44 protein-coding genes, 2 tRNA genes, 3 rRNA genes, 1 other RNA gene and 1 pseudogene (2 of these 51 only partly in view) are annotated in these 56,699 nt (G+C 70.4%); 27 read left to right on the forward strand and 24 right to left on the reverse strand.

Going from position 1 to position 56,699, the window contains the following annotated elements; genetic code table 11:
* Window positions 1-373, forward strand: partial view of a hypothetical protein gene (locus D0Y53_RS02445; protein ID WP_117201615.1) — the 3' portion only. Its footprint begins 137 nt before the window's first position; only the last 373 of its 510 coding nucleotides appear in the window; the start codon falls outside the window, past its left edge; the stop codon is at window positions 371-373.
* A 24-nt stretch (window positions 374-397) separates the two neighbouring features.
* Here D0Y53_RS02445 and D0Y53_RS02450 read toward each other — a convergent pair whose 3' ends face one another.
* On the reverse strand, window positions 398-877 hold the full coding sequence (locus D0Y53_RS02450) for a hypothetical protein (protein ID WP_117201616.1): 480 nt from the start codon (window positions 875-877) through the stop codon (window positions 398-400).
* A 160-nt stretch (window positions 878-1,037) separates the two neighbouring features.
* The gene (locus D0Y53_RS02455) at window positions 1,038-2,294 is read right to left on the reverse strand and encodes a 6-phosphofructokinase (RefSeq protein WP_117201617.1); all 1,257 of its coding nucleotides are present in this window, start codon (window positions 2,292-2,294) and stop codon (window positions 1,038-1,040) included.
* Between the two features lie 123 nt (window positions 2,295-2,417).
* Here D0Y53_RS02455 and D0Y53_RS02460 point away from each other — a divergent pair, with 123 nt between their 5' ends.
* From D0Y53_RS02460 to D0Y53_RS02470, 3 genes are all read left to right on the forward strand, one after another.
* Window positions 2,418-2,996 carry an adenylate kinase gene (locus tag D0Y53_RS02460; protein WP_117201795.1) on the forward strand — a complete coding sequence of 193 codons (579 nt, stop codon included), beginning with the start codon at window positions 2,418-2,420 and terminating at the stop codon, window positions 2,994-2,996.
* 234 nt (window positions 2,997-3,230) lie between these two features.
* A complete protein-coding gene (mpl, locus tag D0Y53_RS02465; protein ID WP_117201618.1) occupies window positions 3,231-4,553 on the forward strand; it encodes a UDP-N-acetylmuramate:L-alanyl-gamma-D-glutamyl-meso-diaminopimelate ligase in 1,323 nt (440 codons plus the stop codon).
* Between the two features lie 16 nt (window positions 4,554-4,569).
* Window positions 4,570-5,184 (forward strand): LON peptidase substrate-binding domain-containing protein, encoded by a 615-nt coding sequence (locus tag D0Y53_RS02470; protein ID WP_117201619.1) that lies wholly within the window; start codon window positions 4,570-4,572, stop codon window positions 5,182-5,184.
* A gap of 121 nt (window positions 5,185-5,305) precedes the next feature.
* On the opposite strand, the gene D0Y53_RS02475 is transcribed toward D0Y53_RS02470, so the two are convergent.
* Entirely contained in the window at window positions 5,306-7,381 is a 2,076-nt protein-coding gene (locus D0Y53_RS02475) for a bifunctional DedA family/phosphatase PAP2 family protein (RefSeq protein WP_117201620.1), read from the reverse strand.
* A gap of 116 nt (window positions 7,382-7,497) precedes the next feature.
* Between D0Y53_RS02475 and D0Y53_RS02480 the strand changes: the two genes are divergently transcribed.
* Both D0Y53_RS02480 and D0Y53_RS02485 read left to right on the forward strand, forming a co-directional pair.
* A complete protein-coding gene (locus D0Y53_RS02480) occupies window positions 7,498-8,316 on the forward strand; it encodes an SDR family oxidoreductase (RefSeq protein ID WP_117201621.1) in 819 nt (272 codons plus the stop codon).
* A gap of 37 nt (window positions 8,317-8,353) precedes the next feature.
* On the forward strand, window positions 8,354-8,788 hold the full coding sequence (locus tag D0Y53_RS02485) for a VOC family protein (protein ID WP_117201622.1): 435 nt from the start codon (window positions 8,354-8,356) through the stop codon (window positions 8,786-8,788).
* 58 nt (window positions 8,789-8,846) lie between these two features.
* Here D0Y53_RS02485 and D0Y53_RS02490 read toward each other — a convergent pair whose 3' ends face one another.
* The 3 genes from D0Y53_RS02490 to thiE all read right to left on the reverse strand — a co-directional run bounded on the left by D0Y53_RS02490 (window position 8,847) and on the right by thiE (window position 12,157).
* On the reverse strand, window positions 8,847-9,971 hold the full coding sequence (locus D0Y53_RS02490) for a trans-sulfuration enzyme family protein (protein WP_117201623.1): 1,125 nt from the start codon (window positions 9,969-9,971) through the stop codon (window positions 8,847-8,849).
* Between the two features lie 218 nt (window positions 9,972-10,189).
* Window positions 10,190-11,494 (reverse strand): glutamate-1-semialdehyde 2,1-aminomutase, encoded by a 1,305-nt coding sequence (gene hemL, locus D0Y53_RS02495; protein ID WP_117201624.1) that lies wholly within the window; start codon window positions 11,492-11,494, stop codon window positions 10,190-10,192.
* Window positions 11,495-11,509: 15 nt separating this feature from the next.
* Window positions 11,510-12,157, reverse strand: a complete 648-nt coding sequence (gene thiE, locus D0Y53_RS02500; RefSeq protein ID WP_386724572.1) for a thiamine phosphate synthase — start codon at window positions 12,155-12,157, stop codon at window positions 11,510-11,512.
* 103 nt (window positions 12,158-12,260) lie between these two features.
* Here thiE and D0Y53_RS02505 point away from each other — a divergent pair, with 103 nt between their 5' ends.
* The gene (locus D0Y53_RS02505) at window positions 12,261-12,464 is read left to right on the forward strand and encodes a rubredoxin (RefSeq protein WP_117201626.1); all 204 of its coding nucleotides are present in this window, start codon (window positions 12,261-12,263) and stop codon (window positions 12,462-12,464) included.
* Window positions 12,465-12,513: 49 nt separating this feature from the next.
* On the opposite strand, the gene D0Y53_RS02510 is transcribed toward D0Y53_RS02505, so the two are convergent.
* Both D0Y53_RS02510 and D0Y53_RS02515 read right to left on the reverse strand, forming a co-directional pair.
* Window positions 12,514-13,359 carry a SirB1 family protein gene (locus D0Y53_RS02510; RefSeq protein WP_117201627.1) on the reverse strand — a complete coding sequence of 282 codons (846 nt, stop codon included), beginning with the start codon at window positions 13,357-13,359 and terminating at the stop codon, window positions 12,514-12,516.
* Window positions 13,360-13,412: 53 nt separating this feature from the next.
* Window positions 13,413-13,865, reverse strand: coding sequence for a DUF192 domain-containing protein (locus tag D0Y53_RS02515; protein WP_117201628.1), 453 nt, complete (start codon window positions 13,863-13,865; stop codon window positions 13,413-13,415).
* Window positions 13,866-14,314: 449 nt separating this feature from the next.
* Between D0Y53_RS02515 and D0Y53_RS02520 the strand changes: the two genes are divergently transcribed.
* The 5 genes from D0Y53_RS02520 to rrf all read left to right on the forward strand — a co-directional run bounded on the left by D0Y53_RS02520 (window position 14,315) and on the right by rrf (window position 19,537).
* Window positions 14,315-15,859, forward strand: a 16S ribosomal RNA gene (locus D0Y53_RS02520).
* An 87-nt stretch (window positions 15,860-15,946) separates the two neighbouring features.
* Window positions 15,947-16,022 (forward strand) — tRNA-Ala (locus tag D0Y53_RS02525).
* 69 nt (window positions 16,023-16,091) lie between these two features.
* Window positions 16,092-16,168: transfer RNA gene (locus D0Y53_RS02530), tRNA-Ile, on the forward strand.
* Between the two features lie 212 nt (window positions 16,169-16,380).
* A 23S ribosomal RNA gene (locus D0Y53_RS02535) occupies window positions 16,381-19,258 on the forward strand.
* A gap of 165 nt (window positions 19,259-19,423) precedes the next feature.
* A 5S ribosomal RNA gene (rrf, locus tag D0Y53_RS02540) occupies window positions 19,424-19,537 on the forward strand.
* The 16S, 23S and 5S rRNA genes sit together here with 2 tRNA genes alongside, the layout of an rRNA operon.
* 262 nt (window positions 19,538-19,799) lie before the next feature.
* On the opposite strand, the gene D0Y53_RS02545 is transcribed toward rrf, so the two are convergent.
* From D0Y53_RS02545 to D0Y53_RS02580, 8 genes are all read right to left on the reverse strand, one after another.
* Window positions 19,800-21,275: a Y-family DNA polymerase gene (locus tag D0Y53_RS02545; protein WP_117201629.1), complete on the reverse strand. Its 1,476-nt coding sequence runs from the start codon at window positions 21,273-21,275 to the stop codon at window positions 19,800-19,802.
* Window positions 21,276-21,430: 155 nt separating this feature from the next.
* The gene (gene rpiA / locus D0Y53_RS02550; RefSeq protein ID WP_117201630.1) at window positions 21,431-22,078 is read right to left on the reverse strand and encodes a ribose-5-phosphate isomerase RpiA; all 648 of its coding nucleotides are present in this window, start codon (window positions 22,076-22,078) and stop codon (window positions 21,431-21,433) included.
* A gap of 13 nt (window positions 22,079-22,091) precedes the next feature.
* Window positions 22,092-22,559, reverse strand: coding sequence for an EVE domain-containing protein (locus D0Y53_RS02555; RefSeq protein WP_117201631.1), 468 nt, complete (start codon window positions 22,557-22,559; stop codon window positions 22,092-22,094).
* Window positions 22,556-23,158 (reverse strand): 5-formyltetrahydrofolate cyclo-ligase, encoded by a 603-nt coding sequence (locus D0Y53_RS02560; RefSeq protein ID WP_117201632.1) that lies wholly within the window; start codon window positions 23,156-23,158, stop codon window positions 22,556-22,558. Before D0Y53_RS02560 ends, D0Y53_RS02555 begins: the two co-directional genes overlap by 4 nt.
* Before the next feature lie 105 nt (window positions 23,159-23,263).
* A non-coding RNA gene (gene ssrS, locus D0Y53_RS02565) (6S RNA) lies at window positions 23,264-23,448 on the reverse strand.
* A 130-nt stretch (window positions 23,449-23,578) separates the two neighbouring features.
* Window positions 23,579-23,869 (reverse strand): cell division protein ZapA, encoded by a 291-nt coding sequence (locus D0Y53_RS02570; protein ID WP_117201633.1) that lies wholly within the window; start codon window positions 23,867-23,869, stop codon window positions 23,579-23,581.
* On the reverse strand, window positions 23,866-24,087 hold the full coding sequence (locus tag D0Y53_RS02575; RefSeq protein ID WP_117201634.1) for a TIGR02449 family protein: 222 nt from the start codon (window positions 24,085-24,087) through the stop codon (window positions 23,866-23,868). The genes D0Y53_RS02570 and D0Y53_RS02575 overlap by 4 nt, the downstream gene beginning before the upstream one ends.
* 132 nt (window positions 24,088-24,219) lie before the next feature.
* Entirely contained in the window at window positions 24,220-28,794 is a 4,575-nt protein-coding gene (locus tag D0Y53_RS02580; protein WP_117201635.1) for an EAL domain-containing protein, read from the reverse strand.
* 128 nt (window positions 28,795-28,922) lie between these two features.
* On the opposite strand from D0Y53_RS02580, the gene D0Y53_RS02585 reads away from it, so the two are divergent.
* Window positions 28,923-29,468: a UPF0149 family protein gene (locus D0Y53_RS02585; protein WP_233511610.1), complete on the forward strand. Its 546-nt coding sequence runs from the start codon at window positions 28,923-28,925 to the stop codon at window positions 29,466-29,468.
* Window position 29,469: 1 nt separating this feature from the next.
* Entirely contained in the window at window positions 29,470-30,801 is a 1,332-nt protein-coding gene (locus tag D0Y53_RS02590) for an aminopeptidase P N-terminal domain-containing protein (protein ID WP_117201637.1), read from the forward strand.
* Between the two features lie 890 nt (window positions 30,802-31,691).
* Here the strand turns inward: D0Y53_RS02590 and pepQ are convergent.
* Entirely contained in the window at window positions 31,692-33,014 is a 1,323-nt protein-coding gene (pepQ, locus tag D0Y53_RS02595; RefSeq protein ID WP_117201638.1) for a Xaa-Pro dipeptidase, read from the reverse strand.
* Window positions 33,015-33,024: 10 nt separating this feature from the next.
* Here pepQ and D0Y53_RS02600 point away from each other — a divergent pair, with 10 nt between their 5' ends.
* Window positions 33,025-35,712 carry a bifunctional diguanylate cyclase/phosphodiesterase gene (locus D0Y53_RS02600; protein WP_233511611.1) on the forward strand — a complete coding sequence of 896 codons (2,688 nt, stop codon included), beginning with the start codon at window positions 33,025-33,027 and terminating at the stop codon, window positions 35,710-35,712.
* A gap of 9 nt (window positions 35,713-35,721) precedes the next feature.
* Here D0Y53_RS02600 and D0Y53_RS02605 read toward each other — a convergent pair whose 3' ends face one another.
* From D0Y53_RS02605 to rph, 5 genes and pseudogenes are all read right to left on the reverse strand, one after another.
* Complete coding sequence (locus tag D0Y53_RS02605; protein WP_117201639.1) at window positions 35,722-36,072, reverse strand: PilZ domain-containing protein; 351 nt, start codon at window positions 36,070-36,072, stop codon at window positions 35,722-35,724.
* Window positions 36,069-38,306, reverse strand: a pseudogene (locus D0Y53_RS02610) (DUF1631 domain-containing protein); the annotation flags it as partial. The pseudogene D0Y53_RS02610 and the gene D0Y53_RS02605, both read right to left, overlap by 4 nt.
* A 213-nt stretch (window positions 38,307-38,519) precedes the next feature.
* A complete protein-coding gene (gene hemW, locus D0Y53_RS02615; RefSeq protein ID WP_117201641.1) occupies window positions 38,520-39,686 on the reverse strand; it encodes a radical SAM family heme chaperone HemW in 1,167 nt (388 codons plus the stop codon).
* 89 nt (window positions 39,687-39,775) lie between these two features.
* A complete protein-coding gene (gene rdgB, locus D0Y53_RS02620; RefSeq protein ID WP_117201642.1) occupies window positions 39,776-40,381 on the reverse strand; it encodes an RdgB/HAM1 family non-canonical purine NTP pyrophosphatase in 606 nt (201 codons plus the stop codon).
* Window positions 40,378-41,139: a ribonuclease PH gene (gene rph, locus D0Y53_RS02625; RefSeq protein ID WP_117201643.1), complete on the reverse strand. Its 762-nt coding sequence runs from the start codon at window positions 41,137-41,139 to the stop codon at window positions 40,378-40,380. The genes rdgB and rph overlap by 4 nt, the downstream gene beginning before the upstream one ends.
* Before the next feature lie 111 nt (window positions 41,140-41,250).
* Here rph and D0Y53_RS02630 point away from each other — a divergent pair, with 111 nt between their 5' ends.
* The 8 genes from D0Y53_RS02630 to D0Y53_RS02665 all read left to right on the forward strand — a co-directional run bounded on the left by D0Y53_RS02630 (window position 41,251) and on the right by D0Y53_RS02665 (window position 50,431).
* Window positions 41,251-42,099: a YicC/YloC family endoribonuclease gene (locus D0Y53_RS02630; RefSeq protein ID WP_117201644.1), complete on the forward strand. Its 849-nt coding sequence runs from the start codon at window positions 41,251-41,253 to the stop codon at window positions 42,097-42,099.
* A 108-nt stretch (window positions 42,100-42,207) separates the two neighbouring features.
* Window positions 42,208-42,825, forward strand: a complete 618-nt coding sequence (gene gmk, locus D0Y53_RS02635; RefSeq protein ID WP_117201645.1) for a guanylate kinase — start codon at window positions 42,208-42,210, stop codon at window positions 42,823-42,825.
* A 148-nt stretch (window positions 42,826-42,973) separates the two neighbouring features.
* Window positions 42,974-43,273 (forward strand): DNA-directed RNA polymerase subunit omega, encoded by a 300-nt coding sequence (gene rpoZ, locus D0Y53_RS02640; protein WP_117201646.1) that lies wholly within the window; start codon window positions 42,974-42,976, stop codon window positions 43,271-43,273.
* A gap of 166 nt (window positions 43,274-43,439) precedes the next feature.
* Entirely contained in the window at window positions 43,440-45,632 is a 2,193-nt protein-coding gene (locus tag D0Y53_RS02645; RefSeq protein WP_117201647.1) for a RelA/SpoT family protein, read from the forward strand.
* Between the two features lie 119 nt (window positions 45,633-45,751).
* Entirely contained in the window at window positions 45,752-46,135 is a 384-nt protein-coding gene (locus D0Y53_RS02650) for a RidA family protein (protein WP_117201648.1), read from the forward strand.
* 97 nt (window positions 46,136-46,232) lie between these two features.
* Window positions 46,233-48,386, forward strand: a complete 2,154-nt coding sequence (gene recG / locus D0Y53_RS02655) for an ATP-dependent DNA helicase RecG (RefSeq protein WP_233511623.1) — start codon at window positions 46,233-46,235, stop codon at window positions 48,384-48,386.
* A gap of 268 nt (window positions 48,387-48,654) precedes the next feature.
* Window positions 48,655-48,897 (forward strand): type B 50S ribosomal protein L31, encoded by a 243-nt coding sequence (locus D0Y53_RS02660; RefSeq protein ID WP_117201650.1) that lies wholly within the window; start codon window positions 48,655-48,657, stop codon window positions 48,895-48,897.
* Window positions 48,898-49,126: 229 nt separating this feature from the next.
* The gene (locus tag D0Y53_RS02665) at window positions 49,127-50,431 is read left to right on the forward strand and encodes a citrate synthase (RefSeq protein WP_233511612.1); all 1,305 of its coding nucleotides are present in this window, start codon (window positions 49,127-49,129) and stop codon (window positions 50,429-50,431) included.
* A gap of 90 nt (window positions 50,432-50,521) precedes the next feature.
* Here D0Y53_RS02665 and D0Y53_RS02670 read toward each other — a convergent pair whose 3' ends face one another.
* Both D0Y53_RS02670 and D0Y53_RS02675 read right to left on the reverse strand, forming a co-directional pair.
* Window positions 50,522-51,181, reverse strand: coding sequence for a hypothetical protein (locus D0Y53_RS02670; protein WP_117201652.1), 660 nt, complete (start codon window positions 51,179-51,181; stop codon window positions 50,522-50,524).
* 85 nt (window positions 51,182-51,266) lie between these two features.
* Window positions 51,267-53,795 (reverse strand): penicillin-binding protein 1A, encoded by a 2,529-nt coding sequence (locus D0Y53_RS02675; RefSeq protein WP_117201653.1) that lies wholly within the window; start codon window positions 53,793-53,795, stop codon window positions 51,267-51,269.
* Between the two features lie 229 nt (window positions 53,796-54,024).
* Here D0Y53_RS02675 and D0Y53_RS02680 point away from each other — a divergent pair, with 229 nt between their 5' ends.
* The 4 genes in view from D0Y53_RS02680 to D0Y53_RS02695 are tightly spaced (at most 1 nt apart) and all read left to right on the forward strand, a layout consistent with a single transcriptional unit that may run on beyond the window.
* Window positions 54,025-55,083: a pilus assembly protein PilM gene (locus D0Y53_RS02680; RefSeq protein WP_117201654.1), complete on the forward strand. Its 1,059-nt coding sequence runs from the start codon at window positions 54,025-54,027 to the stop codon at window positions 55,081-55,083.
* The gene (locus tag D0Y53_RS02685; RefSeq protein WP_117201655.1) at window positions 55,083-55,724 is read left to right on the forward strand and encodes a PilN domain-containing protein; all 642 of its coding nucleotides are present in this window, start codon (window positions 55,083-55,085) and stop codon (window positions 55,722-55,724) included. Before D0Y53_RS02680 ends, D0Y53_RS02685 begins: the two co-directional genes overlap by 1 nt.
* On the forward strand, window positions 55,721-56,383 hold the full coding sequence (locus D0Y53_RS02690) for a type IV pilus inner membrane component PilO (protein ID WP_117201656.1): 663 nt from the start codon (window positions 55,721-55,723) through the stop codon (window positions 56,381-56,383). Before D0Y53_RS02685 ends, D0Y53_RS02690 begins: the two co-directional genes overlap by 4 nt.
* A 1-nt stretch (window position 56,384) precedes the next feature.
* Window positions 56,385-56,699 carry the 5' portion of a pilus assembly protein PilP gene (locus D0Y53_RS02695; RefSeq protein ID WP_117201657.1) on the forward strand. It continues 240 nt past the right edge of the window, so 315 of the gene's 555 nt are visible here — the first part of the coding sequence; the start codon lies at window positions 56,385-56,387; the stop codon falls past the right edge of the window.

Below are 56,699 nucleotides of genomic sequence, written 5' to 3' on the forward strand. Positions count from 1 at the left end.
AGCCTGCGCCCGGCTGCAGGGCGAGTTCAGCGGCGACGCGGCCGCGCCGTACCGCTTCGCCGTGGTGCGGACCAGTCCCGGCTGCCGGCCGCGGGCGCGACTGGTGGATGCCGCCCAGGCGCGGCCGTCGCCGGCTTCGGGCTGGATCCTCAACGACCTCATCCGGGTGCCCAGTGCCGCCTGCGCCACGCAGCAGGCGGTGGTCCGGGTCTGGCGCCAGCCGGCCCAGGTCGCCCCGCCGGCCCTGGACCCGCAGGGCCGCGCGCGCGTCTACCTCGAGGACTCGCTGCAGCAGGCCAGGGCCGGCCGACTGGCGCCGCTGCCGGCCTATGCCGTCTCGCTGCAGGTCGAGGGCCTGCCCTGTCCCCGGTGACGCGCTCGGGGGCCGCGCCCCGGCCTACAGCCGCGGCAGCGGCCGTGACCCGGTCGCGTTGAGGAACACCATGGCATTGGACTGCGACAGGCGACTGTCGACGCCACGACCGGCCACGCGCACGTAGTAGCAGCGCCCCGGTCGCACCTCCAGGCTCAGGCTCAGGCTCTGGCCGTCGACGTGGTAGCGGTGCAGGCCCGGCGGCACGACCGCGACGAAATAGCCGCCCGCGGCCAGCGCGTGCAGGTCGTTGCCCTTTTCGCGTACCAGCAGTTCCCCGGCATCGGCCGCGGGGCGATCGGAACGGAAGAACACGACCTGGCCGCGGCTTTGCGGTGCCAGGCCGGTCACGTCGCGGATCACGGCGGCCTCGACCAGGGTGAAGTTCTCGGCGACGACATCCGCCTGCCCGTTGGCGTCGTAGCGGACGCGTTGCGCCATCGCCGGCAGACACGGCAGCAACAGCACGACCAGTGCCGCGGCACGATACGAAAACCGTTTCATCTGCGCCTCCTTCCAGTGATTTCCGGAAGGCGTGTGGACAGCGCGAGCATACCCCCGGATGCGGGCGCGGCCCCGTCCCGGGGCCGGCTGCCGACGGACGGTCGCGACGGACCGTCGGCGCGGGTTCGCCCGCGGCCGGCCCGCGGGAACAGTGCCGTCCTCAGTCCGTGAAGGCGGGCAACTGCCGGGGCACGGCCGGGTTGCGCAGGCTGACATAGCGCGGCAGCCCGTCGCGGCCGTAGGGCGGGTAGGCCTCGCCGCGGATCAGCGGCTCCAGGTAGCGGCGCGCCGCGGCGGTGATGCCGTAGCCGTCGCGGCGGATGAAGCCGGCGGGCATCTTCTTCTCGCGGTTGGCGATGCGCGCTAGCGGCGCGGCTTCGATCTTCCAGCGATAGGGCGCATCCGCGGTGCGCACGATCACCGGCATGGTCGCGTTCATGCCCTTGAATGCGAATTCGACCGCCTTGCGCCCCACCGCCTGCGCCTGCTCCAGATCGGTGGCTGAGGCGATGTGGCGGGCCGAGCGCTGCAGGTAATCGGGCAGGGTCCAGTGCACCTTCAGCCCCAGCGCATCGTGGACGCGACCCGCCAGGCGCGCGGCGACGCCGCCGAGCTGGGTATGGCCGAAGGCGTCCTTGCCGGCGCCGGCATCGGCGACGAAGCGGCCGTCGGCATCGCGGATGCCCTCGCTGGCGACCACCACGCACCAGCCCACGCGGTCCACGACCCGCTGCACCCGGGCGAGGAAGTCGGCTTCGTCGTAGGGCCGTTCGGGGAACAGGATCAGCTGCGGCGCCTCGTCGGCGGTCTTCCCCGCCAGCCCGGCCGCCGCGGCCAGCCAGCCGGCATGGCGGCCCATCGCCTCGTACACGAACACCTTGGTCGAGGTGTCGGCCATCGCCGCCACGTCCAGCGCCGCCTCGCGCACCGAGACCGCGGTGTACTTGGCGGCCGAGCCGAAGCCGGGGCAGCAGTCGGTGACGGCGAGGTCGTTGTCCACCGTCTTGGGCACGCCGACGCAGGTCAGGGGGTAGTCGAATTCCGCGGCCAGCTGCGACAGCTTGAGCGCGGTGTCGGCCGAATCGTTGCCGCCGTTGTAGAGGAACCAGCGCACTTCGTGGGCGCGCAGCACCGCGATCAGGCGCTCGTAGCGGGCGCGGTCGGCCTCCAGCGACTTCAGCTTCACCCGGCAGGAGCCGAACGCCCCGCCGGGCGTGTGCGCCAGCGCCCGGACCGTGGCGGCGGACTCGCGCGAGGTGTCGATCAGCTCCTCGCGCAGCGCCCCGAGGATGCCGTTGCGCGCCGCCAGCACCCGCACCTTGCGCGCCCGCGCGGCCTGGATCACCGCCGCCGCGGTGGCGTTGATGACGGCGGTGACGCCGCCGGACTGGGCATAAAGCAATGTCCCGGAAGGCATGGCGACTCCTTGGCGGCGGGCCGGGATGGGGTAAGCTGGCGCCCGGCCGCGAGGCGGGATCCGGGCGTTCAGGCAGTCTAACGCCGCGCCCCGCCCGGCATGGACACGTTCGGGGAGTTGCTGATGCGATTGGTACTGTTGGGCGCGCCGGGTTCGGGCAAGGGGACGCAGGCGGCGCGGCTGAAGCAGCACCTGCAGGTGCCGCACATCTCCACCGGCGACCTGCTGCGCGCCGAGGTCGCGGCCGGCAGCAAGCTCGGCCTGGCGGCGAAGGAAGTGATGGCGCGCGGCGAGCTGGTCTCCGACGCGATCCTGCTGGGCATGCTCGAGGACCGCTTCTCGCGCCCGGACACCGACAACGGCTTCATCCTCGACGGCTACCCGCGCAACCTGGCCCAGGCCAGCGCGCTGGGCGAGCTGCTGGCGCGCCTGGGCCGGCCGATGGATTTCGCGGTGCAGCTCGACGTGCCGACGGAGTTGCTGGTCGAGCGCCTCGCCGGCCGCGCCCAGGCCGAGGGCCGCGCCGACGACAATCCCGAGTCGGTGCGCACGCGGCTGGGCGTTTACGATCGCCAGACCGCGCCGGTGATCGAGTTCTACCGCCAGCAGGGTCAGCTCACCGTGGTCGACGGCGTGGGCACGCTGGACGCGGTGTTCACCCGCATCCTGGAAGCGATCGCGCCGGTGCGCGAGGTCGGCTGAGCTTTCTTCCTTCTCCCCGCTTGCGGGGGAGAAGGCCCCCGAAGGGCGGATGAGGGGCGTTTTTGGCGGGGCGCGATGATTCGCTTGCCCCTCGCCCCTTGCCCACTCCCCCTCTCCCCGCGAGCGGGGAGAGGGGGAGTGGGTGCCGTGCGGGAGCCGCTTCGATAAGCTAGCCGCGATCGTCAGCGGACCACTTTCTTGAAACTCCATATTCTGGGCATCGCCGGCACCTTCATGGGCGGCGTCGCCGCGCTGGCGCGCGACCTCGGGCACACGGTGGAAGGCAGCGACCAAGCGGTGTATCCGCCGATGTCGACCCAGCTGGAAACCCTCGGCATCGCGCTGCGCCAGGGCTACACGCCCGCCAACATCTCCGCCGACTGCGACCAGGTCGTGATCGGCAATGCGCTCTCGCGCGGCAACGCCGCGGTCGAGCAGGTGCTCGACGACGGCCGTGCCTACACCTCCGGCGCGCAGTGGCTGGCCGAAAACGTGCTGCCGGGCCGCGACACGCTGGCCGTCGCCGGCACCCACGGCAAGACCACGACCACCAGCCTGCTCGCTTTCCTGCTGCAGGCGGCCGGGCGCGCGCCCGGGTTCCTGATCGGCGGCGTCGCCGGGGACTTCGGCGTGTCCGCGCGCGTGGGCAGCGGTCGCGAGTTCGTGGTCGAGGCCGACGAGTACGACACCGCGTTCTTCGACAAGCGCAGCAAGTTCGTGCACTACCGGCCGCTGGTGGCGATCCTCAACAACCTGGAATACGACCACGCCGACATCTTCCCGGACGTGGCCGCGATCCAGCGCCAGTTCCATCACCTGGTGCGCACCGTGCCGCGGCGCGGCCGGCTGATCGTCAACGGCGAGGATGCGCGGCTCGCGGAAGTGCTGGCGATGGGCTGCTGGACGCCGGTGGAAACCTTCGGCCTGGACGGCGACTTCGACTGGAGCGCGCGCCTGCTCGCCGACGACGGCAGCGCGTTCGTGCTGCTGCATGCGGGCCGCGAAGTCGGCGCGGTGCACTGGTCACTGCTCGGCCGTCACAACGTGATGAACGCGCTCGCGGCACTGGCCGCCGCGCACGCGGTCGGCGTGGAGCTGGCCGCGGTGCTGCCGGCCCTGCACGGCTTCGGCGGGATCAAGCGGCGGCTGGAACTGCTCGGCCGGGCGCGTGGCGTCGCCGTCTACGACGACTTCGCCCACCATCCGACCGCGATCGCGACCACGCTGGCCGGTCTGCGCGCGCGCGTCGGCAGCGCGCGCATCGTGGTGGCGATGGAACCGCGCAGCAATTCCATGCGCCTGGGGGCGCACGCCGCGGCGCTGGCGCCGTCGCTGTCGGAAGCCGACGTGGTGGTGTTCCTGCAGCGGCCGGAACTGGCGTGGGACGCCGGCCAGGTCGTGTCCGGCCTGCGCGGCGAGGGCGTGGCGGTGGCCGACGTCGCGGCGCTGGTCGCCGCGCTGCGCGCCTGCGTGCGCGAGGGCGACCACGTCGTGTTCATGTCCAACGGCGGGTTCGACGGCGCGCCGCGCCGCTTTCTCGCCGCCTTGCAGGACTGAGCCGGACCCCGCGGCGATGCCGCCGACGCCAGCGCATTCGCGCCCCCGGAGTCTGGCCCTGTTGCCGCTGCCGGCCGTGCTGCTGCCCGGGGCGGTGCTGGAGCTGCGCGTGCGCGAGCCGCGCCAGCTGGCGCTGCTGCGCGCCTGCGGCCGCACCGGCGGCAGCTTCGGGGTCTGCCTGCAGCGCGCGGCTGCGGAGCCCGAAGCTGCGGCAGGCGACGCTGCGGCGACGCCGGCCGAAGACGGCACCGAGGCATGCATCGAGGATTTCGACGTCGATGCCGGCGGCGTGCTGACCTTGCGCATTCGCGGCGGCTGCCGTTTCCGCGTGCGCCGCACCCGGGTGCGCGCCGACGGCGTGGTGACGGGCGAGGTGGAATGGTGCGCTCCGGATCCCGACGAGGAGCTGCGGCCCGAACACGCATTGCTGGCGTTGCTGCTGCAGCGCATCCTGGAACAGGCCGGCGGCGCACAGGCCGACCCCACGCCGGCGCAGCTGGACGACGCGGCCTGGGTCGGCTGGCGGCTGGCCGAGTGGTTGCCGCTGACCGCACGGCAGCGCCTGGCGCTGCTGCAGCAGGACGATCCGCACGCGCGCCTGCAGCAGTTGCTGGCGCTGCTGCCGGAATAAGCCGGCACGCGCAGTCGTGGCCGGATCCGCCCGCAGGAAGGGCGACGCGTGCGTCCGGCGGTCGTTGCCGGAGTGATGGCGGGCCTGGCGACAGGCGCGTCGCCGGCACGCCGCGGAATCGTCACCCGCGTGGAGTCGCCGGATGTCCGCGTTTGGACTCCTGCGTCCGCGGGGCGGGCGGGCGTCGTCCGGATGCGTCTGCCGGTGCCGTGCGCAGATTCACCCGCAACACGGCGGTGCCGGCGTCCGCCGGCGCCGACTCGCGCAGCGGCAGCCCCGCCAGCGCCTCGCGCAACTGCGCGTGCGCGCGGCCGTCGTCGGCCTGCGGTCGCCACAGGCCGAAGGCATCGAACGGGCGCGCGTAGCGCAAGGTCTGGGTGCCGCCCAGCCACAATGGCGTGCCGTCGTCCAGCAGCGCCGGCGCCGGCCACAACCGCAGCACCTGGATTTCGTCGGCTTGTGCGCCGGGGCGGCGCAGCAGCAGCGCTTCGGCCTCGGCGTCCAGCGTGGCCGGCAGCACCGGCTGCCGCGCCGGGTCGCGGTCCTCGTCGAGCAGGCCGAGCGTGGCGACCCAGTCCGCCTGCGGCTGCTCGCGCCAGCCCTGCGCCAGCAGCCGGGCCCGCAGCGGCGCCAGCGGGCCGGCGACCTGGACGTCCAGCGGCCAGCGGCGGCTGGGGTCGCGCTCGTTGCGTTGCGCCGGTAATGCCCGCCAGGCGTCGGCGTCCCACCACGCCGCGGCGTCGAGCACCAGGCCCGGCACCGGCGCGTGGAACCACGCCAGCAGCGGATCCACCGCGCGCGGCGCGTGCCACAGCGCCGCCGCGGCGACCGCGCCGTAGAACAGGCCCGCCAGCGGCCGCATCCACAGCGCGCGCGCCACGTGCCGGCGGTAGGCGAGGCCCAGCAGCAGCAGCCACGCGATCCCCAGCAGGATGCCGCCGACCACGTCGCTGAGCCAGTGCGCGCCCAGATACAGGCGCGCGAAACCGAGCATCGCGACCAGCGCCCCGCCGATCAGGTACGGCCACACCCGCCGGCGCCCGGGCAGGGCGCGCGCGACCAGCACCGCGAAGAAGCCGAACACGATCGTCGCCATCGTCACCGCGATCGACGGGAAGCCGAAGCCGGCCGGCGCGGTCGGCGGCCGCGGCATCTCCACCACGGCGCCCAGCCAGGCGGTGAGCGCCAGGCCGAAGGCGAGCGCGCCGAGCCAGTAAGCGGCGGCGATGAAACGGCGCCGCCACAGCAGCCAGCCCAGCACCAGCACGCAGGCCGGCAGCAGCACCGCGGCATCGCCCAGCGAGGCCAGCGCCGCCATCAAGCGGTCGGCCAGCGGGTTGCGCAGCGCCAGCATCGCCGCGTGCACGTTGCGGTCCAGCAGCAACGGGCCGCCGCGCGCCAGCACCACCGCCAGCAGCGCGAACCAGGCCCAGCCGATCGCCAGCAGGCAGGCCGCCAGCAGCGCCAGCGAGGCCGATTCCGGCCGGTTGGGGTCGATCAGCGCGACCGCATAACGGCCCAGGCGCGGATGCGACCGGCTCCAGCGCAGGGCGCGTGCCAGCAGCGCATCGGCGCGGTCGGCGAACCAGCGCCAGGTGTACAGCACCGCCGCCCAGGCCAGCGCCAGCACCGCCAGCAGCGCCAGCAACACCAGCGCGAGGCGGTCGGCGACCGCCGCCACCGCGTCGTAGGAGGCGCCGAACAGCCAGCCCGGGGCCAGGAACGCCGCCGCCCAGGTCAGCGCCGCGAACGCGCTGGCCGGCAGGTAGCGCCGCAGCGGCATCCGCAGCATTCCCGCCACCGCCGGCACGAACGGCCGCACCGCGCCGACATAGCGCGCGATCACGATGCCCTTGCTGCCGTGGCGGCGGAACAGCGCCTCGCCGCGGTCGAGCAGTTGCGGATAGCGGCGGAACGGCCAGTGCTCGCGCAGGTGCGGGCCCCAGCGGCGGCCGATCCAGAAGCTCAGCGCGTCGCCCAGCAGCGCGCCCAGCGCCGCGCAGGCGATCGCGTACGGGCCGGAGACATGGCCGAGGCCGACCAGCGCCCCGACCGCGAACAGCAACGGCAGTGCCGGCACCGCGATCCCGACCACGGCCAGCGCGTCGCAGAAGGCGATCAGGAAGATCAGCCCGCCGGCGGCGACCGGGTGCGCGCTGATCCAGGCAACGGCGTTGTCGAACCAGGCGCTGGGCATCGGGCAATTATGCCGCGCCGTGGCGGTGCGGTCGTCTACACTGCAGCGACGGGTTCACCCTCGTCGGCGCGTCCGCGCATGCGCTTGCGCCGTTTTCGCCCGCTCCCGGAGTCCCCATGAGCACGCTGTCCGGCAAGACCCTGTTCATCACCGGCGCCTCGCGCGGCATCGGCCGCGCGATCGCGCTGCGCGCGGCGCGCGACGGCGCCAACGTCGCGATCGCCGCCAAGTCCGACGTCGCCAACCCGAAACTGCCCGGCACCATCCACAGCGTCGCCGCGGAAGTGGAGGCGGCCGGCGGCCGCGCGCTCGCGCTCAAGTGCGACATCCGCGACGAGGGCGCGGTGCGCGCCGCGGTCGCGGCCACGGTCGACGCCTTCGGCGGCCTCGACATCCTGGTCAACAACGCCAGCGCGATCTGGCTGCGCGGCACCCTGGACACGCCGATGAAGCGCTTCGACCTGATGCAGCAGGTCAATGCGCGCGGCAGCTTCCTGTGCGCGCAGGCCTGCCTGCCGCAATTGCTGCAGGCGCGCAACCCGCACATCCTGACCCTGGCGCCGCCGCCGTCGCTGGATCCGAAGTGGTGGGGGCCGCACACCGGCTACACCCTGGCGAAGATGGGCATGAGCCTCGTCACCCTGGGCCTGGCCGCCGAATTCGGCCCGCAGGGCGTGGCGGTCAATGCGTTGTGGCCGCGCACGGTGATCGCCACCGACGCGATCAACATGCTGCCCGGGGTCGATCCGGCGCGCTGCCGCACCCCGGAGATCGTCGCCGACGCCGCGCACGCGATCCTGGTGCGCCCGGCCCGCGGCTTCAGCGGCCGCTTCCTGATCGACGAGGAGGTGCTGGGCGAGGCCGGCATCACCGAGCTTTCGCGCTACGCGGTGGATCCTGCGCAGCCGCCGCTGCCGGACCTGTTCCTGGACTGAGCCGGGTCGGCCGGGCCGAGCCGATGCGGAGGCGTCGATGAGATACCTGCACACCATGGTCCGGGTGCGCGACCTGGACGCCTCGCTGCGCTTCTACTGCGACGGCCTGGGCCTGCGCGAGGTGCGGCGGATGGACAACGCCGGCGGCCGCTTCACGCTGGTGTTCCTCTCCTGCGACGAGACGCCGGACGCCGAGATCGAGCTGACCTACAACTGGCCGGCCGCGGACGGGACCACCGGGGACTACGGCAGCGCGCGCAATTTCGGCCACCTCGCGTTCCGGGTCGAGGACATCTACGCGACCTGCGCGCACCTGCAGGCGCTGGGGGTGACGATCAATCGCCCGCCGCGCGACGGTCACATGGCGTTCGTGCGCTCGCCGGACCGGATCTCGATCGAGCTGCTGCAGGCCGGCGCGCCGTTGCCGCCGCGCGAGCCGTGGGCATCGATGGCCAACACCGGCAGTTGGTAGGAGCGACGTCGGTCGCGATCGCGGTCGAAGGCCTCGCGACCGCCCGCCCCGGGGCCGCTCAGGCCGCAGCCAGCGCCTGCGCCCAGTCGGCGATCAGGTCGTCGGCGTGCTCCAGCCCCACCGACAGGCGCAGCAGATCCTGCGGCGAGACCGGGTGGGCGCCTTCGGTGGACCCGCGATGCTCGACCAGCGATTCGCAGCCGCCCAGCGAGGTCGCATTGAGGAACAGCCGCAGCCGCCCGGCGACGGCCAGCGCCGCCTCGCGGCCACCACGCAGGTGGATGCTGAGCATCGCGCCGTAATCGCGCATCTGTGCGGTGGCCACGGCGTGACCCGGGTGCGTGGCCAGGCCCGGCCAGTTGACCCGCGCCACCGCCGGCTGCGCGGCCAGGAACTCTGCCAGCTTGCGCGCATTGGCGCAGTGCAGCGCCATGCGCGCGGCCAGCGAGCGGCAGCCGCGCAGCGTCAGCCAGGCGCTGAACGGCGCCAGCACCGCGCCGGCCAGGTGGCGGCGATGCAGGGCGGCGTCGAACAGCGCGTCTCGGCGCGCGAACACCAGCGCGCCGCCGAGCACGTCGCTGTGGCCGCCGAAGTACTTGGTGGTGGAGTGCATCACCACGTCCGCGCCCAGCGCCAGCGGCTGCTGCAGCACCGGGGTGGCGAAGGTGTTGTCGCACGCCAGCACGGCGCCGTGCGCGTGCGCGATCCGGGCCACGGCGGCGATGTCGGCGAGCTTCAGCAGCGGATTGGACGGCGTTTCCAGCCACAGCAGCGTGGTCGCAGGCGCGCAGGCCGCTTCGACCGCGGCCAGGTCGGCCATGTCGACGAATGCCACCGTCGCCCCGCGTTGCGGCAGGAATTGCGTGGCCAGGTTGCGCAGGCCGCTGTAGCAGTCGTCGGGCAGCAGCACGCGCGCGCCCGGCGGCAGGATTTCCAGCAGCCCGGCGATCGCGGCCATGCCAGAGGCGAAGGCGAGTGCGGCCGCGCCGCCCTCGAGCGCGGCCAGCGCAGCCTCGAGCCGGTCCTGGGTCGGGTTGCCTTCGCGCTGGTATTCGTAGCCGGCGATGCGCTCGGCTGCGGGGCCGTGGCGGAAGGTGGTGGACAGGTGGATGGGCGGCGCCAGGGCGCCGGTTTCGGCATCCGGTTCGGCGCCGGCGTGCACGGCAAGGGTCTCCAGTCGCATCGGCGGGCTCTCCTGTGGCTGCGGCCGGCCACCGCTGGGCCGCGCGCCGGTGGCGCGGTCGACAGGGACTGTCCGGGTGGCTGCGATTGTCGTCGATGCGCGGCGTCCGCGCTGCGACGCCTGCCGCAACGGCGGCGCGCGTCCGGGGACCGGTGCGCGCGCGCGCCTGGCGCGTACGCGGAAAACCCCGGGCCGAAAGATCCGGGCGCGTCCCCGCGTCAGCCGGCGGCCGCGGCGAACGCTTCGCGGGCGGCGGCGAGGGTCGTGGCGATGACGTCCTCGTCGTGGGCGCTGGACAGGAAGCCGGCTTCGAACGCCGACGGCGCCAGATACACGCCACGCTGCAGCATGGCGTGGAAGAAGCGGTTGAACGCGGCGCTGTTGCAGGCGATCGCCTGGGCGTAGGTGTCGACCTGCTCGCCGCTGAAGAACAGCCCGAACATGCCGCCGACGCGGTTGGTCGTGAACGGCACGCCGGCCGCGCGCGCCGCGGCCTCCAGGCCATCGCACAGGGCGTTGGTGTTCGCTTCCAGCGCGGCGTGGAAGCCCGGCGCCTGGATCAGTTCCAGCATCGCCAGGCCGGCGGCCATCGCCACCGGGTTGCCGCTGAGCGTGCCGGCCTGGTAGATCGGCCCGCTCGGCGCGATCTGCGCCATCAGCTCGCGACGGCCGCCGTAGGCGCCGACCGGCATGCCGCCGCCGATGATCTTGCCGAACGTGGTCAGGTCCGGGGTCACGCCGTAGCGTGCCTGCGCGCCGCCGAGCGCGACCCGGAACCCGGTCATTACCTCGTCGAAGATCAGCACGGTCCCGTGCTGCGTGCACAGCGCGCGCAGGTGCTGCAGGAAGCCCGCGCGCGGCGGCAGGCAGTTGGCGTTGCCCACGACCGGTTCGATGATCAGCCCGGCGATGTCGTCGCCGCAGGCGTCGAACAACGCGGTGGCCGCATCGAAATCGTTGTACGGCAGGGTCAGTGTCAGGTCGGCCAGGGCCTTGGGCACGCCCGGCGAGGTCGGCACGCCGAAGGTCAGTGCGCCGCTGCCGGCCTTGACCAGGAAGCTGTCGCCGTGGCCGTGGTAGCAGCCCTCGAACTTGACGATGCGGCTGCGCCCCGTCGCGCCGCGGGCGAGGCGGATCGCCGACAGCGTAGCCTCGGTGCCGGAGTTGACCATGCGCACCATCTCGCACGAGGGCACCAGCCGCGCCAGGGTCTCGGCCATCGTCACTTCCAGTGGATTGGGCACGCCGAAGCTCAGGCCGTCGCGTGCGGCGCGGATCACCGCGTCCAGCACCGCGGGATGGTTGTGGCCGACGATCATCGGCCCCCAGGAACCCACGTAGTCGATGTAGCGATTGCCGTCGACGTCGAACAGGTACGGCCCCTGCGCGCGCTGCGCGAAAAACGGTTCGCCGCCGACCGACCTGAACGCGCGCACCGGCGAGTTGACGCCCCCGGGCATCAGCGCGGTGGCGCGGGCGAACAGGGCGTGCGACTGGCGGGTATCGAGGCGGTCGGCGGGCATGGGGATCTCGTGCGGTCAGGCGAACAGGGCGCGGCAGGCACGCGCGGCGGCAATCGGGTCGGGCGCGTCGAACACGCCGCCGATGACGGCGATCAGGTCGGCGCCGGCGGCGACCAGCGCCGGCGCATTGTCCGGGGTAATCCCGCCGATCGCCACCCGCGGCAGGCCCAGCGGCGCGGCCTGCCGCAGCAGCGCCGGTTGCGCGCGCCGCGCGCCGGGCTTGGTCTGCGAAGGGAAGAACGCGCCGAAGGCGAGGTAATCGGCCCCGGCCGCCGCCAGCGTGCGGGCGCGGCCGGCATCGTCGTAGCAGGACACGCCGATGATCGTGTTCGCCCCCAGCCGCGCGCGCGCCGCGGCAAGGTCGCCGTCGTCCTCGCCCAGGTGCACGCCGGCGGCGCCGACGGCGGCCGCCAGGGCGACGTCGTCGTTCACGATCAGCGGCACGCCGGCGGCGGCGCACAGGGGCTGCAGCGCGGCGGCCTGGCGCGCGCGCAGCGCCGGACCGGCGGCCTTGTTGCGGTACTGCAGCCAGGTCGCGAACGGGAGCAGCGGCGCGACTCGTGCCAGCAGCCGTGCGTCGTCGGGTTCGTCGGGCGTGATCAGGTACAGGCCGCGCGGTGTTGGGCGGCCGCGCAACGACGGCGTGCGGTGAGATGGGGGCATCTGGCTGAGGCTGGGGTGAATTCGCGGGACGGCGGGCATTATCCGGCTTCCGGCCGCATGTCGCTGGTGGGACAATGGCGCCTTCCCGCGCCCGCCAGCACCGATGAACGCAGCCGTCTCCACCGCCCCCGCCCCCGCCGCCTACCGCACCTGGATGTGCGTGGTGTGCGGCTTCGTCTACGACGAGGCGGCGGGCCTGCCGGAAGAGGGCCTCGCGCCCGGGACGCGCTGGGAGGACGTGCCGGATACCTGGACCTGCCCGGATTGCGGCGTGACCAAGGACGATTTCGAGATGATGGCGCTGTAACGGCCGCTCGCTCGTTGCGCCCGGCCACCATCGGCAATCGGCGCGGGCTTCAGTTCGGCCTGGCGCTGCCGCTGCTCAGTTCGACCACGCGCTCGCGCAGGGTGCCGGCATCGGCCGCCTGCGGGTGCAGCTGCAGGTAGCGGCCGAGATCGTGGCGGGCGCCGTGGCGATGGCCGAGCTTGAAGTAGCCCAGGCCGCGGTCGCGCAGCGCCTCGGCATTGTCCGGCGCCAGGGTGAGGATGCGGTCCGCGCAGCGCACGGCGCGTTCCCAGTCGTCGCGATCGGCGTACACGCCGTGCAGGTTGCGCAGCATCCGCATCAGGATCGCCCGGTGCGAGGCCGGGTGCAGGATCCGGTACAGTGCCTCGTCGTCGGGCAGCTCGCCGCCCAGGTGCGGGCTGGCGCGTTGGCGCAGTTCGTCCTCGTCCAGCGGCCGGCCGCGGTTGAACGGGTCCATCACCAGCATCCCGTCGCCCACCGACAGCCGCACCAGGAAATGACCGGGAAAGGAGACCCCGTCCAGCGGCAGGCCGAGCCGGTGCGCGACTTCCATGTGCACCAGCGCCAGCGAGATCGGATTGCCGAGCCGGCGTTCGAACACTTCGTTGAGGTAGCTGTTGCGCGGGTCGTAGTACTCCTCGCGGTTGCCGGCGTAGCCGAGCTCCTCGAACAGGTGGCGGTTGATCGCCTGCATCTTCAGCGGCAGCGGTTCGATCGCGTCGATCCGCTCGCGCAACGCGTCGGCGTGGCTCTGCAGGAGGCTGTCGTAGAGGTCGGCGTCGAGCTGCGGATATTCGTCGCGCGCGATCAGCAGCGCGGCACCGAGCAGCGGCAGGGCGTCGTCTTCCTGCCCCGCGAGCGAGTTCCAGTCGGGAAGCTCGAAGCCTGCGCACATGGGGCAAGCCTGCACCGCGCGCAAACGCGGCGCAAGCCCTTGCGGCCGCGCGTTCAGGGCGCGTGCGCGATGCCCGGTCCGAAGCGCAATCGCGTGCCCTGTTGCAGACCCAGGCGCGCGGCCTCGCCGGCGTTGAGTTCGAGCACGTAGCGCGCCGGCGCCTGACTCGGATACGGCGGACAGGCGTCGCCCAGCGCGCAGGGCGGCACGTCGCGCTGCTGGGAGACGAGCCTGCGGGCGTCGTCGAAGTAGAGGATGTCCAGCGGAATGCGGGTGTTCTTCATCCAGTACGACTGTGGTTCCTCGCGTTCGTGGATGAAGAGCATGCCGCGGTCGGCGGCGAGCCGGTCGCGGAACATCAGGCCGCGCGCGCGTTCAGCGTCGTCGTCGGCGACTTCCACGCCGTAGCGATGCCCGGCCAGCTCCACCCACGCGCCGCCGGCGCTGGCGCAGCCGGCGAGCACGAGCGGCAGCAGGCAGGTCAGCAGATGGGCGGTCGGACGCATGGCAGGGATTCCGGAGGGGGTCCGGCGACCTTCCGCGCGCTGCCCGTCGCCGTCAAGCCGCTGGCCCCCCTTCCCAAATTCGTGGCCGCGATGCACAATGCGCGCCCCTTGCCGGCTCGGCTTCCAGTGCGGACCGGCGGGAACGAAAAAAAGCCCCTCACCGGGTGTTGACGTTCCCGAAAAGGCATGTATCATGTGCGGCTCCCTCGGGCACTTCGGTGGCGAGGACGGGACCAGGCGCTGAGGCCGGTTCCACGATCTTTGACAGTGTGCGCAGGTGACTTGTGCGGGCGTCTGGCGGGTGGATGACTGTCCATTTGCAGGGCGTTCGTAACAGAGTCTCCAAATCAATTCATGCAAGAAATTGCAGCGAGTGATTCAGGAGCTCGGTGACGACGACTGCACTCAAGAGATTGGCCGACGTCCTTCGGGGCGGAAGCCGCAAAACTTAAGTGAAGAGTTTGATCCTGGCTCAGAGTGAACGCTGGCGGCAGGCCTAACACATGCAAGTCGAACGGCAGCACAGGGGAGCTTGCTCCCCGGGTGGCGAGTGGCGGACGGGTGAGGAATACATCGGAATCTGCCCAGTCGTGGGGGATAACCTCGGGAAACCGGGACTAATACCGCATACGACCTTCGGGTGAAAGCAGGGGATCGCAAGACCTTGCGCGATTGGATGAGCCGATGTCGGATTAGCTTGTTGGCGGGGTAACGGCCCACCAAGGCGACGATCCGTAGCTGGTCTGAGAGGATGATCAGCCACACTGGAACTGAGACACGGTCCAGACTCCTACGGGAGGCAGCAGTGGGGAATATTGGACAATGGGCGCAAGCCTGATCCAGCCATGCCGCGTGAGTGAAGAAGGCCCTCGGGTTGTAAAGCTCTTTTGTCCGGAAAGAAAAGCTTTCGGTTAATACCCGGAAGTCCTGACGGTACCGGAAGAATAAGCACCGGCTAACTTCGTGCCAGCAGCCGCGGTAATACGAAGGGTGCAAGCGTTACTCGGAATTACTGGGCGTAAAGCGTGCGTAGGTGGTTCGTTAAGTCTGATGTGAAAGCCCTGGGCTCAACCTGGGAATTGCATTGGATACTGGCGGGCTAGAGTGCGGTAGAGGATGGCGGAATTCCCGGTGTAGCAGTGAAATGCGTAGAGATCGGGAGGAACATCCGTGGCGAAGGCGGCCATCTGGACCAGCACTGACACTGAGGCACGAAAGCGTGGGGAGCAAACAGGATTAGATACCCTGGTAGTCCACGCCCTAAACGATGCGAACTGGATGTTGGGAGCAACTAGGCTCTCAGTATCGAAGCTAACGCGTTAAGTTCGCCGCCTGGGGAGTACGGTCGCAAGACTGAAACTCAAAGGAATTGACGGGGGCCCGCACAAGCGGTGGAGTATGTGGTTTAATTCGATGCAACGCGCAGAACCTTACCTGGCCTTGACATCCACGGAACTTTCCAGAGATGGATTGGTGCCTTCGGGAACCGTGAGACAGGTGCTGCATGGCTGTCGTCAGCTCGTGTCGTGAGATGTTGGGTTAAGTCCCGCAACGAGCGCAACCCTTGTCCTTAGTTGCCAGCACGTAATGGTGGGAACTCTAAGGAGACCGCCGGTGACAAACCGGAGGAAGGTGGGGATGACGTCAAGTCATCATGGCCCTTACGGCCAGGGCTACACACGTACTACAATGGGAAGGACAGAGGGCCGCGATCCCGCGAGGGGGAGCCAATCCCAGAAACCTTCTCTCAGTCCGGATCGGAGTCTGCAACTCGACTCCGTGAAGTCGGAATCGCTAGTAATCGCAGATCAGCATTGCTGCGGTGAATACGTTCCCGGGCCTTGTACACACCGCCCGTCACACCATGGGAGTGGGTTGCACCAGAAGTAGCTAGTCTAACCTTCGGGAGGACGGTTACCACGGTGTGATTCATGACTGGGGTGAAGTCGTAACAAGGTAGCCGTATCGGAAGGTGCGGCTGGATCACCTCCTTTAGAGACCAAAGACAGAAAATTGCCTGTCAGGCGTCCGCACAAGTGACCTGCATCCAAGAGTGAGTCCCGCGGCTCGAAAACCGCATTGGGGCCATAGCTCAGCTGGGAGAGCACCTGCTTTGCAAGCAGGGGGTCGTCGGTTCGATCCCGACTGGCTCCACCATCTGGCGTTATGCGGAGCCCTCCGCAAAAGCCCGCGTATTTCTTGCGCGGACTTTCCAAGGAAAACCTTGGGTCTGTAGCTCAGGTGGTTAGAGCGCACCCCTGATAAGGGTGAGGCCGGTGGTTCGAGTCCTCCCAGACCCACCACTCTCTTGGATGTCACCACGCACACATATCGATCTTGAAGCGGCCTGGCGCTGAAGCCGGACTGCGTTCTTTGACAAATGGGATGTAGCGAGCGTTTGAGACGAATGTCCAGACGTGTCGTAGAGGCTAAGGCGAGGCGTCGAAGGACGCCTTTATTGAAGTTGTTGTTGTGATGTTCGCAACATTGATCCCGAGGCGACTTGGGGTTATATGGTCAAGCGAATAAGCGCACACGGTGGATGCCTTGGCGGTCAGAGGCGATGAAGGACGTGGCAGCCTGCGAAAAGTGTCGGGGAGCTGGCAACAAGCTTTGATCCGGCAATGTCCGAATGGGGAAACCCACTCCGCAAGGAGTATCCAATGGCGAATACATAACCATTGGAGGCGAACCCGGTGAACTGAAATATCTAAGTAACCGGAGGAAAAGAAATCAACCGAGATTCCCCCAGTAGCGACGAGCGAACGGGGACTAGCCCAAAAGTCGGCCTGGTGCTAGCAAAACAACCTGGAAAGGTTGGCCATAGCAGGTGACAGCCCTGTATGCGAAAGAGCCAGATCGATGAAAAGTGAGTAGGGCGGGGCACGTGAAACCCTGTCTGAACATGGGGGGACCATCCTCCAAGGCTAAATACTCCTGACCGACCGATAGTGAACCAGTACCGTGAGGGAAAGGCGAAAAGAACCCTGGTGAAGGGAGTGAAATAGATCCTGAAACCGTGTGCGTACAAGCAGTCGGAGCCCGCAAGGGTGACGGCGTACCTTTTGTATAATGGGTCAGCGACTTACTGTTTGTGGCGAGCTTAACCGTATAGGGGAGGCGAAGGGAAACCGAGTCTGATAAGGGCGCATAGTCGCAGGCAGTAGACCCGAAACCGGGTGATCTAGTCATGCCCAGGGTGAAGGTACCGTAACAGGTACTGGAGGCCCGAACCCACTCCCGTTGCAAAGGTAGGGGATGAGGTGTGATTAGGAGTGAAAAGCTAATCGAACCCGGAGATAGCTGGTTCTCCTCGAAAGCTATTTAGGTAGCGCCTCGGACGAATACTGCTGGGGGTAGAGCACTGTTATGGCTAGGGGGTCATTGCGACTTACCAAACCATGGCAAACTCCGAATACCAGCACGTACTATCCGGGAGACACACGGCGGGTGCTAACGTTCGTCGTGAAAAGGGAAACAACCCAGACCCACAGCTAAGGTCCCAAATTCCATGCTAAGTGGAAAACCATGTGGAAAGGCACAGACAGCCAGGAGGTTGGCTTAGAAGCAGCCATCCTTTAAAGAAAGCGTAATAGCTCACTGGTCGAGTCGGTCTGCGGGGAAGATTTAACGGGGCTAAGCATGGAACCGAAGCTTGGGGTGCACAGCAATGTGCGCGGTAGAGGAGCGTTCCGTAAGCCGTCGAAGCGGAATTGAGAAGTTCCGTGGAGGTATCGGAAGTGCGAATGCTGACATGAGTAACGATAATGCGGGTGAAAAGCCCGCACGCCGAAAGCCCAAGGTTTCCTTGCGCAACGTTAATCGGCGCAGGGTGAGTCGGCCCCTAAGGCGAGGCAGAAATGCGTAGTCGATGGGAAGCTGGTTAATATTCCAGCACCTCGCGCAAGTGCGATGGAGGGACGGAGAAGGTTAGGTCTACCGGGCGTTGGTTGTCCCGGGGAAAGGCGGTAGGTGTGGATCTTAGGCAAATCCGGGATCCTCTACACCGAGCACCGAGACGAGCTCATTTTGAGCGAAGTGACTGATACCACGCTTCCAGGAAAAGCTCCTAAGCTTCAGCTTGCGCAGACCGTACCGTAAACCGACACAGGTGGGCAGGATGAGAATTCTCAGGCGCTTGAGAGAACTCGGGTGAAGGAACTAGGCAACATGGCACCGTAACTTCGGGAGAAGGTGCGCCCTTTTTGGTGGCTACATGCGTAGCTGGGCTGAGAGGGGCCGCAGTGACCAGGCCGCTGCGACTGTTTATCAAAAACACAGCACTCTGCAAACACGAAAGTGGACGTATAGGGTGTGACGCCTGCCCGGTGCTGGAAGGTTAATTGATGGGGTCAGCCGCAAGGCGAAGCTCTTGATCGAAGCCCCAGTAAACGGCGGCCGTAACTATAACGGTCCTAAGGTAGCGAAATTCCTTGTCGGGTAAGTTCCGACCTGCACGAATGGCGTAACGACAGCGGCGCTGTCTCCACCCGAGACTCAGTGAAATTGAAATCGCTGTGAAGATGCAGCGTTCCCGTGGCAAGACGGAAAGACCCCGTGAACCTTTACTATAGCTTTACACTGAACGTTGAGTTCGTCTGTGTAGGATAGGTGGGAGGCTGTGAAACCCTGGCGCTAGCTGGGGTGGAGCCAACCTTGAAATACCACCCTGTCGTGCTTGACGTTCTAACCTGGGCCCGTAATCCGGGTCGGGGACCGTGTATGGTGGGTAGTTTGACTGGGGCGGTCTCCTCCCAAAGAGTAACGGAGGAGCTCGAAGGTACGCTCAGCGCGGTCGGACATCGCGCACTGTGTGCAAAGGCATAAGCGTGCTTGACTGCAAGATCGACGGATCAAGCAGGTACGAAAGTAGGACTTAGTGATCCGGTGGTTCTGTATGGAAGGGCCATCGCTCAACGGATAAAAGGTACTCCGGGGATAACAGGCTGATACCGCCCAAGAGTTCATATCGACGGCGGTGTTTGGCACCTCGATGTCGGCTCATCACATCCTGGGGCTGTAGTCGGTCCCAAGGGTATGGCTGTTCGCCATTTAAAGTGGTACGCGAGCTGGGTTCAGAACGTCGTGAGACAGTTCGGTCCCTATCTGCCATGGGCGTTGGAGATTTGAGAGGGGCTGCTCCTAGTACGAGAGGACCGGAGTGGACGAACCTCTGGTGTTCCGGTTGTCACGCCAGTGGCATTGCCGGGTAGCTATGTTCGGAAGCGATAACCGCTGAAAGCATCTAAGCGGGAAGCGCGCCTCAAGATGAGATCTCCCGGGGCACAAGCCCCCTGAAGGAACCATCAAGACCAGGTGGTTGATAGGCAGGGTGTGTAAGCGCAGCAATGCGTTGAGCTAACCTGTACTAATGATCCGTGTGGCTTGACCATATAACCTCAAGTGGCCTTGGACTCGACGACGCGTCGACGTTCGGCACAATCACTCGCTACGTCCCGACTTATTCGCCGAAGGCAGGGGATTCCCTGCCGGAAGCAACCCCGCGAGAGCGTGCGCGCCGGCCCGGCCCATCGGGAATGGCGACCCTCCACCCTCTCCCTGGTGACAATAGCTGCGTGGAACCACCCGATCCCATCCCGAACTCGGAAGTGAAACGCGCACGCGCCGATGGTAGTGTGCATTCAGCATGCGAGAGTAGGTCATTGCCAGGGTCTTACCCCAAAACCCCCAGCCCCGGCTGGGGGTTTTTCTTTGGCGGATGGGCTGGACGGGCGCCAGCCCGCTGCCCTGCAGCCGGTAGCCTGGGTTTGTGGCACCGCCCGCGACATCGCTGCTGCCGGGCCTGAGGGTGGATTCGCGGCATGCCCGTGCAAGCAGGGGCGCCGGTTTCTCTCGCGGACGCATTTGGGAGAAGGCCCCTTTCTGCGTGCGCCGTGAACCCGCCTGCGACCCGAATGGCAAGGCCGGGGCGGGTCAGAACAGTTCCCGCGGCGGAGCCGGATTCCGGGCTGCGGCATCGCGGTGGCGTATCGCCCGGCTGTCGGCCCCGGCGGCCCGGTGCGGTTCGCGACGCGTAGGCGCCCGGCGATGCGTGTCCTCCGCCAGGATCTTGAATTGGCGCTCGCGCTGCAACCACAGTGCGTGCGCGTCGTGCTCGCTGCGGTCGCGGATCGGCTTGCGGCGGGGGGGCGGGTCGTCCTCCCGAGCGATATCCGGGATCGTCGAGAACGGGATCCGCATCGGCGCCGCGCCGTGGGCGAGGGCTTCCTGCATCGCGCCGAAATAGACGGTGTTGTTGCCGTAGCGCCGGTTGATCCGGTCGAGCACCGAACTCACGCCCTGGCGCCGGCCGTCGTCGCGGAGGAGCTCGCGGGTGACGCAGCCACCCGGCTGCAACCCGACCAGGGTGACTGCGACCGAAAGTGGCGGATGCCGCGCCGGCTGCCAGCGGCCGGCGGCGATGCCACGCTGCAGGGATTCGAGCTGCTGGCCGAGCAGGTCCAGCAAGGTCGGAGTGTCGTCCAGCGGCGCGAACTGCAGGTCGCGCTCGAAGCCCCTGTCGCGGCCGACGAAGCGGATCCGGATCGCGAGCCCCTGCGCCAGATAGCCCTCGCCGCGGAGTCGCATCGCGGCTTTCGCCAGCAGCTTGAACAGCACCGCACGCATGCCTTCGAAGTTGCGCAGCTGCGGCGCCAGCACGTGGGAATGCCCGATCGAGCCGCGCCGGGACTCGCGCTCCGGGAGATCGTGGCCGCGCAGCTGCAGCCAGTAGCGCTCGCCTTCCACGCTGCCCCAGGCCGCGCGCAGGTGCGCGCGCGTGGCAGCGCACAGCTGTGCGCTGGTATGGATGCCGGCGGCGTGCAGCCGCGCTTCCATCGACGGGCCGATGCCGCAGAAATCGCGCAGCTCCAGCGCGTGCAGCCGCTGCGGCAGGTCGGCGAGTTCGATCACCGTCAGCCCGTCGGGCTTGTCCATGTCCGAGGCGGTCTTGGCGAGGAAACGGTTGGGCGCGATGCCGATCGAACAGTTGATCGCAGGGCTGAAGCCGCGTTCGCGCAGCTGCTGCTTGATGCCGCGGGCGATCGCCTCGGCGTTGGCGCGCTCGCGTTCGCGGCCGAGCAAGCGGCAGGGCACCTCGTCGATCGAGCTCGGCTTGCCGTGCGGGATGCAGTCCTGGATCGCATCCATCAGCTGCTGGTGCAGGGCGATGTAGCGTGCGGGGCGGGCGAGCACGAAGCGGATCCCGGGACAGCGCTCGCGCGCCTCGCGCACGCCGGTGCCGGTTTTCACGCCGTGGCGCTTGGCCTCGTAACTGGCGGCCAGGCAGCAGGTGCTGTCGGCGGCGACCGGAACGACGGCCACCGGTTGCCCGCGCAACTGCGGCCGGTCGTATTGCTCGACCGAGGCGAAGTACGAATCGAAGTCGACGAACAGGCAGCGCAGCGTCATCGGCGGGCCCGCAGACGGGCGCGTGGCCAAGGGCCGGCAGTATCCCCCTGGCCGATCTCAGGCCGGGAGATCCCTTGCGGATCAAGCGTTTGACGGCCGGCACCGGTGACGCCGTGTCGGCGACAGCCACCAGCGCAAATCCGGGGCCGCCCCCGTTACAGGAGCAGCGGCGGTTCGCCGCCGACGATCACCACGTCCGCCGGCCGACGCGCGAACAGGCCGACACTGACCACGCCCGGCAACTGGTTGATCGCTGTTTCCATGGCGACCGGGTCGGTGATGGCCAGACCGTGGATGTCCAGCACCCAGTTGCCGTTGTCGGTGGTCGTGCCCTGGCGCCAGACCGGCTGGCCGCCGGTCAGCGCCAGGATCTCGCGCGCGACCAGGCTGCGCGCCATCGGGATCACCTCGACCGGCAGCGGGAACCGGCCCAGCACGTCGACACGCTTGCCCGGGTCGATGATGCAGACGAATTTCGCGCTCGCCTGGGCGATGATCTTCTCGCGCGTGAGCGCGGCGCCGCCGCCCTTGATCAGGCGCTTGTGCGGATCGCATTCGTCGGCGCCGTCGACGTACAGCGGCAGCGGACCGGTGTCGTTGAGCTCGAGGACCTCGATGCCGTGGCTGCGCAACCGCTGGGTGCTCTGCTCGGAGCTGGACACCGCGCCGGCGATGCGGTGCCGCAGCCGCGCCAGCGCGTCGATGAAGAAGGCGACGGTGGAGCCGGTGCCGACGCCGACGATCATGCCGTCCTCGACGTACTCGATGGCCTTTTCGCCGGCCAGGCGCTTGGCTTCGCTCACGTGGTTCCCCGGATCATTCCAGCGACAGCAGCAGCTTCCATTGCGCCGCCGTCACCGGCAGCACCGACAGCCGCGTGCCCTTGCGGATCAGGGCGAAGTCCTCGCCCAGCGCGTCGGCATGGGTGCGGATTTCCTCCAGCGGCAGCGGCCGCGCAAGGTGGCGCACGAAACGCACGTCGACCAGGTCCCAGCGTGGCTGCTCGCGGCTGGCCCTGGGGTCGAAATAGCGGGATTTCCGCTCGAACTGGGTCGGGTCCGGGTAGGCGGCGCTGGCGACTTCGGCCAGGCCGTAGATGCCCGGGACGGCGCAGTTGGAGTGGTAGAACAGCACGCCGTCGCCGACCTGCATCTGGCGCATGAAATTGCGCGCCTGGTAGTTGCGCACCCCGGTCCACGGCTCGCTGCCGACGCGTTGCAGGTCGTCGATGGAGAAGTCGCCGGGCTCGGACTTCATCAGCCAGTGGCGTTTGCGCGGACTCATGGCGGGACCGGGGTACCTGCGGTGGCGGGGAGGAGGGTGCCTTGCTCGCTGCAGACCGCATCGAGCGCGACATCCCAGGATTCCGCGGCCAGCACCTGCACCTGCTGCGCGGCGAAGCCGGCGCCCACCAGCCAGGGCGGCGGGCCCTGCCGGTTGCGGAATGCGAAGCTGCGATCGTACCAGCCGCCGCCCATGCCCAGCCGCTGGCCGCGGGCGTCGAAGCCGACCAGCGGCACCACCACCAGCGCCATCGCCGCGGCCGGGAGCAGCGATTCGGCGGCGACATCGGGCTCGGGGATGCCGAAGCGGTTGCCGACCAGGGCGTCGCCGCGGCGCCAAGGCGCGAAACGCAGCTGGCCGTCCGCGCCCAGCACCGGCAGGCAGTAGTGCAGCGTCGGCGGCAGCCGCAGCTGCCAGGCATGCAGCGCGATCTCGCCGTCCATCGCCCAGTAGCCGGCGACATGTCCGGATGCGGGCGCGAACGGCAGCGCGAGCAGCTGCTCGGCCAGGCGTTCGGCGGCGGCGATGCGCGCGGCGGCGGGGATCGCGCGCCGGCGCTGCCGCAGTTCGCGTCGCAACGCGTCGCGATCGCCGCTCATGCGGCGCGGCCGCCGCCGGCCCGCTGCGGCCGGATCACCGGCGCGGCGGCAAAAAACAAAGCCCGCAACGGGTACGGGCTTTGCATGTCCAGGGACATCGACAAAACATCCTCCGCCATGGCGATGCGTGCGAAACGACCTTGAACCCGGGGTTCAAGTGGGAATGCCTGGAGGCCATCGGGCTTCCCGCTGCGAGGCGGACTTGCACACCCGGCTTCCGCTGCATCCCCGTGGTCGTCATTAGGGACAAGGCGAATGTTTGCGCACGCTGTCGCGCAGGGCAGAGGACGCGGACAGAGTATAGCGATGCGCGCGCGCGCGGCCTATCCATCCGTCGGTCGGTACCCATGGCCCGGTTCAGGCGACGCATGCGGGGATGAATGCGCGCTGGCGCCGCCGGCGTGCGGCACGCGCGTGCGTTCAGAGATCGGCCACGGCGTCGAGCCTGCGCTGCAGGCCGTCGAGGGTGCGGACCAGCTCGCGGTCGCGCGCGTCGTTTTCCTCGCGCAACTGCTGCAGTTCGTGCGCCAGGTTGAGTGCGGCGAGGACCGCGACGCGGTCGACCGCGGCCATGCGGTTGCTGCCGCGCAGCTCGCGCATCTTGCCGTCCAGCAGCTTGGCGGCGGCCATCAGGCTGTCGCGCTCGTCCGGTTCGACGCCGACCGTGTATTCGCGGTCGAGCACGCGGATGGCGACCGGCTCGCTGCTCACGTGTGCTGCTCCAGCGACTTCAGCCGCGCGATCATCGCCTCGACCCGCGAGCGCGCCTGCTCGTTCTTGGCCAGCAGCTGCGAACGTTCGCCGGCCAGCTGCTCCTGTTGCTGGCGCAGGCTGCGGTTTTCCTCGGCCAGCTGTTGCGCGCGCGCGGCCAGCGCCTCGACGCGGGCGGCAGTGGCGCGCAACTGGGCGAGCACCTCGGCGTTGTCCATCCCGGCACCATAGGCAGCGGCCACGTGGCGGTCAAGGCGCGCCGCGGTCGCCGGCAGCGCGCCGGGGAACCGCCTCGGGGAACCGCTCCGGCGGGCGGCCGCGAGCCGTGCGGCCGCAGCCGCCTCCACCGCTCAGGGACCGCCTGCCGGCGTGGCCACGCGCGCGGCCGACGGCGCCCAGTTGCGGATGAAGGCCAGGCAGCGCTGCGCTTCCAGCGGCGGCGACAGCCAGTAGCCCTGGATCTCGTCGCAACGGTGGGTCCGCAGGAACTGCAGCTGCGCCTGCGTCTCCACGCCCTCGGCCACCACGTTCAATCCCAGTGCGCGCGCCATCGCCAGGATGGTGGTGGTGATCGCGGCGTCTTCGGAGCCGTGACTGAGGTCGTCGACGAATTCCTTGTCGATCTTCAGGGTGTTGATCGGCAGCCGCTTGAGGTAGGCCAGCGACGAGTAGCCGGTGCCGAAATCGTCGATCGCCAGGGTCACCCCGAGGCTGCGGAAGGCCTGCAGCTTGTCCGCGGTCTGCTGCGCGTTGGCCATGACCACGCTTTCGGTCAGCTCCAGTTCCAGGCACTTCGCCGGCAGCCCGGTTTCGGCCAGCACGCGCTCCACCACGCCCGGGAAATCGCCGCGCAGCAGCTGCAGCGCCGAGACGTTGACCGATGCGCCCAGCCCGGCGAGCCCGTGCTGGTGCCAGCGCGCCAGGGTCAGGCAGGCCTCGCGCAGCGCCCATTCGCCGATCTCCAGGATCTGTCCGCTTTCCTCGGCCAGCGGGATGAACTGGGTCGGCGGGATCTCGCCGTAGTCGCGGCTGTGCCAGCGCAGCAGCGCTTCCACGCCGATGATCCGGGTCTGCGCCAGCGCCATCCGCGGCTGGTACACCAGCCGCAGTTCGCCGCGGTCGAGCACCTTGCGCAGCGCGCCGGAGAGGGTGGCGCGGCGGCGGATCGAGACATCCATCGCCTCGGTGTAGCGCATGTAGGTACGGCGGCCGGCAGCCTTGGCCTGGTACATCGCGGTGTCGGCCTGCTTCAGCAGCTCGGTCGGCACCTGGGCGTGGTCCGGGTACAGGCTGATGCCGATCGACGGCGAGATCGAGATTTCCTGGCGGTCGTCCAGCAGCAGCGGCGCCTCGAACGCCATGATGATCTCGCGCGCGACCTTGTCGGCCTGTTCCGGCCCCTCCAGGTGCTCCAGCACCACGGTGAACTCGTCGCCGCCCAGGCGCGCGACCGTGTGCTGGGCGCCGACCGTGTCCTGCAGCCGCACCGCGGCCGCGCGCAGGATGCGGTCGCCGGCGGCGTGGCCGAGCGAGTCGTTGATGTCCTTGAACCGGTCCAGGTCCAGGAACAGCACCGCAATGCGGTCGTCCTGGCGGCGCGCGCGCACGATCGCGCGCGACAGCCGCTCGGCCAGCAGGGTGCGGTTGGGCAGGTTGGTCAGGGTGTCGAAGTTGGCCAGGTAGCGCAGTTCCTGCTCGGCGCGCTTCTGGTCGGTGATGTCGCCCAGCACCACCACGTACAGGGCCTGCTGGCCGTTGCCGTCGAGCACGGTGCTGCATTCGTACGCGCACAGGAACTCCTCGCCGTCCTTGCGCTGCTGCCACATCTCGCCCGACCAGCGGCCGTGGCGCCGCAACTGCTCGCGGATCTCTCGGTAGTACGCCGGCTCGTGCTGGGCGCTGTCGAGGAGGTTGGCATTGCGCCCGATCACCTCGACCTCGCCATAACCGGTCATGCGCGAGAACGCCGGGTTGATGGAGATGAAGTCGAAGTCGCGGTCGAGCACGCAGACCGCCTCGTTCATGCTGCGCAGCACCTCGGAGGCGATGCGCCGTTCGCGTTCGGCATGGCGGCTGAGGGTGATGTTGCGCGCGGTGCCGGCCAGGCGCCTGACGCGACCGTCGGCGTCGCGCTCCACCGCGCGCCCGCGCGCGCGAATCCAGATCCACTGCCCGTCCTCGCCGGGGATGCGGTGCTCGGACAGGAACAACGGGGTTTCGCCGCGCAGATGCTGGCGCAGGCGCTCGCGCACCTGCGGCAGGTCGTCGCGATGGATCCGGTGGTTGGACTCCACCTCGGTTTCCACCAGGATGTCGGAGGCGCTGCGGACGTCGTCCTTGGCATGCATGCGCTGCAATTCGCCGCGGACGAGATCGTAGTCCCAGAACTGCTCGCCCGAGGCCCACAGCGCCAGCTTCAGCCGTTGCTCGCGGTCGCGGATGTGCTCGAAATAGCCGCGTTCCAATTGCCGCTGCCGGTGCCAGTGCCGCCATAGCAGCCACAGCGCCAGCGCGGCCAGCAACGCATAGGCGGCCAGCGCCAGCGGGTGCCGCCACCACGGCGGGGTGACCACGATCGGCAGGCGCAACTCCTGCGGGTTCCACACGCCGTCGTGGTTGGTGCTCTGGGCGCGGAACAGGTAATGCCCGGCGGGCAGCAGGGTGTAGGTGATCTCGTTCCGGGTGCCGTTGTCGACCCAGTCGGCGTCGACGCCGTCGATGCGGTAGCGGTAGCGGATGCCGGCGCTGCCGAGGTAGTCCAGCGCGCCGATGCGCAGGCGCAGGATGTCGGCGGTTTCCGGCAGTTCGATCCGCGTCTGCTGCCAGGCGGTGCGGGTCGGCGAATCGGCCTGCGCGCCGATCCGGGTCGACAGCAGTCGCAACGGCGGCCGCAGGGTGCTGTCGGCGATCCGTGCCGGATCGAACACGTTCACGCCGCCGACCCCGCCGAAGGCCAGTTGCCCGCCCTCGAGCACGGCGACCGCGCCGCCGTTGAACTCCAGGTCCTGCAGGCCGTCGCTCAGGCCGTAGCTGCGCAAGGCGCCGGCGCGCGGATCCCCGGGCTGCGGCGTATAGCGCAACAGACCGCGATTGGTCCCCATCCACAGCGCGCCTGAGGCGTCGGCGGCAAGGCTGAACACCACCGGCAGCGCCTCGCCCTTGAGCGCGGCGAGCAGCGGCTGGGTGAAGTGCGCGGTATCGTTGCGGTCGATCCGCAGCCGGTTCAGCCCGCCGTGGCTGCCGACCCAGAGGTTGCCGTCGCGATCCTGCCACAGCGCGCGGACGAGATCGCCGGCGAGGCTGTCGTCGCCGTCGATGCGCCGCTGGAAATGGCGCAGGCGCCCGCTGCGCGGATCGAACCGGTCCAGGCCGCGACTGGTGCCGATCCAGACCCGGCCGTCGTCGGCGACCAGCAGCGCGTGCACCTGCGGATGCGCCAGGCCGCGCGGGTCGCCGCCGCGGTACGGGATCCGCCGCACGTCGCCGGCGCCGGTCGGGCCGGCGCCGGGGGTGAAATGGATCACCCCGGCATCGTTGCTGCCCAGCCACAGGCTGCCGTCGCGGCCCAGGGCCAGGCTGCGCAGGTTGGGCGCCGGCACTCCGGGGATCGGCACCGGCTGCAGCGCCGGCAGCCGCGGGTCGAAGCGGAACAGGCCCAGGGTGGTCGCCACCCAGGGGTGGCCGTCGCCGGGGTCGGCGAAGGCCATCACCCGCTGGCCGTTGCGGCCGCCGCGGGGCAGCGGCAGCAGCGCGCTGAAATCGCGGAAGCCGGTGGCGGCGTCGTAGCGCAGCAGGCGACCGTCGTCGGTGCCCAGCCACAGGCGGCGGTCGCGGCTCTGGTAGATGGCGCGGATGCTGCCGATCAGGGCGGCCCGGTTGGAGCCTTGCGGCCCCAGGTCGAGCAGGGAGCGGAAGCGGGCGCCGCGGGCATCGGCAACGGCGACGCCGTGGTACTGGCCGCCGACCCAGAGCAGGCCGGCGCGGTCGACCAGCAGGGCATTGATCTCGTCTTCGGGCAGGGTGCCGCGCAGGAGGTTGTTCTGGCGCAGCGGCAGCGTCGCGCCGCTGCGCGGGTCGAAGCGGCGCAGTCCGACCGGCGCCGCCGAGAACCACAGCTGCCCGTCCGGCGCCTCGACCAGGGCGCGGACCTCGCCGCCATCGCGGCGGGGATCTTTCGGCCAGACCTGCAGCAGTTGGCGACGGTCCTGCAGCAGGTACAGCGCATCCTCGCCGCCGGCCCAGATGCGGCCGGAGCGGTCGCGCAGCAGCGTGCGCAACGCCAGCGCGGGCCCGATCCGGGTCGCGGCGCCGTCCACCCGGTACAGACCGGCCGCGGTCGCGTACCAGAGCGCGCCGCGGGGGCCGCGCAGCAGTGCCTGCGGTTGCTCGGCCAGGCGCGTCCGCGGCAGCGTCAGTACCTGCCGGCGGCGGCCGCTCGCCGGGTCCAGCCGTTCCAGGCCGTCCTCGGTGCCGACCCAGACCACGCCCGGCTCGGCCAGCAGCGCGTACGCCCGGCGGTCGAGCCCGTCGGCGACCGGATACCGACGGATGTGGCCGCTGCGCAGGTCCAGCCGTGCCACGTACTGCGAATAGGTGCCCACCCACAGGCCGTGATCGGCGTCGGCGGCGAGCGCGGTGACGAAGCTGTCGGGCAGGCTGTCGGGGTCGCGCGGATCCTGCCGGTAGAGCGTGTAGCGCTGGCCGTCGTAGCGGTGCAGACCGCCCTGGGTGCCGACCCAGACGAAGCCGTCGCCGTCCTGGAGCAGCGCAGTGACGGTGTTTTGCGCCAGTTCCTGGGTGTCGCCGATCGGCTCGAAGTAAAAATTGCGATCCACCGCCCCGGCCGGGCAGCCGAGGCCGGCCAGGACCAGCACAGCCGTGGCGGCCGCTGCGCGCAGGCGACCGGGCGCAAGGATGGCGGACATGCGCAAGACACCGTCCCCTGACGGGCGATGTCCGCAGTGTAGGGCATGCGACGGTGGCGGCAACCCGGCGTTCCGCGCGATGCGCGGCAATGGCTACACTGTCGCACCCGCCGATGCCGGAACCCCGCGTGCCCGAATCCCTGCCCACGCTTGCCGCCGTCGAAGCCGCCGTGCGCCAGCTCGGCCTGGGGACCGAGGCCGTGGAGCTGCACGGCGGCCTCTGCGGCTGGCTCGCCGGCGGCGGCGCGCTGACGCCGGCCTGGCCGGCGCAGGTGCTGGTCGATGCGGCGATCCCCGCCGTGACCCGCGACGACGTGCTCGACCGCCTCGGCCGCGCCAGCGCTGCGCAATTCGAGGACCGCGATTTCGGCTTCACGCTGCTGCTGCCGCCGGCCGATGCGCCGCTGTCCGCCCGCAGCGGGGCGCTGTTCCACTGGTGCCGCGGCTTCCTCGGCGGTTTCGGCCTGGCCGCCGGCAAGGAGCCGCCGCTGTCGGAGGAAGGCCGCGAGGCGCTCGCCGACCTCGCGCGCCTGGCCGCGGCCAGCGCGCAGGACGACGGCGACGAGGAAGACGAGGAGGCGCTGGCCGAGATCGGGGAGTTCGTCCGCGTCGCCGCGTTGCTGATCCACGGCGACTGCGTGCTCGGCCCGCGCCATCGCCAGCAACTGCACTGACATGAAGGCGCTCGCCGGGATCGAGGCCAAGGAGTTCGTGCGCCGGCGCCGGCAGCTGATGCGCATCGCCGGCGACGACGCCATCCTGGTGCTGCCGGCCGCGCCCGAACGCATCCGCAGCCGCGACACCCATTACCCCTACCGCCAGGATTCGGACCTGTGGTACCTGACCGGTTTCCCGGAGCCGGCCGCGGTGCTGGTACTGGTGCCCGGGCGCGCGCACGGCGAGACGATCCTGTTCTGCCGCGAGCGCGACCCCGAGCGCGAGGGCTGGGACGGCCCGCGCACCGGGCCGGAAGGCGCGGTCGAGCGCTTCAGCCTGGACGACGCCTATCCGATCGACGACCTCGACGAGATCCTGCCCGGGCTGCTGGAAGGACGTTCGCGCGTCTACTACCACTTCGGCCGCGACACCGAGTTCGACCTCAAGCTGATCGGCTGGCTCAACCGGGTGCGCGCGCAGGCGCGCAGCGGCGCGCAGCCGCCGCACGAGTTCCTCGAGCTGGGTCACCTGCTCGACGAACTGCGCCTGTTCAAGTCGCCGGCCGAGCTCAAGCTGATGCAGCGCGCCGCCGACATCAGCGTGCAGGCGCACGAGGCGGCGATGCGCGCGGCCCGGCCCGGCATCCGCGAGTACGAATTGCAGGCCGAGATCGAGCGCGTGTTCCGCATGCACGATGCGGTGCCGGCCTACGGCACCATCGTCGGCGCCGGCGACAACGCCTGTGTCCTGCATTACGTCACCAACAGCGGGCAGGCGCACGACGGCGACCTGGTGCTGGTCGACGCCGGCGCCGAATACCGCAACTACGCCGCCGACATCACCCGCACCTTCCCGATCGGCGGCCGCTTCAGCCGCGAGCAGCGCCTGCTGCACGATCTGGTCGGCGCGGCGCAGGCCGCTGCGCTGGCGCACGCCCGCCCCGGCGCGGTGTACGAGGCCGGTCACGACGCCGCGGTGCGGACCCTGACCGAAGGCCTGCTGCGGCTGGGCCTGCTCAAGGGCAGCCTGGAAAAGAACGTCGCCGACGGGAAGTACAAGCGCTTCTACCGCCACAAGACCGGCCACTGGCTAGGCCTGGACGTGCACGATGTCGGCGACTACCGCATCGATAACGAATCGCGGCTGCTGGAAGCGGGCATGGTGTTCACCGTCGAGCCCGGCCTGTACATCGCGCCGGACGACGCCACGGTGGCGGCGAAATGGCGCGGCATCGGCATCCGCATCGAGGACGACGTGCTGGTGACCAAGGACGGCCACCGGGTGCTGACCGGCAAGCTGGCGCGCAGCGCCGAGGAGATCGAGGCGTTGATGGCCGAGCGGCCGCGCTGAGCCGATGCCCTGTCGGCGCCGGCTGCGCCTGCGAACGCCCGGTCATGAAGTGCAGGGCTGGAGAAGCCCGCACGAAAGCGATTGGCCGGCATCGCGCTGCGCATGGGACAAGCACTTCGGATGCTTCTTTCGAGCACGCAATCCCGTGGGGGAAGCGGCGCACCGGCCTGTGCGGAACACGCCGTGAATACGGCCTGCGGGCTGCGCGCCGGTATCCGCGCCGGCCGCGAACTTGACCGTGATCTGCCTATCTCGAAACCTTCGCAGGCATCACGCCGTGCAAAAGGTTAGGAATTTTTCTTCTCCAAAGCGCGGAAGCGTCTGCGAGAGAAGCCGGTGGCCCGGCCCGTGCGGGACACGCCGTGAATACGTCCCTGTAGGCTCCTCGGCGGCTTGCTCACCTGCGCCCTCCTGCGCAGGCGGCAAGACCGGGGTGGGCCATCCCTTGTCCACCCGTCCGGCGCAATGCGCCGGACCCATGCCGCCGACGGTCCCGCACAGGCCGGGCCACCGGCTTCTGCGCAGTGAGTCGGCGCTTGCAGAAAAAAACCGGCCGAAGCGATGACACCCAATCTCGCGCAGTCGCCGGCCGGCGGGCTGGGGGTGCGGAGAGTGGACCATGGATGGTCCACGACCCGACTTAAAGACAGGAGGTCGTCAGGAGGGCGCAGCACCCCCAGTCCGCCGGGCGGCGACTCCGTCCAAAGCCGATCCCGCCGGAGAGCAGCCTCGAATAGCCTGCGCCCCGACTTGAAGACAGGAGGTCGTCAGGAGGGCGCCCCCCAGCCGCCGGGTGGCGACTCCGTCCGAAGCCGATCCTGCATCGGGCTTTCAGACAGAACGTCGCCAGGACGGCACAGCCATTCCCGGTCTGGCGGGCGAGCGGGCTCCTACGCTTCGGCGAAGCCCTCGCGCGTCAGGTTGAGCGGCTCGCCGTCGGTGCAGACCACGTCGTCCTCGATGCGGATGCCGCCGTAGGGGCGGAACGCGTCGATGCGCGCCCAGTCGACCGCATCGGCGTGCGGGCCCTGCCTCAGTTCTTCCAGCAGCAGGTCGATGAAGTAGATCCCCGGCTCGATCGTCACCACCATGCCCGGTTCCAGTACCCGGGTCAGGCGCAGGTAGGGATGGCCTTCGGGCTTGGGGATCGTGCCGCCGGCGTCGGACGCGGCGAAGCCGGCGACGTCGTGCACCTGCAGGCCGATGCCGTGGCCGAGGCCGTGCGGGAAGAAGGCCGCGCTGACCCCGGTGGCCAGCGCCGCTTCCGGCGCCAGCTTGATCACGCCGAACTCCTTGAGGATGGCGGCCAGCGCCAGGTGTGCGTCCAGGTGCAGCTGCCGGTAGTCGATGCCGGCCCGGACCTGCGCGCACAGCGCCTGCTGCGCACCGTCGACCGCATCGATCAACGCCTGGAATTCGTCGCCGGCGTCGGCCGCGTAGGTGCGGGTGATGTCGCAGGCGTAGCCGCCATGGCTGCCGCCGGCGTCGATCAGGAAGCTGCGCGCCGGCTTGGGCGGCAGGCGCCCGCGGTCGGTGTAGTGCAGCACCGCGCCGTGCTCGTTGAGCGCGACGATGTTGCCGTAGGGCAGTTCCTCGCTGTCCTGCCCGGCGGCCTGGCAGTAGGCCAGATGGATGCCGAACTCGCTGGCGCCGGCGCGGAAGGCGCGTTCGGCGGCGCGATGGCCACGCACGCCGCGGCGCGTGGCCTCGCGCATCATCGCGATCTCGTACGGTGTCTTGAACGCGCGGTGATACTCGAGGTAATCGACCACCGCCTGCGGATTGTTGGGGACGTAGTCGCCCAGCGCCGACTGCGGCTCGCCCAGGATCGCGCAGCCGGCGGCGGCCGGCAGGTGCGGCAGCGCCTCCTCCGGCGTGCGGATCACGACGATGTCGAAGTGTTCGGTCCAGTAGCCGGCCGGCGCCTGCGGCACCACGTGCCAGTAGTCGCGCGGCTGCAGGTAGACCAGTCGGGGCCGGGTCCCGGGCGTGTACACCAGCCAGCTGCCGGGGGTCCGGGTCAGCGGCAGCCAGGTCTTGAACTGGGGGTTGACCGCGTACGGATAGTCGCGGTCGTCGAAGGCCTGGTAGTGCAGGGTGCCGCTGGGGACCACGAGGTGGTCGAAGCCGCCGCGCGCCAGCGCGGCGTCTGCGCGCGATTGCAGTTGCGCGAGGTATTGCCGGTATAAGATCGGCCAGTCGGCGGATGTCATGGGGATGCTCTTGAGGACGTCACCGGATTCTGACGGATTCGCGCCCGGCCTGCAGGCCGCACCCGAGGTGGGCGATGCCGTTCCCCTGCGCCTGCCGGCGTGGTTGTGGAGCCTGCTGGTGCTCGCGCTGGGCCTGGCCCTGTCGTACTGGACGGCCGACCGCCAGCGGGCCGGCGTGGAACGCGAGCAGCGGGTCGAACTCAGACGCCTGGCCGACGAGAGCCAGACGGCCCTCGTCGCCAGCCTGCACGCCTGCGAGATGCTGCTGCGTTCGGTGCAGACGGTGTTCCTGGCGTCCGAGGACGTGAGCGCGACCGAGTTCGCCCACATCTACCAGGCGCTGCAGCCGCGCTCCGAGTTCCCGAGCCTGCAGGCGCTGGCCTACGCCCGGCGCACCGGCGAGGCGGACTTCGTGACCGTCATGGTGGAGCCGGCGACGGGCAACGAGCGCATCTTCGGGCTCAGCCTGGCGGCCCAGCCGGCCAACCAGGCCGCGGCGCTGGCCTCGCGCGACAGCAACCAGGTGGCGATGTCCGCGCCGTTCCGGCTGCTGCAGACGCCGACGCACGCCGGCAACGATGGCGTGACCATGCGTCTGCCGATCTATTCCAGCGGCCCTCCGCCGGCCACGCTGGCCGCGCGGCGCGCGCGGATGCGGGGATCGATCGCGGCCTCGTTCCACGTCCACCGGCTGATCGCCGACGCGCTGCCGCCGGCGGCGTTCGAACGCCTGCACCTCGTCGTCGACGACGTCACCGGGGGGCGCACCCGGCAGCTGTACGTCTCCCCGGGCAAGGCGCCGCCGGCAGCGACCGCGCAGGACCGGTCGGTGCGCGAACTGCATTACGGCGGCCGCAGCTGGCGGGTGACCATGCAGCCGCTGCGGTCGCTGGCCGCCGCCGTCGACTGGCGCGAATCGATGCTGTGGCCGGGTCTGCTGGCCAGCGTGCTGCTGGCGCTGCTGGTGTGGTCGGTGGCGACCACCCGGCGCCGCGCGCTGGAGCTGGGCTGGCGCATGAGCCATCGCTACCGCGAGAGCGAGCAGCGCTTCCGCACCCTCAACGACCTGCTGCCGGCGCTGGTGCTGCTGGCGCGCGTCGACGACGGGCGCATCCTGTACGCCAACGAAGCGGCCCGCGTGCGCCTGGGCGAACACATCGAGGACGGCACCGCGCTGGCGACGCTGTTCGAGGAGGAAAGCCTGCGCAAGCGGCTGGCCGAGCGCGACGACGACACCCCGTGGAACAACGTCGAGGCGGTGCTGGTCTCGCTCGGCGGCGACCGCTTCTGGGCGACGACCTCGGTCGCACAGGTCCGGGTCGGCGACGACCAGCGCATGCTGATGGTCGCCAGCGACATTTCCGAGCAGCGCCAGCTGACCGAACTGCTCAGCTACCAGGCCAGCCACGACACCCTGACCGAGCTCTACAACCGCCGCGAGTTCGAGCGCCACGTGCAGCGCGCGCTGCACGCGGTCGCGCACGGCGCGCCGGCCTGCGCGCTGCTGTACATCGACCTGGACCAGTTCAAGCTGATCAACGACACCTCCGGGCACCTGGCCGGCGACCAGTTGCTGAGCCAGCTGGCGCTGGCGATGGCCGAGCAGCTGCGCGGCGGCGACATCCTCGCCCGGCTGGGCGGCGACGAATTCGGCATCCTCGCCCACGATGCCAGGCCCGAGGGCGCGCTGGTGCTGGCCGAGCGCCTGCGGGCGCGGATCGAGGGCCACATCTACGTCTGGGAGCAGCGCAGCTACACCATCAGCGCCAGTGTCGGCGTGGTGATGATCGACCGCGGCGGGATGACCCTGCGCGAGGTGCTGTCGCAGGCCGACACCGCCTGTTACATGGCCAAGGACCACGGCCGCAACCGCGTCCACTTCTTCTCCGAGCAGGACGACGAGACCATCCGCCGTCGCGGCGAGATGGAATGGGCCAACCGCCTGCGCTGGGTGATCGACGAGCAGCGCCTGCTGCTGGACTACCAGGAGGTGCGGCCGCTGCAGCCGCGGCCGCAACAGGACCCGCACATCGAACTGCTGCTGCGCCTGCGCGACGAGGACGGTCGGGTGGTGATGCCGGGCGCGTTCCTGCCCGCGGCCGAGCGTTACGGCCTGATCGCGCAGCTGGACCGCTGGGTGGTCGCCGAGGCGACCGCGCACTTCGGGCAGCTGCACGCCGATGGCCGCACCCCGGGGCGCTGTTCGCTCAACCTGTCGGGCGCGACCCTGGAGGACGACAGTCTGGCCGACTACGTGCTCGGCCTGATCGAGCGCCATGGCGTGGCGCCCGAGCGCCTGTGCTTCGAGATCACCGAGACCGAGGCGGTGCGCAACCTGCCGCGCGCGGTGCGCTTCTTCGAGCGCGTGCGCGCGATCGGCTGCCAGGTATCGCTGGACGATTTCGGCGCCGGCATGTCCTCCTTCGGTTACCTGAAGAATCTGCCGGTGGACGTGATCAAGATCGACGGCAGCTTCATCCGCGATCTCGACAACGATCCGATGAGCCGCTCGATCGTCGATGCGATCAGCGAGATCGGCCACCAGCGCGGGCTCGACGTGGTCGCCGAATGGGTCGCCAGTGACGCCATCGCGGACATCCTGCGCCAGCTCGGCGTCGACTACGGCCAGGGGTTCGCGCTGCACCGGCCCGAGCCGGTGCGCTACCAGCGCGTGCTGCGCGGACAGCCCGCGCGCTGAGGTCGCGGGCTATTCGAACTGGCCGCCGGGGGCGTCGATCCAGGCCCGCAGCTGTTCGGCCTGGACCGGAGGCACGGCGATGAAGCGGAACCCGGTCCAGGCCTGTCCCGGAGCGCTGGCGCGGTCCAGCCACAGCAGGTGCGCGCCGATCTCGAACGCGGTCTCGTGGCCGCGCGCGTCCTGCAGGTGGAAGCGGAACTGGTACAGCGCGTCCTCCACCAGCGGCGCGCTGGCGATCAGCAGCATGCCGGTTTCCGAGAGGTTGCCGATGCGGCCGACCACGCTGTCGGTCATCGCGTCGGTGACCAGGATGGTGTCGGAGACCTTGCGCCGGCGCGCGCGGCGGAATTCGTTGATCACGGGGTCGCCTCCGTGCCCTCGCCGGGGCCGTCCTTGTCGCCGTGGCCGGCGAAGCTGCGCAGCGCGTGGAGGGTGGCCTGCCAGGCGCGGTCGACCAGGCGTCCGCGCTCTGCGGTGACGATCCGCGCCTGCCCGCGCGCGAGCATTCGCGCGACGCTGTCCAGCGACTGCTCGCCGACGCGATGGCCGCGCTGGTTGACGAACAGCGCGTTGTCGGTGATCGGGCTGTACCAGGACAGCCGCCGACGCACCACGTCGCCCTGCTGGTTGGTGACGAATTCGATCCAGGTGCCGTAGGGCATCACCCGCAGCTGGTCGTAATGCGCCTGTTCGGCGGCGTTGCGCGGCGCCGGCGCCGGCTTGTGCCGGCTGGCGGTGTCCTGGCCCAGGCGCGCGCGCGCCTTGAGCTTCATGGTCAGCTCGGTACGCGAGGCCGGATCGTCCTCGTCTTCGTCCAGAGCGCTGGTCAGGCGCCGCGCGATCGCCGCGGCTTCCTCGGTGTGGTAGCCGACCTGCGCCAGCGCCGCCTCGATGTGGTTGGCCAGCCCGGGGTCCGCGGGCCCGGTCTTGCGGCCGCAGGTGGCGACGATGCGCCGGGTCGCGTCCAGCTGCTGGCGCCATTCCGCGGAGTCGGCGCCCTGGCGCAGCAGGGTCAGCGTGAGCACGTCGGCCCAGGCCTGGTTGAGCAGCGCGCGCACGAACTTGGGCAGGGGCTGCTCGCCGACCAGTTCGGCAATGGTGTCGGCCGCCTCGCGCTTGGCGATCTCGAGTTTTTCCTTGCCGCGCGCCGCCTCCACGTGGCGGCGTTCGGCCATCTCCGCCTTGCGCGCCAGGGTGTGCAGTTGCGTCTGCAGCTCCCGGTTGCTGGCTTCGAACACGGCCGGGTCGTCGTCGAAGTGCTCGACCACGTGCTTGACCGCCTGCTGCAGCGGCGCCAGCAATTGCGGATCCAGGTCGTCCTCGTCGAGCCAGCGCGCGCCGGATTCGGCGACCGCGTTGAGCAGCTGGCGCGCCGGATGCTGGGCCTGCACGAAGAACGCGCGGTCCTGCAGCGCGACCCGCAGCAGCGGCAGCTGCAGCCGCCGCAGCAGCCCTACGGCCGGGGTGTCGCTGCGGACCTCGCGCTCGATCTGCCCGTAGAGCATGCCCAGCAGCTCGAAGGTGTCGCTGTCCTCGCGCGAGAAGCTGGAGCCGCGGCCGCGTTGCTGGCGGACCTGTGCCAGCAGCGCCTGCTTGATGTCGAGCAGGTTGCGCGGGCCGCTCGGCGACATCGTCCCCTGCATCCGGCCGAGCGCATCGACCACCTCGGCGGTGTCGAGTTGCTCGCGCGGGGCGCGGCGCTTGTCGGGGCGCAGCTTGCCGATCAGCTCGCGGCGTCCGGACAGCAGCTGCTGCAGCAGCTCGTAGGCGGCGCGTTCGTCCATGCCGGCGGTTTCGGCGTCGGCCTCGCCCAGCCAGGCGGTGTGCGTGCGTTGCGCCTCGCCCTGGGCGCCGCCGCGGCGGGCGCCGCGGCGGGGCGGGCGCCGCGGCCTGGCGCCGGGGACCGCGGCCTCGGCGGCGGCTTCGGCCTGGCTCTGCGGGCTCGGCCGCACCCGGATCGGGACGTAGGTCAGGCTCGGCAGGATGCCTTCGGCGGCGACGGAGGCGTTGAGCATGTCCAGCATCTGCGGATAGTGCGCCATCACCCGGCGCTCGAAGATGCGGTACAGCAGCAGCCGCGCCTCCAGCGTGACCTGCAGCGACTGCGCCGCCTCGCGCAGGATCCGGCACAGGGACTGCGGTCCCAGCGGGATGCGCTCGGCGTCGAACGCGGGGGTGCCGGCGAGCACGCCGAAACGCTGGCTCAGCAGGTGCAGGGTCAGGCTGGCGCGCGATTCCTGGCGCACGGCGATGTCGCGCAGCACCGCGTCCTCGTCCAGTTCGGCGTCGTCGACCAGGCGCAGATGGTGGAAGGTGCCCGCTGCCGTGTCCGCCCCGGCGGTCCCGGCAACCTGGGCCGGGCCGCGCCCCAGCGCGGCGAGGCTGGCTTCCAGCCCGACCATGAAACGCGGCACCAGGTCGGAACGGTTCAGGCGCAGGGTGCGCAGGGTCTGCAGGTGGGTGGACTCGACCCCGGGGTTGCGGGCGTGGTCGGCGAGCCGGAACAGTTGCTGCTCGAACTCCGCCAGCATCGCCGTCAGATGGCGTTCCAGCTCGTCCGAGGCGGTGTTGAGCAGGTGCTCGAGCACGCGCCGCACCCGGCGCGGCAGGGTGGCGGTGGCCAGCGTCTGCGGCGCGGAGGGGTCGGTGGCGGGTGGCGGTGTGGACATCGGACGCTCGGTCTCTGGCCCGCGCCTATGATTGCACGTATGGCCGCGGGTCGGCGCCTGCGCGGGCTTCCGGCGCCACGTCGCGCCGCCGGCCTCGCGCCCTCGAGGCGGCCGCGGCGCGGACCGGGGCCGGTCCGCTTACGCCGTATCGGTCAGGAACAGGCCGATGACGTCGTTGGTGAAGCGCCGGCCCAGCTCGGTCGGCACGATCCGCTCGCCGTCCTCGGCGAGCCAGCCGCGCGCGCGCGCCTGCGCCAGTTCCGCGGCGATGGCGCTGCGCGGCAACCCGGTGCGCGCCTCGAATTCGGCCAGCGCGAACCCGGCGTTCAGCCGCAGCGCGTTGAGCATGTAGTCGAACGGCCGCCGCGCCGGGGACAGGTACTCGTCGCCGCCGATCGCCGCATCGCTGCCGGCTGCGGCCAGATAGGCGGTCGGGTGCCTGAGTTTCCAGCGGCGCAGGATCGCCTGCTCGCTGCCGAGCGTGAGCTTGCCGTGGGCGCCGGCGCCGATGCCCAGGTAATCGCCGAAGCGCCAGTAGTTGAGGTTGTGCGCGCACTGCCGCCCCGGGCGCGCGTAGGCGCTGACTTCGTACTGCGCGTAGCCGGCCTGCGCCAGCAGCGCCTGGCAATGCTCCTGCATGTCCCAGCCGGCGTCGTGGTCGGGGATGCCGGCCGGCGGTCGCGCGGCGAAGGCGGTGCCCGGCTCCAGCGTCAGCTGGTAGTGCGACAGGTGCGTGGGCTCCAGCGCGAGCGCGCATTCGATGTCGCGCTCGGCCATCGCCAGGGTCTGCTGCGGCAGCGCGTACATCAGGTCGAGGTTGAAGTTGTCGAAGCCGGCGGCGCGCGCCAGCCGCACCGCGGCGACCGCTTCGGCGCTGTCGTGGATCCGCCCCAGCCGCTGCAGGCAGCCGTCGTCGAAACTCTGGATGCCGATGCTGAGCCGGTTGACGCCGGCGGCGCGGTAGCCCTCGAAGCGGCCGTGCTCGGCGGTGCCGGGGTTGGCCTCCAGCGTGATCTCGCAGCCCGGGGCGAAGCGCAGCCGACCGCTGGCCTGCTGCAGGAAGGCGTCGATCGCCTCGGGCGGGAACAGCGACGGCGTGCCGCCGCCGAAGAACACCGTCTGCACCGTGCGCCCCCAGACCAGCGGCAGGTCGTGGTCGAGATCGGCCAGCAGCGCCTCGACGTAGGCGGCGAACGGCAGCGCGCCGCGTTGCGGGTGCGAGTTGAAATCGCAGTACGGGCATTTGCGCACGCACCAGGGCAGGTGCACGTACAGCGACAGCGGCGGAGGGGCGAGCATCGTCATCGGGGGGGGGCGAGCATCGCCCTAGTGTAGGAGCGGCGCGAGCCGCGGGGTTTGCAGGCGCCAGGAAGAGTTCGCGGCCCACGCCGCTCCTAGCGGAGTTCCGGAAGGCGTTGCCTGAGTACCGCCAGCGCGCGGCCGCGATGGCTGGCGGCATTCTTGATGGCCGGCTCGAGCTCCGCGGCCGAACAGCCGTGTTCGGGATCGAAGAACACCGGGTCGTAGCCGAAACCGCGCGTGCCGCGCGGCGCGGCGAGGATGCGGCCGGGCCAGCTGCCCTCGGCGATGATCGGTTGCGGATCGTCGGCCGCGCGCAGCAGCACCAGCACGCAGTAAAAGCGCGCCGTGCGCGCGGCGTCGGGCACGCCGTCGAGTTCGTGCAGCAGGCGCGCGATGTTGCGGCCGGCGTCGCCGTGGCCGCCGCCGTAGCGCGCCGAGTGCAGTCCGGGGGCGCCGCCGAGCGCATCCACGCACAGGCCCGAATCGTCGGCCAGTGCCGGCAACCCGGTCGCGCGGGCGGCATGGCGCGCCTTGAGCAGGGCGTTCTCGACGAAGGTCAGTCCGGTTTCCTCGACCTCGGCCAGGCCGAAGTCGGATTGCGCGCGCAGGCGCCAGCGGTCGGCGCCGAGCAGCGCACGCAGCTCCGCCAGCTTGCCGGCGTTGCCGCTGGCCAGGACCAGTTCCGCGGGCGGCGTCATCGCCCGGCGAGCGCCGCCTGTTGCGCGGCGAGCAGTTCGGCGGTGCCCTTGCGGGCGAGTGCGAGCATCGCGTCGAGCTCGTCGTCGCGGAAGGCGTGGCCCTCGGCGGTGCCTTGCAGCTCGATGAAGCCGCCGCCGTCGTTCATCACCACGTTCATGTCGGTATCGCAGCCGCTGTCTTCGGCGTAGTCCAGGTCCAGCACCGGGACGCCGCCGCAGATGCCGACCGACACCGCAGCGACCGCGCCGACGATCGGGTCGCGCCCGCCCTTGACCGACTTGAACTCGCCGCGTGCGGTCAGCCAGTTGATCGCGTCCACCAGCGCGACGTAGGCGCCGGTGATTGCCGCGGTGCGGGTACCGCCATCGGCCTGCAGCACGTCGCAATCCAGGGTGATGGTGCGCTCGCCCAGCGCGGTGCGGTCGACGCAGGCGCGCAGGCTGCGGCCGATCAGGCGCTGGATTTCCAGCGTGCGCCCGCCCTGCTTGCCGCGCGCAGCCTCGCGGTCGGAACGCGAATGGGTGGCGCGCGGCAGCATGCCGTACTCGGCGGTGACCCAGCCTTCGCCCTTGCCGCGCAGGAACGCCGGCACCCGGTTCTCCACGCTCGCGGTGCACAGCACCCGGGTGTCGCCGAAACACACCAGCACCGAGCCTTCGGCGTGCCGGGTGTAGCCGCGGCTGAGCGTCACCGCGCGCAACTGGTCGGGCGCGCGGCCGCTGGGGCGGACGAAGGCCGGCGAAAGGGAAGTGGTCATGCGGAAATTCACCGGAACGCGGCGGGCAAGTTTACCATCGCAGCGTTTCCGCCCCGGCCGCTGCGCGTCCGGCGCCCGTCGCGACCTGGAGATGCCATGTCCATCCGAAGCATGACCGCGTTCGCCTCCGGCGAGCGCGCCACCGCCGCCGGCACCCTGGCGTGCGAACTGCGCGCGGTCAACCATCGCTTCCTCGAGATCGGCATGCGCCTGCCCGAAGAACTGCGCGCACTGGAGCCGGCCTTGCGCGAACGCATCGGTGCGCGGGTCGCCCGCGGCAAGCTCGACCTCAACCTGCGCCTGCGCGCGCCCGACGGCGGCGAGGCGCTGCAGCTGGACCCGCGCGTGCTCGGGCGGCTGTCGGAACTGGCGCAGGACGTGCAGGCGCGGTTCCCGGCGCTGCGCACCGAGTTCACCGCGCTGCTGCAGTGGCCGGGGGTGCTGCAGACGCGCAGCGCCGACCCCGCGCTGCTGCAGGCCGAAGCGATGGCGCTGCTGGACGAGGTGCTGGGCCAGTTCGTCGCCGCGCGCGAGCGCGAGGGCGCCAAGCTGGCCGCCGGCATCGGCGAACGCGTCGACGCCATTGCCCGCATCGCCGGGGAGGTGCGGGCGCTGATGCCGGCGATCGGCGCCGGCCAGCGGCAGAAGCTCGAAGCGCGGCTGGCCGACCTGCGCCAGCCCGTGGAGCCCGGACGCCTGGAGCAGGAGCTGGTGCTGTGGCTGCAGAAGCTGGACATCGACGAGGAGCTCGACCGCCTCGACAGCCACATCGCCGAGATCCGCCGCGTGCTGCGGCAGGCGGCGCCGGTCGGCCGGCGGCTGGATTTCCTGCTGCAGGAGTTCAACCGCGAAGCCAACACGCTCGGGTCGAAATCGGTCGACGCTCGCACCTCCGCCGCTGCGGTCGAGCTCAAGGTGCTGATCGACCAGGTCCGCGAGCAGATCCAGAACATCGAATAGCCGAAGCGGGGACTGGCGACCGGGAAGAACGAGTACGATCCCGTCCGTGCCCAGCCCGTGACCCCGATCTTGCCAATCCCCGCCCCCGAATTCCCGACCCCGGCGCCCATGCGCGGAACCCTGTTCATCGTCGCGGCGCCCTCCGGCGCCGGCAAATCCAGCATCGTCAATGCCTGCCTGGCGCGCGACCCCAACATCCGGCTGTCGATCTCGTTCACCTCGCGCGCGCCGCGCCCGGGCGAGCGCCACCACGAGCACTACCACTTCGTCAGCGACGCGGAATTCGAGCGCATGGTCGCCGCCGGCGACTTCTTCGAGCACGCGCGCGTGCACGGCGACTGGAAGGGCACCGCGCGGCAGTCGGTGGAGCCGCAGCTGGCGGCCGGCCGCGACGTGCTGCTGGAGATCGACTGGCAGGGCGCGGCGCAGGTGCGCCGGCAGATGCCCGAGGCGGTCGGCGTGTTCATCCTGCCGCCCTCGCGACAGGCGCTGGAGCAGCGCATGCGCGCCCGCGGCCAGGACAGCGAGGCGGTGATCGCGCGACGGCTGGCGGCCGCGCGCGAGGAGATGGCGCATTACGCCGAATTCGACTACGTGATCGTCAACGAGGTATTCGAAACCGCGGTCGGGGAAATGTGCGCGATCTTCCAGGCCAGCCGGCTGCGCCGCGAGGTCCAGGCGCAGCGTCATGCCGGGCTGATCGCGCGGCTGCTGGGCGGGGAGTAGCGTCGGCTCCCGCCCCGCGCCTGCGGGCCCGGGCCGGGGCTTCCCTAAACCACTGATTCGCAAGGATTGCGCTTGTGCCGTGGCGTCGGCGCCCGTACAATTCGCGGTCCTGTACCGATACGGACGGCCCAGCGCCGCCGGGAGCCCCATGGCCCGCATTACCGTCGAAGACTGCCTGAAGGTGGTCGACAACCGCTTCGAGCTCGTGATGATGGCCGCCAAGCGCGCGCGCCAGCTCGCCAACGGGGTCGAGCCGCAGCTGGACAACAGCGAGAGCAACGACAAGCCGACCGTGCTGGCGCTGCGCGAGATCGCCGCGCGTCGCATCGACCAGCCCTACATCGACGCGGTCGACAAGGCCGAGCGCGAGCGTCGGGAACGCGAGGCGCTGGAGTGGGCCGCCGCCGAGGTCGTCGCCGACGACGACCTGTCCAAGAACGACGACTGAACGCCAGCGGGCTCCCCCGCGCCGGCGCGGCCGGGCGGGGAGTGTCGCCAGCGCCATGTCCCCGATCACGACCCCGCTGCGGCGGGGTCGTGGCGTTTCCGGGTTCCGTTGCAGCCGCCCCGGCGCCCGCATTGCCGCTCCACCGGCTCCCGCGTAGGCTCGGGCCATGCGTCCCGTCCAGCCCGCCCATGCCGCGCCCCATCCCGCGCCCGCCGACGAGGCGGTGCCGGACTACATGCAGGCGCTGGAACAGGCGGCCGGCTATCTGCCCGACGAGCAGCGGCGCGTCCTGCGCCGCGCCTGGGCGGTCGGCGCCGCCGCGCATGCCGGGCAGACGCGGCGCTCCGGCGAGCCCTACATCACCCATCCGGTGGCGGTGGCCACGGTGCTGGCCGAGCAGCGGGTCGACGTCGAGACCCTGGTCGCGGCGATCCTGCACGACACCCTGGAGGACACGCCGCTGGGGCGCGACGCGATCGCCGGCGAGTTCGGCGAGACCGTGGCCGAGCTGGTCGACGGCGTCACCAAGCTGGACAAGCTGCAGTTCGCCGACCGCCAGGAGGCGGCCGCCGAGAGCTTCCGCAAGATGCTGCTGGCGATGGCGCGCGACCTGCGCGTGATCATGATCAAGCTCGCCGACCGCCTGCACAACATGCGCACGCTCGCCGCGCAGACGCCCGAGGCGCGCGCGCGGATCGCGCGCGAAACGCTGGAGATCCACGCCCCGATCGCCCAGCGCCTGGGCATGAACCTGATCAAGGCCGAGCTGCAGAACCTGGGGTTCCGCGCCCTGTACCCGTGGCGGCACGCGGTGCTGGAGAAGCGCATCCGCACCCAGCCGCTGGTGCGACGCGAGGCGCTGGCCCGGATCGAGGCGCAGCTGGCGCAGCGGCTGACCAACGAGGGTCTGCAATACCGGCTGGTGGGCCGGGTGAAGTCGCCGTGGAGCATCTATACGAAGATGCGCGCGGAGGGCAAGAGCTTCGTCCAGGTGATGGACGTGTTCGGGTTCCGCATCGTGGTCGGGTCGGTGCCGGAGTGCTACCACGCGCTGGGCGTGGTGCACGCGGTGTTCAAGCCGCTGGACGGGCGCTTCCGCGACTTCATCGCCATCCCCAAGGCCAACGGCTACCAGTCGCTGCACACGGTGCTGTTCGGGCCCTACGGCTCGCCGATCGAGGTCCAGATCCGTACCGAGGAGATGGACCTGATCGCCGAGCGCGGGATCGCCGCGCACTGGATGTACAAGCACGGCGGCTCCGGCAACAGCGCCCACACCCGCGCGCACTCGTGGATCACCGGGCTGCTGGAGAGCCAGCGCGGCACCGGTTCGTCGCTGGAGTTCCTGGAGAACGTCAAGATCGACCTGTTCCCCGACGAGGTCTATCTGTTCACCCCCAAGGGCGACATCCTGGCGCTGCCGCGCAACGCCACCGCGCTGGACTTCGCCTACGCGGTGCATACCGACGTCGGCAACCACGCGGTCGCCGCGCGCGTGGACAAGAAGCTGGTGCCGCTGCGCACCAAGCTGGTCAGCGGGCAGAAGGTGGAGGTGATCACCGCGCCGTCGGCGGCGCCGCAGCCGCACTGGCTGGAGTTCGTGGCCACCGGCAAGGCCCGCACCTCGATCCGCCACCAGCTCAAGCACCTGGAGCACGAGGATGCGGTGCAGCTCGGCCACCGCATGCTCGACCGCGCGCTGGAAAACCTGCAGACCTCGCTCGACCGGCTGCCGCCGGCGCGGCTGGAGGCCTATCTCGCCGACAACCGCTATCCGCGGCTGGAGGCGCTGCTGGCCGACATCGCGCTGGGCAACCGCATGCCGGCGCAGGTGGCGCTGGTGCTGGCGCGGGAGCAGGCCGCCGCGCCGGACCTGCTGGATGCGCTGCCGCGGCCGCAACGCGAACTCCGGCCCGGCGGCGACCGCATCCTGATCACCGGCCACGAGCGTGGCGTGATCACCTTCGCCCATTGCTGCATGCCGATCCCCGGCGACGAGATCATGGGCTACCACACCACCGGCCGCGGCATCGTCGTGCACCGGCTCGACTGCCCGAACGTGGTCGACTACCGCAAGTCGCCGGAGCGCTGGATCGCGATCGGCTGGGACCGCACGGTGTCGGGCGATTTCCACAGCGCGCTGATGGTCGAGGTCGAGAACCACCCGGGCGTGCTGGCGCAGGTCGCTGCGGCGATCGCCCAGGCCGACTCCAACATCGACGGGGTCGAATACGTGGAACGCGACAGCAACATCGCCTCGATCCGCTTCGCGATCGAGGTGCGCGACCGCAAGCACATCGCCGACGTGATCCGCCGCGTGCGCCGGCTGGGGGTCGTGTACGGGGTGCAGCGGCTGTAGCCGCCGCGCGGCAGCCGCCGGCGCGCCGGGCCGTGGTCCGCGCCGCGCTCCCGGCGATGCGCACGGACCGCGTGCGGCCGCAGCCGCTAGAATCCGGACTCCACGCACCGGAGTCCATCATGTCGCGCCAGCCGATCCATACCGACCTCGCCCCCGCCGCCATCGGCCCGTATTCGCAGGCGATCCGCGCCGGCAACACCGTCTACCTGTCCGGGCAGACGCCGCTGGTGCCGGCAACCGGGCAGATGGTGGAAGGCGACATCGCGGCGCAGGCGCGGCGCGCGTTCGACAACCTGCAGGCCGTGTGCCGGGCCGCCGGCGGCTCCTTCGACCAGGTCGTGCGGGTCGGCCTGTATCTGACCGACCTGTCGCAGTTTTCCGCGGTCAACGCGGTGATGGCCGAATATTTCGCGGCGCCGTACCCGGCGCGCTCGACCATCGAGGTCTCCGCCCTGCCCAAGGGCGCGGCGTTCGAGGTCGACGCGGTGATGGTGCTCGACTGACCGCAGCGTGGCCCGCGCCGGCAAACCTGCCGCTCCCGGAGGTGCCCGCCGCGGGCGGGCCGCGGCCGAGCGCGCGCCGGCCACGGTCGCACCGTCGCTGGCGCCGGCAGGCGAGGCGCCGTTGTCCTCGTTGCCCGGGGTCGGTCCGCGCGTGGCCGAAAAGCTCGCCGCGCGCGGCCTGTCGACCCTGCAGGACCTGTGGCTGCTGCTGCCGCGGCAGTACGAGGACCGCACCCGGATCGCGCCGATCCGCGGCTTGCAGCCGGGCGTCGCGGCGCAGGTGGAGGGCACGGTCGAGGCGGTGGAGCGCGGGTTCCGCTACCGCCCGCTGCTGCGGGTGGCGATCGGCGACGGCTCGCAGGCGACGCTGGTGCTGCGTTTCTTCCATTTCCGCGCCGCGCAGGTGGCGCAGTTCGCGCCCGGCGCGCGGGTGCGCTGCTACGGCACGCCGCGCGCCGGGCAGCACGGGCTGGAGATGGTGCACCCGAGCTATCGCGTGCTCGCGGCCGACGAGGCGGTCCTCGGCGACCGGCTCGATCCGGTGTACCCGGCGGTCGACGGCGTGGGGCCGGCCAGTCTGCGACGGCTGATCGGCGCGGCGCTGGATCGCCTGCCCGACGATGCCGCACTGGAGCTGCTGCCGCACGCGACGCTCGCGGACTTGCGGTTGCCGTCGCTGCGCGAGGCGCTGCTGACGGTGCACCGTCCGCCGCGCGATGCCGACGTCGCCGCGCTGCTGGCCGGCACCCATCCGGCGCAACGGCGGCTGGCGCTGGAGGAGTTGCTGGCCCACCACCTCAGCCTGCGGCGCCAGCGCATCGCCCTGCAGAGGCATGCGGCGCCGCCGCTGGCGCCGGCCGGCGTCCTGGTCGGACGGCTGCGCGCGGCCCTGCCGTTTGCGCTCACCGGCGCGCAGGAGCGCGTGTTCGCGCAGGTCCGCCGCGACCTCGCGCAGCCGCATCCGATGCTGCGGCTGGTGCAGGGCGATGTCGGCAGCGGCAAGACCGTGGTTGCGGCGCTGGCGGCGCTGTTGACGGTGGAGGCCGGCCGGCAGGCGGCGCTGATGGCGCCGACCGAACTGCTGGCCGAGCAGCACCTGGCCAACCTGCGCGGCTGGCTCGAGCCGCTGGGCGTGCGCGTGGCCTGGCTGGCCGGCAAGGTCACCGGCAAGGCGCGCGCGGCGGTGCTGGCGCAGGTGGCGTCCGGCGCCGCGCAGGTGGTCGTCGGCACCCACGCGCTGATGCAGGAAGGCGTCGCCTTCCACGGCCTCGCGCTGGCGATCGTCGACGAGCAGCACCGCTTCGGCGTGCACCAGCGCCTGGCGCTGCGCGACAAGGGCGCCGTCCTCCACCCGACGCAGAAGGACCGGCGTGCGAAAGTGCCGCACCAGCTGGTGCTGACCGCGACCCCGATCCCGCGCACGCTGGCGATGGCGGCGTACGCCGACCTCGACGTCTCGGCGCTCGACGAGCTGCCGCCGGGCCGCACGCCGGTGCAGACCGTCGCCCTCAGCGCCGAGCGCCGCCCGGAACTGGTCGAGCGCATCCGCGCGGCCTGCGCGCAGGGCCGGCAGGCGTACTGGGTGTGCACGCTGATCGACGATTCCGACGAGGAAGCGGGAGCGTCCGGCCAGGGAGGATCTGGCGCCGGCGGCCGCGGCCGGATCGAAGCGCAGGCCGCGCAGACCACCTTCGAGGCGCTGTCGGCGGCCTTGCCGGAACTGCGCATCGGCCTGGTGCACGGGCGCATGAAGTCCGCACAGAAGCAGGCGACGATGTGCGCGTTCAAGGAGGGCGCACTCGACCTGCTGGTGGCGACCACGGTGATCGAGGTCGGCGTCGACGTGGCCAACGCGTCGCTGATGATCGTCGAGAACGCCGAGCGCCTGGGCCTGGCGCAGCTGCACCAGCTGCGCGGCCGGGTCGGCCGCGGCAGCACGGCATCGAGCTGCGTGTTGCTGTACCAGCCGCCGCTGTCGGCGCTGGCGCGGCAGCGGCTGGAGACGCTGCGCGAAACCAGTGACGGGTTCGTGATCGCGGAAAAGGATCTGGCCCTGCGCGGGCCCGGCGAACTGCTGGGGACCCGGCAGACCGGCCTGGCCACGTTCCGCCTCGCGGACCTGGCGCGCGATGCCGACCTGCTGCCGCAGGTGCACGCGCTGGGCGAGCGCCTGCTTGCGCAATCGCCGCAGGTCGCCGAGCGCCTGGTCGCCCGCTGGATCGGCGGCGCCGCGCGTTACGCCGCGGCCTGACCGCGCGGGCTCCGCCCCCCGAGTGCCGCCCGGACCCGGGCGCCGACACGCTGCCGCTGCCGTCACGGCCCTCTCCGGCCTGCGCCGGCGTCGTCGTTGGCCGGGATCGGCAGCGGTTCGCGCCGGCTGGACATCGGAGGGCGCGCTCGACCGGGGCCGCCCGGGCAGGTCCAGCGCGGGGCCGCGGCCTGAACGCGCGCGGCGGCTTGCGTCGCGATGCAGGCGGCGGCTAAAATGCCGCGCTTACCTTATCGAAACCGGTGCCGCCATGAAGGCCGACATCCACCCCGAATACCGCGAAGTCGTGTTCCAGGACGTGACTTCCGATTTCAAGTTCCTCACCCGCTCCACCGTCGCCAGCCGGGAGACGATCAAGTGGGAGGACGGCAACGAGTATCCGCTGGTCAAGGTCGACGTGTCTTCGGCCACGCACCCGTTCTACACCGGGCAGAACAAGATCATGGACACCAGCGGCCGCGTCGACAAGTTCCGCAAGCGCTACGCCAAGTAAGCGCGCCGCCAGTGCCTGATCGCGACGGCCGCCTCCGGGCGGCCGTCGGCGTTTGCGGGCGCCTGCGCAAGCCCCGCGCGACGGGGCGGCGCTCCCGGCCGGGGGCCGGGGCGGTCCGGCTATGCGATAATGCGTGCTTCCGCGGCGCTCGCCGTGGACGCAATCGATCATCCCCCCTCCGCGCCTGGCGTCGCCGCCACGGGCGCGCATGAATCGAGGAGTGTGCGCCGTGTCCGACGCGAACGAATCCGCCACCGGCCAGGTCACGCTGACCGCCGCCGGCAAGACCGTGACCCTGCCGGTGGCGACCGGCACCCTCGGCAACCCCTGCATCGACATCGGCAAGCTGCCGAAGGAAACGGGTTGCTTCACCTACGACCCGGGTTTCGGCGCCACCGCCTCCTGCAAGTCGGCCATCACCTACATCGACGGCGGCGCCGGCGTGCTGCTGTACCGCGGCTATCCGATCGAGCAGCTGGCCGCGCACTCGAGCTTCCTCGAGGTCGCCTACCTGCTGATGCACGGCGAGCTGCCGTCGCCGGGCGAGTTCACGAGGTTCGAGAACCGCATCACCCACCACACGATGATGCACGAGGCGTTCAAGAGCTTCCTCGGCGGGTTCCGCCACGACGCCCATCCGATGGCGATGCTGGTCGGGATGCTCGGCTCGATGGCCAGCTTCTACCACAACACCCTGGACCTGGACGATCCCGAGCAGCGCCGCCTGGCCGCGGTGCGCCTGATCGCCAAGGTGCCGACCATCGCCGCCGCCTGCTATCGCCACTCGATCGGCTGGCCGCTGCGCTACCCGCGCAACAACATCGAGTACGTCGAGCGCTTCCTGCACATGATGTTCGAGGTGCCGAGCGAGCCGCTGGTGCTCAAGCCGGTGGCCGCGCGCGCGCTGGACCTGCTGTTCATCCTGCACGCCGACCACGAGCAGAACGCCTCGACCTCGACCGTGCGCCTGGTCGGTTCCACCGGCGCCAACCCGTACGCCTGCGTCGCCGCCGGCGTCGCCGCGCTGTGGGGCCCGGCGCACGGCGGCGCCAACGAGGCGGTGCTGAAGATGCTGGCCGAGATCGGCGACGCGAAGAACGTGCAGTCCGCAGTCGACAAGGCCAAGGACAGGGAATCGGGCTTCCGCCTGATGGGCTTCGGCCACCGCGTCTACAAGAACTTCGACCCGCGCGCCAAGATCATCCGCGAGATGACCCACCAGGTGCTGGCTGAACTCGGCGTCAACGACCCGCTGCTGGAAGTGGCGCTGCGCCTCGAGGAGGCCGCGCTGAAGGACGAGTACTTCGTGCAGCGCAAGCTGTATCCCAACGTCGATTTCTACTCCGGCATCATCTACAAGGCGCTGGGGATCCCGACCGAGATGTTCACGGTGATGTTCGCCATCGCCCGCACCGCCGGCTGGGTCGCGCACTGGCTGGAGCAGCAGGAGGATCCGGAAGCCCGGATCGGCCGTCCGCGCCAGGTCTACACCGGTTACGCGGCGCGCGATTACGCCGCCATCGACAAGCGCTGAGCACGGCATCGCGGGGTTTGCCCGGCCGCGGCCGGGCGGGCCCGGGTACGGTCCCCGGTTATTGCGGCGTCCCGATCGCGGCGCCCCGGCTCAATTCCCCGCTTCGTAGGCCGAGATCTCGTCCTCGGCCAGCAGCTGCCGCAGCTGCGCCAGCGAGGCGCGCCGCATCGGTTTTTCGTCCACGCCCGACAGCGGCGCCTGGCGCAGCACGTCCAGCGGCAGCACGGTCAGGTCGAAGCTCAGGTCCTCGGCGGAGAACAGCCACACCGGCGCATCGAGCTGGCGTTGCGGGTCCAGCCGCAGCCGTCGCGAGCGCGCCTCGGCCGGGATGTCGTGTTCGTCGAGGAAGCGCGGCACCGCGTCGGCATCGTCGCTGTACAGCTGCAGCGCGACCGGGGCATGGACGTCGGCGGTGCCCTCCAGCACCGGGCCGACCAGGCGCGGCTCGAACGGCGCGAAGAACTCCAGCGCGCGCAACGCCGCCTCGCGCCGCGTGCGCAGGCCCGCGGCCTGCTCCCGGCCCGCGAACAGGCGCTGGTATTCGCGCAGCGCATCCTCGATCTCGCGGTTGCGCGGCAGCGAGGCGTCGTCGAGGATCCCCAGCCGCGCGGCGGCCTTGAGCTTGGCCTGGTGGAAGTCGCGGATGCCGCCCTCGGCCATCAGTCGCGCGGCCTCGTGGGCGAGGCGATGGCGGCGTTCGCGGGTGCGGGTGAGCGCGTGCTGCTGGGCGTGCTGACGGGCGTGACGCATGCGGCGGCCTCCAGGCGAACCCGCGACGACTCTACCGCATCCGGCGGCACCGGCGGCGCGCACGGCGCCCGGGGACGGGCCGCGCTCAGAAGATGTCGAACGCCGCCTCGTCCTGGGCCTGCGCGTCCTGCGCGCTCTCGACGTAGCTTTCCATGCGCTCCAGGTCCTCGGCCTTGACCCACTCGGCGATGCCGCTGCCGGCGTCGGGCAGCAATTCCCCGCCCGCGCTCACTGCGACCTTGACCATGCCCTCGGGCGGGTCGTTGGCGGCGATCGGCCGGTCCTTGAGCGCCACGCGCATGTAGTCGATCCAGATCGGCAGCGCGGCCTTGCCGCCGTACTCGCGGTAGCCCAGCGAACGGAAATCGTCGCGTCCGACCCAGACCGTGGTGACGATGTCGCCGCCGAAGCCGGAGAACCAGGCGTCGCGGTGGTCGTTGGTGGAGCCGGTCTTGCCGGCGACGTCCTCGCGGCCCAGCACCTTGGCCGCGGTGCCGGTGCCGCGCTGGACCACGTCGCGCATCATCGACACCAGCTGGTAGGCGACACGGGCGTCGATCGCGCGCGGCGCCAGCACGGTGTCGGCCGGCAGCGCGGCGGGACGGGCGGCGGGAGCGGCTGCCGCCGGGCGGGCGGCCTCGGCCGGCGGCGCGCCCGCGCCCGGACCCAGGTCGAAGCCGGCGACCACGTTGGCCGCGCGCACGGTGCCGGCGCCGGCCGCGGCCACGCCGCAATCCGGGCAAGCCGTCGCCGGCTTTTCCTTGAACAGCAGCTTGCCGTCGCGGTCGCGGACCTCGTCGATGAACCAGGGGGTGATGCGGAAACCGCCGTTGGGGAAGGTCGCGTAGCCGCGCGCGATCATCAGCGGCGGCAGCGACGCGGTGCCCAGCGACATCGACAGGTTCGGCGGCAGCAGCTCCTCGTCGATGCCGAAGTGACTGATGTACTTGCGCGCGTAATCGATCCCGATCGCATCGAGCAGGCGCACCGACACCAGGTTGCGCGACTGCACCAGCGCTTCGCGCAGGCGCATCGGGCCGGCGAAGTTTCCGGTGTCGTTCTGCGGCCGCCATTCGTGGCCGCGGCGGTCCTTGAACACCACCGGCGCGTCGAGCACGATCGAGGCCGGGTTGAAGCCGCGCTCCATCGCCGCCGCGTACAGGAACGGCTTGAAGCTGGAGCCGGGCTGGCGCCGCGCCTGGGTGGCGCGGTTGAACTTGTTGCCGGCGAAGCTGAAGCCGCCGACCAGCGCGCGCAGCGCGCCGTCCTGCGGATCCAGCGACACCAGCGCGGCCTGCGCCTGCGGCAGCTGTTCGAGCTGGTAGCGCGGCGGCGTCGGGGCCGCTGCCGGGGCGGCGGCGGGGTCGCCGGCGCCCGGCGGCGTCGCGGGCACGACCGGATCGATCCGTCGCACCCGCACCAGGTCGCCGCGCTGCACCAGGGCCGCCGGCGTGCGCCCGGTCCAGCGGCTGCTGTCGGCGCCGAGCACGACCGTGCTGCCGTCGGCGAGCGCGACCTCGGCGCTGCCATCGCCGCTGCGCAGCACGATCGCCGGCAGCAGGCCGCCCTGGGCAACGATGCCCTGCAGGCGCGCGCTGGCGCCGGCCGCATCCTCGTCGGCGGCCAGGTCGAAATGCCGCTCGACCTTGCGCCAGCCGTGGCGGTGGCTGTAGAGCTCCAGGCCGTCGCGCACGGCTTTCTGCGCGGCCGCCTGCAGCACCGGGTCGATGCTGGTGGTGACGTGGTAGCCGCGGGTCAGCACGTCGCCGCCGAAGCGCGCGATCATCTCCCGCCGCACCATTTCCGCCACGTACGGCGCCTCGACCTGGATCGGAATGTCGTGCGGGCTGGCGTGCATCGGCGCCGCCTGCGCGGCGATTTCCTCGCCGCGGCCGATGAAACCCAGCTCGCGCATGCGCTGCAGCACGTAGTCGCGGCGGATGCGTGCGCGCTCGGGATTGCTGACCGGATTGCCGCTGGACGGGAACTTCGGGATCGCCGCCAGCGTCGCCATCTCGTCCAGGCTGAGCTGGTCCAGCGTCCTGCCGTAATAGAACTCCGCGGCCGCGGCGATGCCGTAGGCGCGGTTGCCGAAGAAACTCTTGTTGAGGTAGAGCTGGAAGATCTCGTCCTTGCTCAGTTCGCGTTCCATCTTCATCGCCAGCAGCATTTCCGCCAGCTTGCGGGTGTAGCTGTACTCGGAGCTGAGGAAGAACTGGCGCGCCACCTGCTGGGTGATGGTGGAGCCGCCCGGCACGCGCTTGTCGTCGGTGGTCGCCAGCAGCCAGATCGCGCGCGCCACGCCTTTGTAGTCGACGCCGTGGTGCTGGTAGAAGCGGTTGTCCTCGATCGCGATGAAGGCCTGTCGCAGCCGCTCGGGGACCTGGGCGATGTCCACCGGGTAGCGCCGGGTCTCGCCGAACACGGCCATCAAACGGCCGTCGCGGGCATAGACGTACAGCGGTTCCTGCAGCTCCACGCTGCGCAGGGATTGCACGTCCGGCAGCCGGGAGGAGACCACGACATACAGGGTGCCCAGGGCCAGCAGGCCGAGCAGCGACACGGTCGCGAAAGCGAACACGGCCCAGCGCAACAGGCGGCGAAACGGCGGCATCAGGGGGAAATCCTCGCGCGAAAGCGTATTGCGGCTGTGTTGGGCGGGGAGTATAGAGGAGCGGCCTGAAACCGCCGTCCGCGGCCGGATTCAGGCACGACCGGCGTTTGCGGGGGAGGCGGGCACAGGGGGCGGCCAGGCCGGGGGAGTTGCCATGACGTAAAAAGTCCGTTATTTAATGCAACGGGGCACGTTGTGCGCGTAAGCGCCCGTGATAAGGGGAGAAAACGTGGGACTGATCACAAAAAGCCAGCCGCCCTTGGTCGGCGTCGACATCAGTTCGACCGCGGTCAAGCTCCTCCAGCTGTCGCGGGCGGGCAATCGCTACCGGGTCGAGCACTACGCGGTCGAACCGCTGCCGCCCAACGCCGTGGTGGAGAAGAACATCGTCGAGGTCGAGGCGGTCGGCGAGGCCATCCGCCGTGCCATGGCCCGCTCCGGGAGCAAGGCCCGGTACGCCGCGGCCGCGGTCGCCGGCTCGGCGGTGATCACCAAGCTGATCCCGATGCCGGCGGACCTGGACGAGGACGACATGGAGTCCCAGATCGAGCTGGAAGCGGTCAATTACATTCCCTATCCGATCGAGGAAGTGAACCTGGACTTCGAGGTGCTCGGCCCGATGCCGGGCAACGCCGAGATGGTCCAGGTGCTGCTGGCGGCCTCGCGCTCGGAGAACGTCGAGACCCGCACCTCGGCGCTGGAGCTCGGCGGCCTCACCGCCAAGGTGATGGACGTGGAGGCCTTCGCGATCGAGAACGCCTTCGCACTGCTGGGCGAGACGCTGAACGTGCCGCGCGACGGCGTGGTCGCGCTGGTCGATGTCGGCGCCACCATGACCACGCTCAACATCCTGCGCAACGGCCGCAGCCTGTACAACCGCGAACAGGTGTTCGGCGGCAAGCAGCTGACCGATGAGGTCATGCGCCGCTACGGCCTGAGCTACGAGGAGGCCGGCCTGGCCAAGCGCCAGGGCGGCCTGCCGGAGAGCTACGAGATCGAGGTGCTGGAGCCGTTCAAAGAGGCACTGGTGCAGCAGATCAGCCGTCTGCTGCAGTTCTTCTATGCCGGCAGCGAGTTCAACCGCGTCGACCAGATCGTGCTCGCGGGCGGCTGCGCCTCGATCCCGGGCGTGGCCGACATGGTCGAGGAGCAGCTCGGTGTGCCGACGGTGGTCGCCAATCCGCTGGCGCAGATGACCCTCGGCCCGCGGGTGCAGGCGCACGCGCTGGCCCAGGACGCGCCCGCGCTGATGATCGCCGCCGGCCTGGCCATGAGGAGCTTCGACTGATGGCACGGATCAACCTGCTCCCGTGGCGCGCCGAACGGCGCAAGCTGCGCCAGAAGGAATTCCTCACCATGCTCGGCCTGTCGGCCGTTGCGGCTGTGGTGCTGGCGTTCCTGATCATCAGCTACTACAACGCCCAGATCAGCGGCCAGACCGAGCGCAACGGTTTCCTGCGCGACCAGATCACCCAGGTCGACGCCCAGATCAAGGAGATCGAGGCGCTCGACCAGAAGAAGGCCAAGCTGCTGGCGCGCAAGGACGTGATCGAGCAACTGCAGGCCAACCGCTCGCAGATGGTGCACCTGTTCGATTCGCTGGTGCGCACGATCCCCGACGGCGTGATCCTGACCTCGATCAAGCAGGAGGGCGACAAGCTCACCCTCGAGGGGCGCTCGCAGTCCAACGCCCGGGTCAGCACCTACATGCGCAACCTCGAAGGCTCCGGCTGGATGACCAAGCCCGACCTGTCGATCATCGAGGCCAAGGCGGGCGAACCCGGCCTGCCGTACACCTTCATGCTCAGCGTGATGCTGGCCAATCCGAACGCGCCCAAGGACACCGACGGCGACGGCGTGCCGGATGCCCCGGCCGCGCCCGCCACGCCGGCGCCGGCTGCGCCCGCACAGGGAGGAGCCGCGCCGTGAGCCAGAAAAAGATGGCCCTGAAGGACCTGAGCTTCAACAACACCGGCGTGTGGCCGCGCGAGTACAAGCTCGGCTTCTGCGTGCTGATCGGCGTGGTGATCGTCGGCCTGGCCTGGTGGCTGTTCGTCCGCGACAAGACCGCCGAACTCGAGGGGCTGGAGCGGCAGGAATCGGAGCTGCGCGCCGAGTTCGAGACCAAGCAGGGGCGCGCCGCGAACCTCGAGCCGCTGAAGCTGCAGCTGGCGCAGATGGAGCAGCAGCTGCAGCAGATGCTGCGGCAGTTGCCGAGCAAGACTGAGATGCCCGACCTCATCGTCGACATCTCGCAGACCGCGCTCGCCACCGGCCTGTCCAACGAGCTGTTCCAGCCGGGTCCGGAAACGCCCAAGGAGTTCTACGCCGAGAAGCCCATCGCGCTGCGGATGGTCGGTACCTACCACCAGTTCGGCGCCTTCGTCAGCGGCGTGGCCTCGCTGCCGCGCGTGGTGATCCTGACCATGCACGACATCTCGCTGCAGCCCAAGAACAAGAGCACCGGTGGCGGCATCCGCGCCGACATCCCGCTGGAGCTGGCCGGTACGGTCAAGACCTACCGCTACCTCGACGAGGAAGAGGCGGCCGAGCAGGAAAAGGCCGCAGGCGCGAAGGGGGGGCGCTGACATGCACAAGCATCCGTTCGACGCCGTTCCCCGCCTGGCCCGGCTCGCCCTGTTGCTGCTGCTCGCCGCCGTGCTCGGCGCCTGCGGCCGCAGCGTGACCAGTACCCCGGGCGACGCGCCCAACCTGGAAAAATGGGTCGCCGAGGTCAAGAACCGCCCCGCGCCGCCGCTGGACCCGCTGCCGGTGATGCAGCAGTTCGAGACCTTCGAATACGCCGCGCAGGCCCTGCGCGACCCCTTCAGCAACGCCTTCAGCGACCAGAGCAACGGCAGCGGTCCGCGTCCGGACCCCAACCGCCGCAAGCAGACGCTGGAA

Origin of the sequence: Cognatiluteimonas weifangensis (genome assembly GCF_003416885.1) — a bacterium.
Taxonomy (GTDB): domain Bacteria; phylum Pseudomonadota; class Gammaproteobacteria; order Xanthomonadales; family Xanthomonadaceae; genus Cognatiluteimonas; species Cognatiluteimonas weifangensis.

Excerpts from the sequence above, each read along its gene's own strand:
- rdgB (WP_117201642.1), bottom strand. The coding sequence starts at position 40,381 with ATGACGCCGCCCGCGGAACTGGTCCTGGCCAGCGGCAACGCCGGCAAG.
- D0Y53_RS02590 (WP_117201637.1), top strand. The coding sequence starts at position 29,470 with ATGAAGGCGCTCGCCGGGATCGAGGCCAAGGAGTTCGTGCGCCGGCGC.
- pepQ (WP_117201638.1), bottom strand. The coding sequence starts at position 33,014 with ATGACATCCGCCGACTGGCCGATCTTATACCGGCAATACCTCGCGCAA.
- rpoZ (WP_117201646.1), top strand. The coding sequence starts at position 42,974 with ATGGCCCGCATTACCGTCGAAGACTGCCTGAAGGTGGTCGACAACCGC.
- D0Y53_RS02505 (WP_117201626.1), top strand. The coding sequence starts at position 12,261 with ATGAACGCAGCCGTCTCCACCGCCCCCGCCCCCGCCGCCTACCGCACC.
- D0Y53_RS02475 (WP_117201620.1), bottom strand. The coding sequence starts at position 7,381 with ATGCCCAGCGCCTGGTTCGACAACGCCGTTGCCTGGATCAGCGCGCAC.
- D0Y53_RS02515 (WP_117201628.1), bottom strand. The coding sequence starts at position 13,865 with ATGCGTCCGACCGCCCATCTGCTGACCTGCCTGCTGCCGCTCGTGCTC.
- D0Y53_RS02645 (WP_117201647.1), top strand. The coding sequence starts at position 43,440 with ATGCGTCCCGTCCAGCCCGCCCATGCCGCGCCCCATCCCGCGCCCGCC.
- D0Y53_RS02485 (WP_117201622.1), top strand. The coding sequence starts at position 8,354 with ATGAGATACCTGCACACCATGGTCCGGGTGCGCGACCTGGACGCCTCG.
- D0Y53_RS02670 (WP_117201652.1), bottom strand. The coding sequence starts at position 51,181 with ATGCGTCACGCCCGTCAGCACGCCCAGCAGCACGCGCTCACCCGCACC.
- D0Y53_RS02555 (WP_117201631.1), bottom strand. The coding sequence starts at position 22,559 with ATGAGTCCGCGCAAACGCCACTGGCTGATGAAGTCCGAGCCCGGCGAC.
- D0Y53_RS02470 (WP_117201619.1), top strand. The coding sequence starts at position 4,570 with ATGCCGCCGACGCCAGCGCATTCGCGCCCCCGGAGTCTGGCCCTGTTG.
- D0Y53_RS02490 (WP_117201623.1), bottom strand. The coding sequence starts at position 9,971 with ATGCGACTGGAGACCCTTGCCGTGCACGCCGGCGCCGAACCGGATGCC.
- D0Y53_RS02450 (WP_117201616.1), bottom strand. The coding sequence starts at position 877 with ATGAAACGGTTTTCGTATCGTGCCGCGGCACTGGTCGTGCTGTTGCTG.
- mpl (WP_117201618.1), top strand. The coding sequence starts at position 3,231 with ATGGGCGGCGTCGCCGCGCTGGCGCGCGACCTCGGGCACACGGTGGAA.
- gmk (WP_117201645.1), top strand. The coding sequence starts at position 42,208 with ATGCGCGGAACCCTGTTCATCGTCGCGGCGCCCTCCGGCGCCGGCAAA.
- D0Y53_RS02660 (WP_117201650.1), top strand. The coding sequence starts at position 48,655 with ATGAAGGCCGACATCCACCCCGAATACCGCGAAGTCGTGTTCCAGGAC.
- rph (WP_117201643.1), bottom strand. The coding sequence starts at position 41,139 with ATGACCACTTCCCTTTCGCCGGCCTTCGTCCGCCCCAGCGGCCGCGCG.
- hemL (WP_117201624.1), bottom strand. The coding sequence starts at position 11,494 with ATGCCCGCCGACCGCCTCGATACCCGCCAGTCGCACGCCCTGTTCGCC.
- D0Y53_RS02460 (WP_117201795.1), top strand. The coding sequence starts at position 2,418 with ATGCGATTGGTACTGTTGGGCGCGCCGGGTTCGGGCAAGGGGACGCAG.
- D0Y53_RS02675 (WP_117201653.1), bottom strand. The coding sequence starts at position 53,795 with ATGCCGCCGTTTCGCCGCCTGTTGCGCTGGGCCGTGTTCGCTTTCGCG.
- thiE (WP_386724572.1), bottom strand. The coding sequence starts at position 12,157 with ATGCCCCCATCTCACCGCACGCCGTCGTTGCGCGGCCGCCCAACACCG.
- D0Y53_RS02545 (WP_117201629.1), bottom strand. The coding sequence starts at position 21,275 with ATGACGCTGCGCTGCCTGTTCGTCGACTTCGATTCGTACTTCGCCTCG.
- D0Y53_RS02455 (WP_117201617.1), bottom strand. The coding sequence starts at position 2,294 with ATGCCTTCCGGGACATTGCTTTATGCCCAGTCCGGCGGCGTCACCGCC.
- D0Y53_RS02685 (WP_117201655.1), top strand. The coding sequence starts at position 55,083 with ATGGCACGGATCAACCTGCTCCCGTGGCGCGCCGAACGGCGCAAGCTG.
- D0Y53_RS02480 (WP_117201621.1), top strand. The coding sequence starts at position 7,498 with ATGAGCACGCTGTCCGGCAAGACCCTGTTCATCACCGGCGCCTCGCGC.
- D0Y53_RS02510 (WP_117201627.1), bottom strand. The coding sequence starts at position 13,359 with ATGTGCGCAGGCTTCGAGCTTCCCGACTGGAACTCGCTCGCGGGGCAG.
- hemW (WP_117201641.1), bottom strand. The coding sequence starts at position 39,686 with ATGACGATGCTCGCCCCTCCGCCGCTGTCGCTGTACGTGCACCTGCCC.
- D0Y53_RS02575 (WP_117201634.1), bottom strand. The coding sequence starts at position 24,087 with ATGGACAACGCCGAGGTGCTCGCCCAGTTGCGCGCCACTGCCGCCCGC.
- D0Y53_RS02580 (WP_117201635.1), bottom strand. The coding sequence starts at position 28,794 with ATGTCCGCCATCCTTGCGCCCGGTCGCCTGCGCGCAGCGGCCGCCACG.
- D0Y53_RS02560 (WP_117201632.1), bottom strand. The coding sequence starts at position 23,158 with ATGAGCGGCGATCGCGACGCGTTGCGACGCGAACTGCGGCAGCGCCGG.
- D0Y53_RS02630 (WP_117201644.1), top strand. The coding sequence starts at position 41,251 with ATGACCGCGTTCGCCTCCGGCGAGCGCGCCACCGCCGCCGGCACCCTG.
- D0Y53_RS02650 (WP_117201648.1), top strand. The coding sequence starts at position 45,752 with ATGTCGCGCCAGCCGATCCATACCGACCTCGCCCCCGCCGCCATCGGC.